The sequence below is a fragment of the Methylobacterium sp. Leaf113 genome, from assembly GCF_001423325.1.
In the GTDB taxonomy this organism is placed as follows: Bacteria; Pseudomonadota; Alphaproteobacteria; order Rhizobiales; family Beijerinckiaceae; genus Methylobacterium.
This window is the reverse complement of the sequence record NZ_LMNJ01000016.1, coordinates 1-57155: the sequence shown is the minus strand read 5'-3', so window position 1 is coordinate 57155 and position 57155 is coordinate 1. Positions and strand designations below refer to the sequence as shown.

The 57155-nt window shown below is 67.6% G+C and carries 47 protein-coding genes and 5 pseudogenes (1 of these 52 running past the window's edge); 31 read left to right on the top strand and 21 right to left on the bottom strand.

Annotation, left to right across the window (positions count from 1 at the left end; translation table 11 throughout):
- Both ASF60_RS12405 and ASF60_RS12400 read right to left on the bottom strand, forming a co-directional pair.
- Nucleotides 1-865, bottom strand: the 5' portion of a protein-coding gene (locus ASF60_RS12405) for a S1C family serine protease (RefSeq protein ID WP_056184932.1). The gene continues 110 nt to the left of window position 1, outside the view; only the first 865 of its 975 coding nucleotides appear in the window; its start codon is at nt 863-865; its stop codon lies beyond the left edge, outside the window.
- A 93-nt stretch (nt 866-958) separates the two neighbouring features.
- Nucleotides 959-2362, bottom strand: coding sequence for an FAD-binding oxidoreductase (locus ASF60_RS12400; protein WP_056184950.1), 1404 nt, complete (start codon nt 2360-2362; stop codon nt 959-961).
- 279 nt (nt 2363-2641) lie between these two features.
- Between ASF60_RS12400 and serA the strand changes: the two genes are divergently transcribed.
- From serA to ASF60_RS12385, 3 genes are all read left to right on the top strand, one after another.
- Nucleotides 2642-3889, top strand: coding sequence for a phosphoglycerate dehydrogenase (serA, locus tag ASF60_RS12395; RefSeq protein WP_056184929.1), 1248 nt, complete (start codon nt 2642-2644; stop codon nt 3887-3889).
- A gap of 191 nt (nt 3890-4080) precedes the next feature.
- Entirely contained in the window at nt 4081-4677 is a 597-nt protein-coding gene (locus tag ASF60_RS12390; RefSeq protein WP_443136758.1) for a sigma-70 family RNA polymerase sigma factor, read from the top strand.
- Nucleotides 4674-5387 (top strand): anti-sigma factor, encoded by a 714-nt coding sequence (locus tag ASF60_RS12385; protein ID WP_056184926.1) that lies wholly within the window; start codon nt 4674-4676, stop codon nt 5385-5387. The genes ASF60_RS12390 and ASF60_RS12385 overlap by 4 nt, the downstream gene beginning before the upstream one ends.
- A gap of 51 nt (nt 5388-5438) precedes the next feature.
- Here ASF60_RS12385 and ASF60_RS12380 read toward each other — a convergent pair whose 3' ends face one another.
- The 7 genes from ASF60_RS12380 to ASF60_RS12350 form a co-directional block, all read right to left on the bottom strand.
- Nucleotides 5439-7670 carry a xanthine dehydrogenase family protein molybdopterin-binding subunit gene (locus tag ASF60_RS12380; RefSeq protein WP_056184922.1) on the bottom strand — a complete coding sequence of 744 codons (2232 nt, stop codon included), beginning with the start codon at nt 7668-7670 and terminating at the stop codon, nt 5439-5441.
- Complete coding sequence (locus ASF60_RS12375) at nt 7663-8724, bottom strand: FAD binding domain-containing protein (protein ID WP_056184919.1); 1062 nt, start codon at nt 8722-8724, stop codon at nt 7663-7665. Before ASF60_RS12375 ends, ASF60_RS12380 begins: the two co-directional genes overlap by 8 nt.
- Nucleotides 8721-9239: a (2Fe-2S)-binding protein gene (locus tag ASF60_RS12370; protein WP_056184915.1), complete on the bottom strand. Its 519-nt coding sequence runs from the start codon at nt 9237-9239 to the stop codon at nt 8721-8723. Before ASF60_RS12370 ends, ASF60_RS12375 begins: the two co-directional genes overlap by 4 nt.
- A 105-nt stretch (nt 9240-9344) precedes the next feature.
- On the bottom strand, nt 9345-9818 hold the full coding sequence (copM, locus tag ASF60_RS12365) for a CopM family metallochaperone (RefSeq protein ID WP_056184910.1): 474 nt from the start codon (nt 9816-9818) through the stop codon (nt 9345-9347).
- Between the two features lie 19 nt (nt 9819-9837).
- Entirely contained in the window at nt 9838-13005 is a 3168-nt protein-coding gene (locus tag ASF60_RS12360; protein ID WP_056184907.1) for an efflux RND transporter permease subunit, read from the bottom strand.
- A gap of 7 nt (nt 13006-13012) precedes the next feature.
- Nucleotides 13013-14851, bottom strand: coding sequence for an HlyD family efflux transporter periplasmic adaptor subunit (locus ASF60_RS12355; RefSeq protein WP_056184903.1), 1839 nt, complete (start codon nt 14849-14851; stop codon nt 13013-13015).
- A 107-nt stretch (nt 14852-14958) separates the two neighbouring features.
- Complete coding sequence (locus tag ASF60_RS12350) at nt 14959-15441, bottom strand: hypothetical protein (RefSeq protein WP_056184900.1); 483 nt, start codon at nt 15439-15441, stop codon at nt 14959-14961.
- A gap of 243 nt (nt 15442-15684) precedes the next feature.
- Here ASF60_RS12350 and cobF point away from each other — a divergent pair, with 243 nt between their 5' ends.
- Both cobF and ASF60_RS12340 read left to right on the top strand, forming a co-directional pair.
- A complete protein-coding gene (cobF, locus tag ASF60_RS12345) occupies nt 15685-16455 on the top strand; it encodes a precorrin-6A synthase (deacetylating) (protein WP_056184897.1) in 771 nt (256 codons plus the stop codon).
- Between the two features lie 246 nt (nt 16456-16701).
- Nucleotides 16702-18030, top strand: a complete 1329-nt coding sequence (locus ASF60_RS12340) for a hypothetical protein (RefSeq protein ID WP_156634064.1) — start codon at nt 16702-16704, stop codon at nt 18028-18030.
- 53 nt (nt 18031-18083) lie between these two features.
- Here the strand turns inward: ASF60_RS12340 and ASF60_RS12335 are convergent, their stop codons facing one another.
- The gene (locus tag ASF60_RS12335; protein WP_056184893.1) at nt 18084-18662 is read right to left on the bottom strand and encodes a PAS domain-containing protein; all 579 of its coding nucleotides are present in this window, start codon (nt 18660-18662) and stop codon (nt 18084-18086) included.
- Between the two features lie 406 nt (nt 18663-19068).
- Here ASF60_RS12335 and ASF60_RS12330 point away from each other — a divergent pair, with 406 nt between their 5' ends.
- From ASF60_RS12330 to ASF60_RS12285, 11 genes are all read left to right on the top strand, one after another.
- Nucleotides 19069-19743 carry a ParA family protein gene (locus ASF60_RS12330; protein ID WP_056184890.1) on the top strand — a complete coding sequence of 225 codons (675 nt, stop codon included), beginning with the start codon at nt 19069-19071 and terminating at the stop codon, nt 19741-19743.
- Nucleotides 19727-20056, top strand: coding sequence for a ribbon-helix-helix domain-containing protein (locus tag ASF60_RS12325; RefSeq protein ID WP_056184886.1), 330 nt, complete (start codon nt 19727-19729; stop codon nt 20054-20056). The genes ASF60_RS12330 and ASF60_RS12325 overlap by 17 nt, the downstream gene beginning before the upstream one ends.
- A gap of 404 nt (nt 20057-20460) precedes the next feature.
- Complete coding sequence (locus tag ASF60_RS23700; protein ID WP_082507925.1) at nt 20461-22041, top strand: septal ring lytic transglycosylase RlpA family protein; 1581 nt, start codon at nt 20461-20463, stop codon at nt 22039-22041.
- Between the two features lie 146 nt (nt 22042-22187).
- Nucleotides 22188-23447, top strand: a complete 1260-nt coding sequence (locus tag ASF60_RS25665; RefSeq protein WP_082504261.1) for a D-alanyl-D-alanine carboxypeptidase family protein — start codon at nt 22188-22190, stop codon at nt 23445-23447.
- A complete protein-coding gene (tmk, locus tag ASF60_RS12310; protein WP_056184883.1) occupies nt 23444-24193 on the top strand; it encodes a dTMP kinase in 750 nt (249 codons plus the stop codon). The genes ASF60_RS25665 and tmk overlap by 4 nt, the downstream gene beginning before the upstream one ends.
- A complete protein-coding gene (locus tag ASF60_RS12305) occupies nt 24183-25247 on the top strand; it encodes a DNA polymerase III subunit delta' (RefSeq protein ID WP_056184879.1) in 1065 nt (354 codons plus the stop codon). Before tmk ends, ASF60_RS12305 begins: the two co-directional genes overlap by 11 nt.
- A gap of 80 nt (nt 25248-25327) precedes the next feature.
- On the top strand, nt 25328-26902 hold the full coding sequence (gene metG, locus ASF60_RS12300) for a methionine--tRNA ligase (protein ID WP_156634062.1): 1575 nt from the start codon (nt 25328-25330) through the stop codon (nt 26900-26902).
- A 74-nt stretch (nt 26903-26976) separates the two neighbouring features.
- Entirely contained in the window at nt 26977-27261 is a 285-nt protein-coding gene (locus tag ASF60_RS23695) for a BrnT family toxin (RefSeq protein ID WP_082507923.1), read from the top strand.
- Complete coding sequence (locus ASF60_RS12295; protein ID WP_244478405.1) at nt 27215-27544, top strand: BrnA antitoxin family protein; 330 nt, start codon at nt 27215-27217, stop codon at nt 27542-27544. Before ASF60_RS23695 ends, ASF60_RS12295 begins: the two co-directional genes overlap by 47 nt.
- 70 nt (nt 27545-27614) lie before the next feature.
- Nucleotides 27615-28394 (top strand): TatD family hydrolase, encoded by a 780-nt coding sequence (locus tag ASF60_RS12290; RefSeq protein ID WP_056184873.1) that lies wholly within the window; start codon nt 27615-27617, stop codon nt 28392-28394.
- A gap of 73 nt (nt 28395-28467) precedes the next feature.
- Entirely contained in the window at nt 28468-29292 is an 825-nt protein-coding gene (locus ASF60_RS12285; RefSeq protein ID WP_056184870.1) for an MBL fold metallo-hydrolase, read from the top strand.
- A gap of 99 nt (nt 29293-29391) precedes the next feature.
- On the opposite strand, the gene ASF60_RS12280 is transcribed toward ASF60_RS12285, so the two are convergent.
- Both ASF60_RS12280 and ASF60_RS23690 read right to left on the bottom strand, forming a co-directional pair.
- Nucleotides 29392-30270: an SGNH/GDSL hydrolase family protein gene (locus ASF60_RS12280; RefSeq protein WP_244478404.1), complete on the bottom strand. Its 879-nt coding sequence runs from the start codon at nt 30268-30270 to the stop codon at nt 29392-29394.
- A gap of 528 nt (nt 30271-30798) precedes the next feature.
- Nucleotides 30799-31368, bottom strand: coding sequence for a helix-turn-helix domain-containing protein (locus ASF60_RS23690; protein ID WP_082507922.1), 570 nt, complete (start codon nt 31366-31368; stop codon nt 30799-30801).
- Nucleotides 31369-31416: 48 nt separating this feature from the next.
- On the opposite strand from ASF60_RS23690, the gene ASF60_RS12275 reads away from it, so the two are divergent.
- The 5 genes from ASF60_RS12275 to ASF60_RS25160 all read left to right on the top strand — a co-directional run bounded on the left by ASF60_RS12275 (nt 31417) and on the right by ASF60_RS25160 (nt 36012).
- Complete coding sequence (locus ASF60_RS12275) at nt 31417-31638, top strand: hypothetical protein (protein ID WP_056184866.1); 222 nt, start codon at nt 31417-31419, stop codon at nt 31636-31638.
- A 349-nt stretch (nt 31639-31987) separates the two neighbouring features.
- Nucleotides 31988-33640, top strand: coding sequence for a Mu transposase C-terminal domain-containing protein (locus ASF60_RS12270; RefSeq protein ID WP_056184863.1), 1653 nt, complete (start codon nt 31988-31990; stop codon nt 33638-33640).
- Nucleotides 33640-34653 (top strand): AAA family ATPase, encoded by a 1014-nt coding sequence (locus ASF60_RS12265; protein ID WP_056184860.1) that lies wholly within the window; start codon nt 33640-33642, stop codon nt 34651-34653. Before ASF60_RS12270 ends, ASF60_RS12265 begins: the two co-directional genes overlap by 1 nt.
- A gap of 76 nt (nt 34654-34729) precedes the next feature.
- Nucleotides 34730-35158 (top strand): hypothetical protein, encoded by a 429-nt coding sequence (locus ASF60_RS12260; protein WP_056184857.1) that lies wholly within the window; start codon nt 34730-34732, stop codon nt 35156-35158.
- Between the two features lie 44 nt (nt 35159-35202).
- A complete protein-coding gene (locus tag ASF60_RS25160; RefSeq protein ID WP_200940958.1) occupies nt 35203-36012 on the top strand; it encodes a regulatory protein GemA in 810 nt (269 codons plus the stop codon).
- A gap of 521 nt (nt 36013-36533) precedes the next feature.
- Here the strand turns inward: ASF60_RS25160 and ASF60_RS12245 are convergent.
- From ASF60_RS12245 to ASF60_RS12235, 3 genes are all read right to left on the bottom strand, one after another.
- The gene (locus tag ASF60_RS12245) at nt 36534-36827 is read right to left on the bottom strand and encodes a hypothetical protein (RefSeq protein WP_056184846.1); all 294 of its coding nucleotides are present in this window, start codon (nt 36825-36827) and stop codon (nt 36534-36536) included.
- Between the two features lie 30 nt (nt 36828-36857).
- The gene (locus tag ASF60_RS12240) at nt 36858-37211 is read right to left on the bottom strand and encodes a hypothetical protein (protein ID WP_056184844.1); all 354 of its coding nucleotides are present in this window, start codon (nt 37209-37211) and stop codon (nt 36858-36860) included.
- A gap of 192 nt (nt 37212-37403) precedes the next feature.
- Complete coding sequence (locus ASF60_RS12235; RefSeq protein WP_056184842.1) at nt 37404-39947, bottom strand: HWE histidine kinase domain-containing protein; 2544 nt, start codon at nt 39945-39947, stop codon at nt 37404-37406.
- A 246-nt stretch (nt 39948-40193) separates the two neighbouring features.
- Here ASF60_RS12235 and ASF60_RS12230 point away from each other — a divergent pair, with 246 nt between their 5' ends.
- Entirely contained in the window at nt 40194-40421 is a 228-nt protein-coding gene (locus ASF60_RS12230; protein WP_156634061.1) for a hypothetical protein, read from the top strand.
- A gap of 20 nt (nt 40422-40441) precedes the next feature.
- On the opposite strand, the gene ASF60_RS12225 is transcribed toward ASF60_RS12230, so the two are convergent.
- Nucleotides 40442-42874: a PAS domain S-box protein gene (locus tag ASF60_RS12225; RefSeq protein WP_056184838.1), complete on the bottom strand. Its 2433-nt coding sequence runs from the start codon at nt 42872-42874 to the stop codon at nt 40442-40444.
- 383 nt (nt 42875-43257) lie between these two features.
- On the opposite strand from ASF60_RS12225, the gene ASF60_RS12220 reads away from it, so the two are divergent.
- The 3 genes from ASF60_RS12220 (at nt 43258) to ASF60_RS26185 (ending at nt 45727) form a co-directional block, all read left to right on the top strand.
- On the top strand, nt 43258-44727 hold the full coding sequence (locus tag ASF60_RS12220) for a PAS domain S-box protein (RefSeq protein WP_056184836.1): 1470 nt from the start codon (nt 43258-43260) through the stop codon (nt 44725-44727).
- Between the two features lie 108 nt (nt 44728-44835).
- Nucleotides 44836-45174: a hypothetical protein gene (locus ASF60_RS12215; protein ID WP_082507920.1), complete on the top strand. Its 339-nt coding sequence runs from the start codon at nt 44836-44838 to the stop codon at nt 45172-45174.
- 52 nt (nt 45175-45226) lie between these two features.
- Nucleotides 45227-45727 carry a DUF6894 family protein gene (locus ASF60_RS26185; protein WP_443136757.1) on the top strand — a complete coding sequence of 167 codons (501 nt, stop codon included), beginning with the start codon at nt 45227-45229 and terminating at the stop codon, nt 45725-45727.
- Between the two features lie 138 nt (nt 45728-45865).
- Here the strand turns inward: ASF60_RS26185 and ASF60_RS12210 are convergent, their stop codons facing one another.
- The 3 genes and pseudogenes from ASF60_RS12210 to ASF60_RS12205 form a co-directional block, all read right to left on the bottom strand.
- Nucleotides 45866-46465, bottom strand: coding sequence for a cysteine hydrolase family protein (locus tag ASF60_RS12210; RefSeq protein ID WP_056184833.1), 600 nt, complete (start codon nt 46463-46465; stop codon nt 45866-45868).
- A gap of 168 nt (nt 46466-46633) precedes the next feature.
- Nucleotides 46634-46862: pseudogene (locus ASF60_RS25660) on the bottom strand (EamA family transporter); the annotation flags it as partial.
- Between the two features lie 1362 nt (nt 46863-48224).
- Nucleotides 48225-48926: pseudogene (locus tag ASF60_RS12205) on the bottom strand (IS5 family transposase); the annotation flags it as partial.
- 409 nt (nt 48927-49335) lie between these two features.
- Between ASF60_RS12205 and ASF60_RS12200 the strand changes: the two are divergent.
- The 6 genes and pseudogenes from ASF60_RS12200 to ASF60_RS25275 all read left to right on the top strand — a co-directional run bounded on the left by ASF60_RS12200 (nt 49336) and on the right by ASF60_RS25275 (nt 55637).
- Nucleotides 49336-51180 (top strand): sensor domain-containing diguanylate cyclase, encoded by a 1845-nt coding sequence (locus tag ASF60_RS12200; RefSeq protein ID WP_056184831.1) that lies wholly within the window; start codon nt 49336-49338, stop codon nt 51178-51180.
- A gap of 438 nt (nt 51181-51618) precedes the next feature.
- On the top strand, nt 51619-52707 hold the full coding sequence (locus ASF60_RS26020; protein ID WP_156634059.1) for a cadherin-like domain-containing protein: 1089 nt from the start codon (nt 51619-51621) through the stop codon (nt 52705-52707).
- A 736-nt stretch (nt 52708-53443) separates the two neighbouring features.
- A pseudogene (locus ASF60_RS26180) lies at nt 53444-53692 on the top strand (calcium-binding protein); the annotation flags it as partial.
- Between the two features lies 1 nt (nt 53693).
- Nucleotides 53694-54320: pseudogene (locus tag ASF60_RS26175) on the top strand (hypothetical protein); the annotation flags it as partial.
- A gap of 1 nt (nt 54321) precedes the next feature.
- Nucleotides 54322-54837 (top strand): annotated as a pseudogene (locus ASF60_RS25280) (hypothetical protein); the annotation flags it as partial.
- Nucleotides 54838-54848: 11 nt separating this feature from the next.
- Nucleotides 54849-55637: a glycoside hydrolase family 16 protein gene (locus ASF60_RS25275; RefSeq protein ID WP_244478406.1), complete on the top strand. Its 789-nt coding sequence runs from the start codon at nt 54849-54851 to the stop codon at nt 55635-55637.
- A 300-nt stretch (nt 55638-55937) separates the two neighbouring features.
- Here ASF60_RS25275 and ASF60_RS12180 read toward each other — a convergent pair whose 3' ends face one another.
- Nucleotides 55938-56141: a hypothetical protein gene (locus tag ASF60_RS12180; RefSeq protein ID WP_056184824.1), complete on the bottom strand. Its 204-nt coding sequence runs from the start codon at nt 56139-56141 to the stop codon at nt 55938-55940.
- A 471-nt stretch (nt 56142-56612) separates the two neighbouring features.
- Nucleotides 56613-56852: a DUF6894 family protein gene (locus ASF60_RS12175; RefSeq protein ID WP_056184712.1), complete on the bottom strand. Its 240-nt coding sequence runs from the start codon at nt 56850-56852 to the stop codon at nt 56613-56615.
- Between the last annotated feature and the right edge of the window lie 303 nt (nt 56853-57155).

The window sequence follows — 57155 nt, the reverse complement described above, 5'->3', positions numbered from 1 at the left end:
CGCCGAGCGCCCAGACCTGACGGAAGAAGCCCGCGAGGTCGGCCACCGGCTCGCCCGCCACCGCCACGATGACGTCGCCCGGGCGCAGGTCCGCCGCCTCGGCCGGGCCATCGTCGGCGAGCCCCATCACCACCACGGCCTCCTCGCCGTCGCTGGCGTAGAGGCCGAGCCAGGGGCGCACCGGCCGGTCGACCCGCCCGCGGGTGGTGAGGTCGTCGAGGATCGGCGGCAGCAGGTCGATCGGCACGATCATGTTGATGGTCTTCGGCCCGGCCGTGCTGCCCTGCTGCAATTGCAGCGAGCCGATGCCGAGGAGGGACCCGTCCGGCCCGATCAGCGCGGCGCCGCCCCAGTGCGGGTGCGAGGGCGCGGTGAACAGGGCCTCGTCGAGGACGTATTCCCAGTAGCCGGCGAATTCCTGGCGGGCGACGATCTCGACCGCGAGGCTGCGCGCGCGTCCGCCGACCCCGGCCATCACCGCCCGGTCGCCGATCTTGACGGGTGCGGAGCGCCCGAGCTTCAGCGGCTTGATCCTGAGGTCCCCCAGCGCCTGGACGAGGCCGAAGCCGGTCACCGCGTCGAAGCCGACCACGTGGCCGGGCACGGAGCGCCCGTCATGGGTGGTGAGCCAGACGGACTCGGCCTCCGTCACCAGGTACCCGATGGTGAGGACGAGGCCGTCCTCGCCGATGACGACGCCGTTGCCGGCCCGCTCGGTGCCGAGGGTCTCGGCGGTGAAGGCCTCCGGCGGCACCCGCGTCGAGAGCGCCACGATGGCGGTGAGCGCCTGCTCGAGGTCGTAGCCGTAATCGGCGGCCTTGGGCTGGGCGGATGCGGGAATCTTCCAGTCTCCGGGCGAGGCCATGGGGGCGTCTTTCCTGCCGTCGTGTCGTGTCGATGAGACCGGAGATAGGTCGCCGGCTCGAATTTCGACAGTCTGGAGCGACGTTGCAACCGCTCAATGCGCGGCGCGCAGCACCTTTCCGGGATTCAGCAGCCCCTGCGGGTCGAGGGCCTGCTTGATCCGGCGGGCCAGCGCCATCTCCTCCGGGCGCCGGTGGCGGACGAGTTCGTCGACCCGGTACTGCCCGATGCCGTGCTCGGCGGAGATGCTGCCCCCGAATCGCGCCACCGCGTCGTGGACGATGCGGTTGATGGCCTCCGGGCCGTGCTCGGGGCCGATGAGCACGTTGTAGTGGATGTTGCCGTCGCCCATGTGGCCGAAGATGTTCGGCCGGGTGCCGGGCGCGCCCGCACGCAGCGCCGCGCCCGCCGCCGCCAGGAAGTCCGGGATCGCCGGGATCGGCACCGAGACGTCGTGCTTGACGCTCTTGCCGGCCCGGGCCTCGGCCTCGGTGATGTACTCGCGCAGGGCCCAGAGGCCGGCCGCCTGCGGGCCGGATTCGGCCAGCACCCCGTCGGTGGCGTCGCCCCGCTCCAGGGCCTCGCCCAGCAGCGTCTCCACCGCCTCGCGCAGGCCGGGCAGGCTCGAACCCGCCTCCATCAGCACGGTCCAGTCCGCGGCGGCGATGGGGCTCGCCAGGCCGGCATGCTCGGCCACCAGCGCCAGGGACTCGCCCGCGATCAGCTCGAAGGCCTGGATGGTGTCGCCCAGCGCGTCCTGGGCCGCGCGCAGGAGGCGCAGGGCGGCGGCCGGGTCCGGCACCGCCAGGAGCGCCGTGGCGGTGTGGCGCGGGCGCGGCACGAGGCGCAGGATCGCGGCCGTGACGATGCCCAGCGTGCCCTCGCTGCCGATGAAGAGCTGCTTCCAGTCGTAGCCCGCATTGTCCTTGCGCAGGGCGCGCAGGCCGTCGACCACGGTCCCGTCGGCCAGCACCACCTCGAGCCCGAGGACGAGGTTGCGGGTCATGCCGTAGCGCACGACGTTGATGCCGCCCGCGTTGGTGGCGATGATGCCGCCCAGCATGGCCGAGCCCTCCGCCGCGAGGCTGACGGGCAGGAGCCGGCCCTGCGCCTCCGCCGCGTCCTGCGCCACCTTGAGGATGCAGCCGGCCTCCGCCTCCAGGGTGAGGCCGAGGGGATCGACCTGGCGGATCGCGCTCATGCGGGCGAGCGAGAGCACCACCTGGCCGCCAGAGGCGTCCGGGGTTGCGCCGCCCGCAAGGCCGGTATGTCCCCCCTGGGGCACCACCGCGACGCCGGCCGCGTGGCAGGCCGCCATCACGGCGGAGACCTCGACGGTGGTGGCGGGGCGCGCCACCGCCGCCGGCCGGCCCGGGAACAGGCCGCGCCAATCGACCGCGTAGGGCGCGAGATCGTCCGCGGCGGTGAGCAGACCGCCCCGGCCGAGGCAGGAATCCAGCCGGCCGAGGAGATCGGCGGGCAGGGTGGTCGGGCTCATCAGCAGGCTCATGGGCGGCCTCCTCGTGCGGGGGCCCGGGCCGGGCCGCCTGTCCGAAAACGGGTCGCCCCGGCATCCCGACGGCGGCGGCCCGGGTCAAGGGGGCGGCCTGACAATCGCCGCCGATGCTCAAGGCCGGGCCTTGACCGTCCCGGCGAACTGGCCTCTCACACGGCCCATTCGGGCGCTGGCGCCACGGGCCCGACCGCGTCGCGCGGCCCGACGGGTCCGGCGTCCCATCCGCCCGACACGGGCGCGAGATCCGAGAAGAACACGACCATGGCCGAACGACTCTCCTTCCCGAAGGACAAGATCCGCGTCCTGCTGCTCGAAGGCATCAACGACAGCGCCGCCGAGCTCTTCGCCGCCGCCGGCTACACCAACGTCGTGCGGGTGGCCAAGGCCCTGGACCGCGAGGCCCTGCACGAGGCCCTGAAGGGCACCCACATCCTCGGCATCCGCTCGCGCACGCAGCTCGACGCGGCGGCCCTGGCCCATGGCGAGCGCCTGCTGGCGGTGGGCTGCTTCTCGGTGGGCACCAACCAGGTCGATCTCGAGGCCGCGCGTCACCGCGGCATCCCGGTCTTCAACGCGCCCTACTCCAACACCCGCTCGGTGGCCGAGCTCGTCATCGGCGAGATCGTGATGCTGCTGCGCCGGATCGTGCCGCGCTCGGTGGGCGCCCATGCGGGCGCGTGGGACAAGTCGGCCACGGGCTCGCAGGAGGTGCGCGGCAAGACGCTGGGCATCGTCGGCTACGGCAATATCGGCTCGCAGCTCTCGACCCTGGCCGAGGCGATGGGCATGCGGGTGGTGTTCTACGACCAGACCGACAAGCTGCGCCACGGCAACACCGAGCCCACCGACAGCCTGGAGACCCTGCTGGCCCAGAGCGACGTGGTCTCCCTCCACGTGCCGGAGACGCCCGAGACCCACAACATGATCGGCGAGGCCGAGATCCGGGCGATGAAGCCCGGCGCCTTCCTGATCAACAACGCCCGCGGCACCGTGGTGGATCTCGACGCCCTGGCCGGTGCCCTGCGCGACGGCCACCTGCGGGGGGCCGCCGTCGACGTGTTCCCGGTGGAGCCGGGCTCCAACCAGGAGCGCTTCGTCAGCCCGCTCCAGGGCCTGCCCAACGTGATCCTGACGCCGCATATCGGCGGCTCGACGGAGGAGGCGCAGGAGCGCATCGGCTCGGAGGTGGCGCGCAAGCTCGTCGATTATTCCGATATCGGCTCGACGGTGGGCACCGTGAACTTCCCGCAGGTGCAGCTGCCCGCCCGCCCCACCGGCACGCGCCTGATCCACGTCCAGCGCAACATCCCGGGCATGCTGGGGCGCCTCAACGACACCTTCGCCCGGCGCGGGGTCAACATCGCGGCGCAGTTCTACCAGACCGACGGCGAGGTCGGTTACGTGGTGGTGGAGACCGACGTGACCGATGCCGACGCCGAGAGCCTGCTGGAGGAGATCCGGGCGCTCGACGGCACGATCCGGGCGCGTCTGCTCTACGAGCGCCGCTGACGGCGAGGCCGTTTCGCCCGGCCTGACCGAATATCCCCATCGATCGCGCGGTCGGCGACGGCGTCCGGTGGCGCGCGGCGCCGACCTCGATTAACTGATGCGGGCGCGATTGTGCGGATCGCACCGAATCGATCCGAGGCCGCGCCGTCGTGCAGGGGACAACCCGCGCCCGGGAAGAGGATGCCCAGCCGTTGCGTGCCAGCCCCCTGCGTGATGGTGCCCTCGCGGACGATCCCTCGCGCACCGACGTCGCCCTCGCGGACCTGATCGCCGATATCGCCCGGCGCGACGCAACCGCCCTGCGGACCCTCTATGATCGGACGGCGCCGAAACTTTTGGGGGTGATCCTGCGTATCCAGACCGATCGCGGCATGGCCGAGGACGTGCTGCAGGAGGTGTATCTGCGGGTCTGGCAGAAGGCCGCCTCCTACAGCCCTGCGGCCGGGAGACCCCTGGCCTGGCTGTGCTCCATCGCGCGAAACCGCGCCATCGACGGGGTGCGGCGGCGCCAGGAGGTCCAGGGGCCGGTCACCGAGGACGGGGAGGATTGGGTGGAGCGTCTGGTCGATCCCCACGACAGCGAGGGCACGATCCTGGGACGCGATGCCCTGCGGGCCTGTCTCGGCCGGCTCGAGGCGATGCACCGCGACTGTATCGTGCTGGCCTATTGCGAGGGCCAGTCCCGCGAGGACCTCGCCCTGCGCTACGACCGGCCCGTGAGCACCATCAAGACCTGGCTGCATCGCGGTCTCGCGACCCTGCGCGGCTGCCTGGACGGTGTCGCATGACCCCCGATCCGGACGAGCGCGACCTGCGCCTCGCCGAGTACGTGCTCGGCACCCTGCCGCCGGCCGAACGGGCCGCGGTGGACCTCGAACTCGCGGTCGACCCGACCGCCCGGGCGGCGCGGGAGGCCTGGGAGCGCCGCCTGGCGCCCCTCGCCCTCGCGGCGCCCGAAGTTCCGCCGGGGCCGGAGGTGTGGCCGGCGATCGCCCGGGCCGTGGCCGGCGATGGGCCGGGACACCGCGCCGCCGCCGCAAACGACGACCGCATCGGCGCCCTGCAGGGCGCGGTGTGGCGCTGGCGCCTCGCCGCCGGCACGGCGGCCGCCCTGGCGGCCGGGCTGGCCCTGTTCATCGCCGTGGGCGAGCCGCGCCCGGGCGATGGGGACGGGCGCTACATCGCCGTGGTCAACAGCGGCGGCGAGGCCCCCGCGCTCCTCGTCAGCATCGACACCCGGGCCGGGACCGCCCGCGTACGCCCGGTCGGCGCGCAGGCGCCCGCGGGGCACAGCCTCGAACTCTGGTATGTCGGCGCGGGAGAACCGCCGAAGACCCTCGGGCTCGTCGGATCGGACGCGAAGGGCCTGATTCTGCCGGCCAAGGCCGACGCCCTGGCGGGCGGCACCTTCGCGGTCTCGGTCGAGCCGGAGGGGGGCTCCCCCACCGGCCTCCCGACCGGGCCGGTGGTGTATTCGGGCAAGCTGATTCGCGAATAGGCCTGATTCGCGAGGCGGCGCCGGCGACCCGGAGGGACCGGTCGCCCGGCCTCACCCCAGCAGCTTGTCCAGGGTGATCGGGATGTCGCGCACCCGCACGCCGGTGGCGTGCCAGACCGCGTTGGCGATGGCGCCGGCGGTGCCGGTGATGCCGATCTCGCCGACCCCCTTGATGCCCAGCGGGTTCACGTGCGGATCGTGTTCCTCCACCAGGATCGCCTCCATCGCAGGCACGTCGGCATTCACCGGGATGTGGTACTCGGCCAGGTTCCCGTTCATCACCCGGCCCGAGCGCGGATCGAGCACCGCGTGCTCGTGCAGGGCCAGGGACACGCCCCAGATCATGCCGCCGTAATACTGGCTGCGTACGAGGTGCGGGTTGACGATGCGCCCGGCCGCGAAAGCGCCGACGAGGCGCGTCACCCGGATCTGGCCCAAGTCCGGATCGACCTTCACCTCCGCGTAGACCGCCCCGTGCGCGTGCATCGCGTAGGCCTTTCGTGAGGCGGGGTCGCCCGCGCCCGCGCCCTTGGCCTCGACTGAGGCCTTGCCGGCTCGGCCCAGGATTTCGGAGAAGGCTTCCGAGCGGGCGGGGTCGTCGTTGCGGGCGAGGCGTCCGTCGCGGGCGGTGACGCCGGCATTGCCGGCGCCGTAGAGGGGCGAGGCCGGGTCGTTGACGGCCAGGTCCGCGAGTTCGGCGATCGCCGCCTGCGCGGCGTTGTGGACCGCCGTGCCGCCGGTGGCGGTGCCGGTGGAGCCGCCCGCCAGCCCGCCGTTCGGCAGGTTCGAATCGCCGATGCGCAGCTCGACCTGGGCGATGGGCAGTCCGAGGCCGTCGGCGCCGATCTGCGCCAGCACCGTCCAGGCGCCCTGGCCCATGTCCTGAGCGGCGGTCTCGATCAGGGCCGTGCCATCGGCCCGGATCGTGGCCCGGGCCTCGCCCTGCATCATCCCGGCCGGGTAGGTGGCGGTGCCGAGCCCCCAGCCCACCAGCAGCCCGTCGGCGTCGCGCATCTGGCGCGGCTGGCGCGGGCGGGCGGCCCAGCCGAAGCGTGCCGCGCCTTGGGCGTAGCATTCGCGCAGCGCCTTCGAGGAGAACGGCCGATGGGTGATCGGCTCGACCTCGGCGTAGTTGCGCAGGCGGATTTCCAGGGGATCGAGGTCGAGTTCGAGCGCCAGCTCGTCCAGCGCGCTCTCCACCGCGACGCTGCCCGAGGCTTCGCCGGGAGCCCGCATGAAGATTGGGGTGCCGATATCGGCCCGGGAGACCGCGTGCGTGGTCGCGATCGCGCCCGCCGCGTAGAGGTGGCGCGAGAGGATGCCGGAGGGCTCGACGAAGTCGTCGTGCCGGCTCGTCAGGGTCAGGGTGTGGTGGTCGAGGGCCGTGAGCGTCCCGTCCCGCGATGCGCCGAGCCTCAGGGTCTGGCGGGTGGCGGCGCGGTGGCCGACCGGGCCGAACATCTGCTCGCGCCGCGTCACCAGCTTGACCGGGCGTCCCACCATCTTGGCCGCCATGATCCCGAGGATCTGCGGCGCGGCGATGAAGCCCTTCGAGCCGAAGCCGCCGCCGAGATAGTGGCAGACCACGTGGATGTTCTCCGGCGGGATGCCGAACAGGTCGGCGATCCGGCCCTTGGCGATCCAGAGGGCCTGGGTCGGGGTGTGGAGGGTCAGGCGGTCGCCGTCCCATTCCGCCACGCAGGAATGGGGTTCGAGGGCGTTGTGATACTGCGCCGCCGTGTCGTAGGTGGCCGCGATCCGCGTCTCCGCCGCCGCCAGGCCGGCGGCCAGATCGCCGGACCTCTCGTCGGTGGCCGAGCCGGCCCCGATGGTGTCGGGGCTGAAGATCTCGCCGGCTCCGAGGGCGACGCTGACCGGCTCCGCCTCGTAGCGGGGCGCCAGCAGGGCGGCACCCTCGGTGGCCGCTTCCAGTGTCTCGGCGATCACCACCGCGATGGGCTGGTTGGCGTAGCGCACGCCGTCGTTCTGCAGCAGGTCGAGGCGGAAGGTGAACGGATTGTCCTTCTGGTCCGGCGACTTGGCGAGCGCCGGCGCGTTCTCCGGCGTCATCACGGCGATCACGCCGGGATGGGCCTGCGCCGCCGCGATGTCGCGATGCGTGACCCGCCCGCGCGCGATCGAACTCACCGCCATCACCGCATGGGCCAGGCCCTCGGGCTTGAAATCCGCGCTGTAGCGGGCCGCACCCGTGACCTTGTCGGGGCCGTCGCGCCGGGTGAGCGGCTGGCCGATGGAGGCGCCGTGGCGCTGACGCTCAGGCATGGGCGGAGACTCCGGCCGAAGGGGTGGCGAAGGGACTGGCCGGGAGCGCGGGCACGCGATCCGGGGTGCCGGCAACGGCCAGGGTGAGGGCGCGCACGACGATGCGGCGGGCAAGCTCGATCTTGTAGGCGTTGTCGCCCGAGGGTTTGGCGTCGGCCAGAGCGGCCTCGGCCGCCCTGGCGAAAATCTCGGGCGTGGGGGCCGCGCCGGCGAGCAGGTGTTCCGCCTCGCGGGCGCGCCAGGGCTTCAGGGCGACGCTGCCGAGGGCGATGCGGCCTTCCGCGATCCGGTCCCCGTCGAGGCGCAGGCCGACGGCCGCCGACACCACCGCGAAGGCATAGGAGGTGCGCTCGCGGACCTTGAGGTAGCGGCTGTGGCCGGCGAAGGTTTCGGCCTCTGCCGGCAGGGTAACGGCGACGACGAGGTCGCCGGGCTCCAGCACCGTCTCGCGCTCCGGGTGGTCGCCCGGCAGGCGGTGGAACGCGTCCAGGGGCACGCTGCGGGGACCGGCCGGCCCCTCGATCTCCACGACGGCGTCGAGGGCGGCCAGCGGCACGCAGAAATCCGACGGGTGGGTGGCGATGCAGTGCTGGCTCCAGCCGAGCACCGCGTGGGCACGGGTGACGCCGCCCTGCGCGTCGCAGCCGGTGCCGGGGTCGCGCTTGTTGCAGGCGCTGGCGGTGTCGGTGAAATACGCGCAGCGGGTCCGCTGCAGCACGTTGCCGGCGGTGGTGGCGGCGTTGCGGAGCTGGCCCGAGGCCCCCGAGAGCAGGGCTTCGGCGAGCGCCGGGTAGCGCCGGGCGATGACCGGATCGTGCGCCAGGGTGGCGTTGCGCACCAGGGCGCCGATCCGCGTCGTGCCGTCGGCGCGGCGCTCGATCCGGTCGAGGCCGGGCAGCCGGGTGATGTCCACGAGGGTGTCGGGGCGGGTGACGCCGCCCTTCATCAGGTCGACGAGGTTGGTGCCGGCGGCGAGGTAGGCGGCACCGGGCCGGCCGGCGGCCGCGACCGCCTCGTCGACGCTGGACGGGCGGAGATAGTCGAAGGCCTTCACGCCGCATCCTCCGCGATCTGGCGGCCGGGCAGGACGTCCGGCCCGGTCATCTGCGCGTGGGCCGTCAGCACGGCTTGCGTGATGCCCGCATAGGCGCCGCAGCGGCAGAGATTCCCGCTCATGCCCTCGCGCACCCGCTCGGGGTCGCCCCCGGTCTGGCCCTCCTGGATCAGGCCGACCGCACTGAGGATCTGGCCCGGCGTGCAGAAGCCGCACTGGAAGCCGTCATGCTCCAGGAAGGCGGCCTGGACGGGATGCAGGGCCTCGTTCTGCGCCAAACCCTCGATGGTGGTGATCGCCGCGCCGTCGTGGCTGACGGCCAGCGCCAGGCAGGAATTCACCCGCACCCCGTCGATCAGGATGGTGCAGGCCCCGCACTGGCCCCGGTCGCAGCCCTTCTTGGCCCCGGTGAGGTCGAGGCGCTCGCGCAGCAGATCGAGGAGGGTGACCCGCGCATCCTCCAGGACGATGCTGCGGGCCGTGCCGTTCACGGTCAGCGTGATGGGAAAGCTCATGCCGGGCTGTCTCCGCCGTGGCCTGTCTGGAACCGATCCAGATAGAACCGCCGGGGTTCCCGACCAGGGGGCGTGGTCAGGCGGGCGTGGTCAAGGGAGGCGCTGTCAGCGCGCGGCCGGCTTCCCCTGAGCCTCTTTGCTCTCGGTCTCCTTGCGCTTCAGGATCGCCTGCATCTGCGCGATCTCGGTGTCCTGGGCCTTGACGATGCTCTCGGCCAGCGCGCGCACTTCCGGGTCCTTGGAGTATTGCAGAGCGACCCGGGCCATGGCGATGGCGCCGGCATGATGCGGGATCATGCCGGCGGCGAAGTCGCGGTCGACGTCGCCGGAATAGCGGATCTCCATGTCGCCGTGCATCCGCATGGCGGCGTCCTGGAACGCCTTGGTGGAGGGCGAGACCCCAGTCCCGGCCTTGGCCCCGGCCTTAATCGCGCCGGCCGGCTTTGCCGGGTGGGTGTGGCCCGGCGTGCCGTGGGCGTGGTCGTGCCCGTCGTCGTGATGATGATCCTCGTGGGCCGGGGCGGTGCCCGCCAGGGCGAGGAGGGCGAGGGCGGCGAGGACGGCAGTCGCGGTCTTCATGGGGTTCGTCTCCGGGGATTCAGAAGAGGGACGGGGTGGGGGCGCCCGGGGCGGGGTGGGGAGCCGGGGCCTGCGCCGCCTGCAGCCGGGCGAAGGCGCCCCGGCCGAAGCGCAGGACGAGGACGGGGGTGAGCGCCGCGTCGAGCAGGGTGGCGCTGAACAGGCCGCCGAAGATCGTCACGGCGACGGGATGGAGGATCTCCTTGCCGGGCGCCGTGCCGTCGACCAGCAGCGGCACCAGGGCGATGCCGGCCGCCAGCGCCGTCATCAGCACCGGCACCAGCCGCTCGTTGCTGGCGCGCAGCACCAGGGCCGGGCCGAAGGGCAGGCCCTCGCTCAGCCCGAGATTGAGGATGTGGCTGATCTTCAGGATGCCGTTGCGGGCGACGATGCCGGTGAGCGTCACGAAGCCGATCATCGAGGCGACCGACAGGGGCAGCCCCGCGACGAACAGGGCCGCGACGCTGCCGATCAGCGCCAGGGGCACGTTGCCCATGACGATGAGGGCCAGCACGCCGGAGCGGTAGCGGCTCGCCAGCAGGGCGAAGACCAGGGCCAGCGAGACGAGGCTGAGGAGCCCGATGGTGCGGGTCGCCTCCCCCTGCGCCTGGAACGCGCCCTCCAGGCTCGGGGTGATGCCCTGGGGCAGGGTGGTCCGCGCCAGGATCTCCGCCATGGCGGCGGCCACGGCCGAGCCGTCGGCGCCGGCCCGGGTGTTGGCCTGGATCACCAGCCTGCGCCGCCCGTTCTCGCGAAGGATCTGGTTGGGGCCGTCGCGCTCGGCGATGTCGGCCAGCGCGTGGGCCGGGACCCAGCCGGTGGGCGTCTCGATCAGGAGTTCGCGCAGGGCCGCCACCGAGCGGCCAGATTCCGGCAGGCGCAGGGTGACGTCGTAGCGGCGCAGGCCGTCCACCAGGGTGGAGACCACCCGGCCGTTGGCGAGGCGGCTCACCGCCTCGACCACGGCGCCGGGGGCGACGCCATAGAGGGCGGCCCGTCCGGAATCGACCCGGACCTCGAGCTGCGGGATGCGGACCTGCTTCTCGATGGCGAGGTCGGTGATGCCGGGGATCGTCTCGAACGCGCTCTTGAGGGCTTCGGCCGTGCGGCGCAGGCCGTCGAGGTCCTCGCCGAACAGCTTGAGGGCGATCTCGGCCCGGACGCCGGACAGCATGTGGTCGAGGCGGTGCGAGATCGGCTGGCCGACATTGACCGAGACCGGCAGCACCCCGAGGCGGGCTCGCAACTCCGCCACGACGGCCTCGCGCGATCGCCCGCGGGCCTGATTCCTCGCCTGATTCCTCGCCTGATTCCCGGTCCTGATGCCGATCTCCAGGTCGGTGGAGTGGACGCCCTCGGCATGCTCGTCGAGTTCGGCCCGGCCGGTGCGGCGCCCGACCCGGTCCACCTCCGGGATGTCGAGGACGAGACCTTCGGCGATGGCGCCGATCCGGCTCGATTCGGCGAGCGAGATGCCCGGCGTGAAGGCGAGGTTGACGGTGAACGAGCCCTCGTTGAACGGGGGCAGGAAGGCCCGCGGCAGGGTGGTGGCGGCATAGGCCGCCGCGCCGACGCCGATCACGGCCGCCGCCATCACGGTGCGCTGGTGGCCGAAGGCGAAGGCCACCAGCCGCCCGTTGCCGGCTTTCAGCCAGCGGATCAGCCGGCCCTCCGGCGCCTCCAGGGTCTTCAGGCCAGGGAGCAGCCAGGAGGCGAGGGCGGGTGTCAGGGTGAGCGAGACGAGAAGGCTCGACAGGATCGCGATGATGTAGGCCTGCCCCAGCGGCGCGAAGAGCCGGCCCTCGATGCCCGACAGGGCGAAGAGCGGCACGAAGACGAGGCAGATGATCGCGGTGGCGTAGACGATGCCGGAGCGGACCTCGTTGGAGGCCGCCACGATCACCGCGAAGGACGAGCGCGGCGCGCCGTCCTGTCGGTTCTCGCGCAGGCGCCGCAGGATGTTCTCCACATCCACCACCGCGTCGTCGACGAGTTCGCCGATGGCGATGGCCAGCCCACCGAGGGTCATCGTGTTGATGGAGAGCCCGAGGGCGGAGAAGATCGCCGCCGTGGCGAGGATCGAGACCGGGATCGCGGTGAGCGAGATCAGGGTGGTGCGGGCGTTCATCAGGAAGGCGAACAGCACCACGGCGACCACCGCGACCGCTTCGAGCAGCACCTGCACCACGTTGTGCAGGGAGGTCTCGATGAAATCCGCTTGCCGGAACAGGATCTTCTGCGCCGCGATGCCGGGCGGCAGGCTGGGGGCGAGGTCGGCGAGCGCCGCCTCCACGGTCCGGGTCAGCCGCACGGTATCGACCCCCGGTTGCTTCTCCACCGAGACGATGACGGCGGGTTTGCCCATGTAGCCGCCATCGCCGCGCCGGGGCCGGGGAGCGAAATCCACCTCCGCCACCTGGCGCAGGTAGACCGGCCCCGCGGGCGTGGCCACCACGAGGTTGCGAAGGTCGTCGAGGTCGATGGTCCGGCCGATGGCGCGGATCAGCACCTCGCGGGCACCCGCATCGGTGAAGCCGCCGCCCGCATTGGTGCCGAAGCCCTCCAGCGCCTGGGTCATCGCCGCGTGGGTGACGCCCAGCGCCCGCATGGCGGCGGGGTTCGGCGCCACTCGGAACTGGCGCACCTCGCCGCCGATGGGAATGACCTGGGCCACGCCCGGGATCGACAGGAGCCGGGGCCGGAGGGTGAAGTCGGCGGTCTCGCGCAGCTGCATCGGCGTCGCGGTCTCGGAGGTCACCGCCACAAGCAGGATGCCGCCCATGATCGACGAGACCGGCCCCATCTGGGGCATCACGTTGGCGGGCAGTTCGGTGCGGGCCAGCGCGAGGCGCTCGGCCACGAACTGGCGGGCGCGGTAGAGGTCGGCGTCCCAGGCGAACTCCACCGTGACGATGGACAGGCCGATGCCCGAGACCGAGCGCACCCGGGTGACGCCGGGAAGCCCGTTCATCCGGGTCTCGATCGGGTAGGTGACGCGCTGCTCCACCTCCGGGGGGGCGAGCCCCTCGGCCTCCGTCATCACCGTCACGGTGGGGCGGTTGAGGTCGGGCAGCACGTCGACGGGCAGGCGGGTCAGGGCCAGGAGCCCGGTCAGCACCAGGGCGGCGGCGAGCGCCACCACGAGCAGGCGGTTGCGCAGGGACTGCGCGACGATGGTCTCGAACATCGGGGCCTCAGCGGATCTGGTCGAGAAGTTCGGCGCCCTGGACGACGACCCGGCGCCCGGCCGTGATCCCGTCCTCCACCAGCATCCGGTCGGCATCCAGCGGCGCCACCCGCACCGGGCGACCCAGGAAGCGTTCGGCGCTGACGTGCTCGTAGACGAGGCTGCCGCCCTCGGCCCGCACGATGCCGGAGCGCGCCACCGGCAGGCCGGGGCGGGCGCTGCCGACGGGCGCCAGCACGGTGACGAACTGGCCGAGGCGCAAGCTCTTGATGTCGCCCTTCCCGTCTCCCTCGACGGCGAATTGCACGGGCACCGCCTGGTTGCGGTCGGCCAGGCCCGTGCCCCGATAGGCGAGCTGCAGGGTGCCGCCGTCCCCCAGCCGCGCCGTGGCCCGGCTGCCCTCGGCCAAAGCTTCGAAGCTCAGGGCCTCGACCCAGAGCCTGGCCGGATCGACGATGCGGTAGACCACCGTGCCGGGCGCCGCCATGGCGCCCGCCACCGCATTGGTCTCGGCGATGATGCCGTCGACCGGCGCCACCAGAGCTTCCGGCTCGCGCCGGACGGCGTCGAGGGCGGCACGGCGGTCGCGCAGGCCGCCGAGTTCCGAGCGGGCATCGTCGAGCTGGGTCTGCGCCACCGCGCCGGTGGTGGAGAGCCGCTCGAAGCGGGTCACGCGCCGCTCCAGGATGGCGATCTGCTGGTCGAGTTCGCCCTGGCGCTGGCGCATGTCGGAGACGTCCACCGCCTGGACCGGCGGGGTCACGGTGGCGAGCACGTCCCCGCGCTTCACCCGCGTGCCGAGGCGGGGAAAGCCGGTCTCGGGCGGTGCCAGGCGGCCGCCGACCGAGGATTGCGCCACGCCGCTGGCATTGGGGTCGGGGATGATCCGCCCCGGCAGTTCGGCGCTGCGCGTGACGGATCGCTCGGCCGTGAGGCCGGTGCGCAGCGCCAGCAGGCGCTGGAGCGATTTCGGCACGAAGACCGAGCCGTCGGGCAGGCGCCGCGCGCGCTCCATCAGGACGCCGCCGCTCAGCATGGCCGGCGTGACGGGCGTGTCCGTCTCAGGCCCCTCGGCATGACCCTCATGCGCGAGACCCTCATGCGCGAGGGCCGTGCCGACCGGGACCAGAACCAGGGCCGCCGCGCCCGCGAGGAGCGCTGCGAAGAGAACGGCGAAGAGAACCGCGAGGATCTGTCCGGAGCGGCGGCGGCGCGCCAGGGCGAAGACGCCGAGACCGAGGGATATTCCGAGCCCCGCCAGGAAGCCGCCGGCCGCGAGGGCGGCCGGGTGCTGCCCGGCGAGGCGGCCCGCCAGGGCCATCGCGGCAGCCGTGGGGCCGGACGCCTTTGGGTCGGACGTCTTCAAGTCGGACGCTTTGGGGCCGAACGCCGCGGGTGTGCCCGCCGCGGGGGGACCGGCCGGCGCGGGCAGGTCGAGATCGAGGTTGAGGACGTCGGTGCGGCCCTCGGACGAGACCCCGACCACGAGGTCGTGGTGCGGCTCGGAGGCCAGCCAGGGGGCCGCGAGCCGGTAGGTCCCCGGCGCGGCTGCGACGGCTTTGCGCCTCCCCTCCGGCGTCATGACGGCGACGGTCGCTTCCGCGACCGGGGCGTTGGTCGCCAGGGCATCGACATAGAGCACGAGGTCGGTGCCCTGCACCACGACGACGAGTTCGAAGCGCTCGGAGACGCTCTCCGCCCGCGGAAGGGCCGCGGCCGGGACCGGGGCGGCCTCAGCGCCGTGATCATGGCCCTCATGGGCGATGGCGGGGCCGGGCAGGATCAGCAGGAGGAGGGCGCACAGAAGGGCGGGCACGCGCAGGGCGGCCGCGATGGAACGGGACATGGACCAGGGTTCTTTCGACCAGGATTCTTTCGCCGGGGAAGACGGAACCGCGTCCCGGCCTCAAGGTCCGCCGGGGACCTCGAGCGCCGATCGGAGGCGGGGCAGCGTCAGGCGTGGAATCTGGGCGGTTCGGGAACGGCTTCCGGGATGACGTCCGTCCGGGCGGGGAGGGCGCGCGCCAAAGTGCGCTCGCTGGGGCCGCGTGGTCCGGCCGCGTCGATGCTGTCCGGCGTGAGCCCGGCGCTGGTGCAGCAGGAACTGGGCAGGCGACAGCCGGCATTGGAGCAGGCGCCGTCGCAGGCGCCGGCACTGAGCGCCCGGACCGGCGTGGCCGTCGGCACCACGGCCGTCCGGATCGCGGCCACGGGCAGAAGCATCCGGGCCTCGGCGTCGCCGATCCGGGCCTGCGCCGAAGCGGCCGGGGGGAGGGGGGCCGCGCCGCCGCGCGCGTGACCAGCATGAGCTTGGTCGGCGTGGCCCATGCCAGCATGGGCTTGGCCGGCGTGGCCCATGCCAGCATGGGCCTGGGCGCCGGACGGCATGAGGCCGACCGCGATCAGAACGATCGTGGCCGCGAGCCAGAGTGCCATGTGCCGGATGCAGGTCATCTCGACCCCATTGTTAGCATGCGGGCGGCGACGGCGACAGGGCGGTTTTGGCGCGGGGCGTGCTCGCCCACCTGCGGGGGCATCCCGGGCGTACCCTAAGGGACTGGGAACACACGACGTTTCTCGCGCGATCGGTTTCCCTTCGCGGCCGCATGCTCTAAGCGGGCGGCCCGGGCCTCGGCGCGGGCGGGTGCGGAGGACGCCTCGGCAGCGGAGGACGGCGCGATGAGAACTCTCCTGGTGATCGGGATCGGCACCGGCAATCCCGAGCACATGACGATCCAGGCCATCCGCGCCCTCAACACCGCCGACGTGGTCTTCGCTCTCGACAAGGGCCGCCAGAAGGCCGACCTCGTGGACCTGCGCCGGGAGATCTGCGCCCGCTATCTCACGGACAGGCCCTACCGCTTCGTCGAGGCGCAGGACCCGGAGCGGGACCGCAACCCGTCCGATTACGGCGCGACCGTCGAGGCCTGGCACGCGGCGCGGGCCGCGCTCTACGAGGGGATGATCGCCACGGAACTCGATGCGGAGGGCTGCGGCGCCATCCTGGTCTGGGGTGATCCCTCCCTGTACGACAGCACGCTGCGCATCATCGACCGCATCCTGGCGCGCGGCCACCTGGCCCTGGAGGTCCGGGTGATTCCGGGCATCACCAGCGTGCAGGCGCTGGCGGCGAGCCACCGCATCCCGCTCAACCGCATCGGCGCCCCGATCACCATCACCACCGGCCGGCAGATTGCCGGCGGCCTGGCAGAGGGTGCCGACACCACCGTGGTGATGCTCGACGGGCGCCCCCGCTTCGACCATCTCGACCCGGACCTGACCATCTACTGGGGCGCCTTCCTCGGCAGCGCCGACGAGATCCTGGTCTCGGGCCGCCTCGGCGACGTGGCGGCCGAGATCGGCGCCGTCCGCGAGGCCGCCCGGGCCCGCCACGGCTGGATCATGGACACCTACCTGCTGCGCGCGCCGGTCGCACGCGACCGAACCTGAGGGAGCGGCCTGCGGCATAAGTGACCGGCATCCGGAAGGAATGTCCGGCCCCTGCCCCGATCGATGGGGGATCGTCCCCCGTGACCGCCGGAACACATCAATAAAAATCCTTTCGACTTGGCTTCGATGCTCGCCGTGTCGCGCCGAGGACTGGCAGGGTGTTTGCGACAGACTTCGCGGAGTCAATAATAGGCCGATCGCGCCACCACGATGACTGTCGTGGGGCGGGTTCGGGAGGGCTTGCGCATGGCAGCGGACGGGGTTCGGGCGGCCGGATCGGGACTCGGGCGTCGCGCCCGGCCATGGGGCACGATCTGCGGCACGATGGTCCTGGCGGCCGCCGCCTGCGGCGCCCTTTCAGCCGCGGGCGCGCTCCCAGCCCTCGGCGGTGCCTATGCGGCCCTGTCCCTTCGCCTGGAGCACCAGCTTCACACCCAGGCGCCGGCTCCGCCAGCCCGGATCGCGCTCGGCCCGCACGGACGCGACATCCGGTTCGCCGGCGAGATCGGGGAGGGCGCGGCCGACCGCCTCGCCGCGCTCCTGGCGGCCCATCCCGCGGTCACGCGCATCCATCTCACCAGCGAGGGCGGCCTCGTGGCGGAGGCTTCGGCGATCGGCGACCTGATCGCGGCGCGGGGGCTTTCCACCTACGTGCCGGATTACTGCGTCTCGGCCTGCACCCTCGCCTTCGTGCGCGGCACCACCCGCGCCCTGGTGACCGACGGGCGCCTCGGCTTCCATGCGCCCTACGATCCCGGCCTGTTCGGCCAGGTCGTGCAGGCCGATGCCGCGGTCGAGCGGGCGGCCTACGTGGCGGCGGGCGTCGACCCGTCCTTCGCCGCCGAGGCCCTCGGCGTCGCCTCCGACAGCCTGTGGATTCCCGATCCCGCGCGCCTGGTCCGGGCCCGGGTCGCCACCGAACTCGTCGACACCGACCGCTTCCCCGATTCCACCCTCGACGACGACCCGAGCCTCGCCGGCGCCCGGGCGGCGGTTCTGCGGGCGCTGCCCCTGCTGGAGGCGCTGGCGGGGCGGGACGAGATCCTGTCCGCCCTGGCCTCCGGCTACCTCGACGGCTACCGGGCCGGGATCTCCGAGGGCGAGGCCCTGGATCGCCTGCGCGCCCGGGCGGCGCGCGCGATCCGGCAGGTCCTGCAGGGCGCCGATGCGGCGACCTGGACCGAACTGGGCGGACTCGTCCTGCGGGCCATGCGCCAAGTGGGTCCTGATGCCGGTCCGGAAGCCGGTCGCGATGCCGATCCAGACGCCTGCCTCGCCATCGGCGGGACGGGCGATCTTCTGGCTTTGCAGGACGTCCTGTCGGCTCCGAGCCTGAGCCCGGATCGTCCGCCGGCCGATGCCGTGCGGACCCTCCTGGCCCGGGCCGCGCGGCAGGCCGGGCCGGGCGGTCGCGAAGCCGGTCCCACCCCGGCGGCACGCCTGCCGCGCGACTGCGCCGGTCTGATCGCCGCCTACGCCGAGGCCCTGGCGCGACCCGGGGCAGGGGGCGCCGTGCGGGCGCTGGCCAGCCAGGGTGTCCGCCCGGCGCGGGAGGCCGCGGCCCTGCCCCGCTGAACCGGCAGGAGGCCTGCGCCACTCCGTCAGGCGCCCTCGCCTGCGGGAATCGGTCAGTGCCGCTGTCCGTCCGGCGCGTCCCGGAGGTGCCGGGCGAGTTCGTGGCCGATCTCGATCATCAGGTGGTCGAGGAGCCGGGACAGGCCCGGCCGCGCGAGAGCGTCGGCCAGGCCGCGCAGGGCGATGGCGTGCTCGGCCATCCGGTTCACCGCATGCTGGTCCCGGGGGTCGTCGGCCGGCTCCTCGGTCAGGTCGAGGACGATGCCGCGCGCCCGTGCCGGCCGTCCGGCGGCGTCCGCCTCGATGCGCCCGCGCAGGTCCAGCCGCCGCGGGGCGTGGGCGGTGCGGAAGGCGATCGCGAAGGCACCGCCTCGCGCGATGGCGGCGTGGAGTGCATTGTCGACCCGCGCCCGGTCGTCCTCGTGGGTCCGCGCCAGGAGGGTGGCCAGGGGAATGCCCCGCAGGCCCGCTTCCGGCGGCACGCCGAGGGCCACGGCCACGGCGTCCGACACCACGAGGCGGTCCGCCCAGATGTCGTGCAGCCAGACGCCGACGACGCCCGAAGCGGACAGCGCCGCCTGCAGGCCGCCGGGGAGATCCGCATCCGAATCCGGCAGGGGGGATCGCGTCATGAGCCTCCTGGACGGGGCGCTCGAAAGGTCATGGCGGGAAACGTCAGGACGACCTGAGGTTGGCATCGGGGTCTCGCGCATCCCGCCGGTACGCGAACAACCTAGAGGGGAAACCCTCTGACGCAAAGGGCGCGTGCAACATTCGACGCCAATTTAAGCAACCTGAGATTGCCGATGTGGGCTTCGGCGGCGCCGACGGCTTAACCGTTGGTTAACCATGATGCGCGACACCGGGATCGCAGCATCCTTGGGTCACAGGACGAGGGGCACGGGACAGGGGCCACCGCCCCGCCCATCGCCGGCGATCCAGATTGCGGGATGCGTCCGCCGCACATGCCACCGGGATTCCGCGCCACCGGAATTCCACGCCACCCGAATTGATCGACGCTCGCGAAGGGATGCCAGGATGAAAGCCATCACGTTCGTCACCCAGAAGGGGGGCAGCGGCAAGAGCACGCTCTGCATCTCGCTGGCCGTCGCCGCCCAGGAACGCGGGCTCTCCGTCTGCATCCTCGAGATGGATCGCCAGGCCACGATCAGCGACTGGCTCGATTATCGCACCGCCGAGGGTCCGGAGGTCGCGCAGATCGACGCGACCCAGATCGAGGGCGTGATGAACCAGCTGCGCGATTCCGCCTACGACTACGTCTTCATCGATACCCCGGGCGTCGATTCCGCCGGCACCCTCTCGGCGATCCGTGCGGCCGACCTCTGCATCATCCCGTGCCGCCCGACGCCCGCGGATCTGCGCGCCTTCAAGCCGACGCTCGCGGCGATCTACCGGCTGGAGAAGAAGTTCGCCTTCGTGCTGAACCAGACGCCGCCGCGCTCCTATCGCATCCGCGATGCCGCCGACGGCCTCGCCGTGCTGGGCATCCTGCCCGACGTCAACATCGTCGCCCGCACCGACCACCAGGACGCCATCGGCGTCGGTCAGGGCGTCACCGAGTTCAACCCGAAGGGGCAGGCCGCGCTGGAAGTGCGCAAGCTCTGGGGCTGGATCGAGAAGCGCATGCAGGTGAGCAGATCGGAGAGTAAGCCGGGGATCAAGCAGGTGATCAAGAATGCCAAAGCCGCCTAAGCTGAGTCTCGCCTCCATCGTCGCCGCCTCGAGTTCCCCGCCCAGGTCATCCCACCACCCTTCCCACCAGACCGCCGAGATCGTCCAGCTCGACACCGGCGCCCCACCCGGCCGACGCCCCAACGCCACCCTGAAGCAGCGCGCCCGACAGATGTCGGTCTATCTGGAGCCGCCGGTCTACGATCAGCTCCGCGACATCGCCCATGCGGAGCGCGCCAAGATGCACGGCCTGATGCTGGAGGCCCTCGACCTGCTGTTCAAGCAGCGCGGCGCCCGGTCGATCGATCAGCTCAACGATCCGGGCGGCCGCTGAGGCCGTATCCGAGCCCCCGATGCGAGACGATGACGAAGCCCTGGCAAGAGGTTGCCAGGGTTTTCTCATGGAACGGGCGAGGGGGCGGTATCCGATCCCGCCGCCGCACCGCAGTCTTCGACGAACCGGACGGCCGAGGCGTCTTCGCCAGTGGGGACAGGGGTTTGCCGCCGGTTCCGGAGGCGACGCTTCCGCGGGGTTCGGCGGAGCCCGGCGATGCTGTCGGACACCCGCTTCGCGGTTCCGTTCAGCCTTCCTTTACGCCGTCCGGACAATCTTGGCCCATCGAACGGGAGGCACAGCGTGCGTCCGTCGAGGGTCCGGCCGGTCCTGCTCTTGCCCGCCGGCGGGCCGATCCAGCGTGTTGTGCGTATCGGGGCGAGGGCTTGAGGCGGATCATCGCGATGGCGCGTAGGACGAAGCCGGAACACCAGGATCCGGCGCCGCTGCCGCTCTGGCGGCTGCTGGCCGTCTCGGCCGTGGCGCTCGCCACCGCCAATTGTGCCCAGAACCCGCAGAAGCTCGCCGGAGCCTCGGGAAGCGGCTCCGCGCTCGACCCGAAATACGGCGTCAAGGCCAGCCCGCGCCTCTATAACGAGGGCGACGTGATCCCGAAGGGCGGCGGACGCCGCTTCTCCGGCAAGCCCTACGTGGTGGCCGGGCGCACCTACGTGCCCCGCGACGACGCCAAGGGGTATGTCCGCGAGGGACTGGCCTCCTGGTACGGCTCGGCCTTCCACGGCCGCATGACCGCCAACGGCGAGGTCTTCGACCGCCATTCGATCGCGGCCGCGCACCCCACCCTGCCGCTGCCGAGCTATGCCCGCGTGACCAACCTCGCCAACGGCCACTCGATGATCGTGCGGGTCAACGATCGCGGCCCCTATCATGCCAACCGCCTGATGGACGTCTCCGAGGAGGTGGCCGAGGCCTTGGAATTCCGCCGCAGCGGCACCGCGCGGGTCCGCGTCGAGTATGCCGGCAAAGCCTCGACCGCCGGCAGCGACGACCGCAAGCTTCTCGCCACCCTGCGCACCGACGGCCAGCCCGCAAGGGTTCACGGCCAGGGGCCGGTCATGATGGCCGATCTCGGCCCCGACGCGCCGCAGGTGCCTTCCGAGCGCCTCGCCCGTGCGTCCCAGCCGGCTTTGGCCTTCAAGGCGGACAGCGACCGCGATGCGGCACCGGAAGCTTCCGAGGAGGCCGTGCCGGCCCCGCGCCCGGTCCGGTCCGCACCGGTGCTGATGGCGAGCGCCGCCACCGTGGCGGTGCCGGCCGCCCTGCAGCCCACGGCGGCGCGGGCCGAGGCCTTCCGGCCGGTCCGGCACAACCTGCCCGAGCCGCAGGCGGGCATGACGCAGGCCGCCTCCCGCCCGAGCCCCCTCAGCCTCACGCCGCCGCCCCTGCGGCTCGCCGGTGCCCGGCCGGAGCCGGTCCGCTCCGGGACGGCCGGCGGGAGCCGCGTCGCGACGGTTCAGTCCGGCCGGGTCGCGGCGACCGCCCGGATGGCCGCCGCCGGGTCAAGCCCGGCCGGCCACGCGGTCGCCCCGGCCCGGCTGGCCGGGCAGGGTATGGCGGGCCTCGCACCGAAAGCGGGCGGCTCCCGGGCCCCTGCCGTTCAGGTGGCGAGCCTGAAGGCGGGGTCTTCATCGAGGCCGGGTCTCGGCGCTCAATCCGACGCCGGCCATCGATCCGGGCCGACACCGAAGGCGATCGTTGTCGCCAAGGTCTCGGCCCAGGTCTCGGCCCAGGTCTCGGCCAAGGTCTCGGCCGAGGCGGCGCGGAGCGCCCCCGGGGGGGGCAAGGCGCTGGCGTCCGGCCCGAACGCGTCCGGGACGAAGGTGGCTTCTGGACCGAAGCTGGCTTCGGGGGCCAAGGTTGTCTCCGGGGGCAAGGTTGTCTCGGGGACCAAGGCTGTTTCGGTCGGCAAGCCCGCGCTCGTCGCCAAGGCGTCGGCCCGCGCCCGCTTCGCCGAGGCGCGCTGAGCGTCGCCTCGGCCTGTCCGTGGTGTTCCGGACGCATCGTCGCGTCATCGACAATCGGGTGCGATTGGGGTTCGATCTCGGCGGCGAATGCCTGTAACGTCACGCTTGATCGTGGGGGCGATGGACGGGTCGGCGTGAGGCGGGGAATGGGTTTGAGATTGGTCCTTGCGGAGCGTACCGGATCCGGCCTCGCAGGGCGCAGCAGATCGGGCCGCGCAGTCGTGCCGGGCTTGATCGTGGCGTCGGTGCTGGCGGCGCTGAGCCTCTTCGAGACGGGCGGCGCCCGGGCCCAGAGCTTTCAGACAGCGGCGCCGCACGCCATCCTGGTCGATGCCGATTCCGGCTCGGTGCTGTTCGAGAAGGGGGCCGACGAGCCCTTCTCGCCGGCCAGCATGGCCAAGCTGATGACCACCGAGATCGTGTTCAACGAGATCCGGCGGGGCCGGCTCACCATGGATTCGGAGTTCCAGATCACCGAGGACGCCTGGCGCCGGGGCGGGGCGGGCGGCGGCGGCTCCTCGATGTTCGCCCAGCTCAACAGCCGCATCAAGCTGTCCGATCTCCTGCGCGGCCTCATCGTGCAGTCGGGCAACGATGCCGCCATCGCCATCGCCGAGGGCATCGCCGGCACGGAGGAGAATTTCGGGCGGATGATGACGGCGCGGGCGAAGGAGATCGGCCTGACGCGCTCGACCTTCCGCAACGCCACCGGCTACTCGGCGCCCGACCAGAAGGTGACCGCCCGCGACCTCGCCAAGCTCGCCCTGCACCTGATCGAGACCTACCCGGACCTGTACAAGATCTTCGCCGAGCGCGAGTTCACCTGGAACAAGATCAAGCAGCAGAACCGCAACCCGCTGCTCACCCTCGACATCGGCGCCGACGGGCTCAAGACCGGCTACCTGGAGGAATCGGGCTACGGCCTCACCGGCTCGGCTGTGCAGAACGGTCAGCGTCTGATCATGGTGGTGAGCGGGCTGAAGACCGCCCGCGACCGGGCCGCGGAATCGCGCAAGCTGATGGAATGGGGCTTCCGCGCCTTCGAGCCGCGCCAGATCTTCACCAGCGGCGAGACCGTGGCGGAGGCCTCCGTCTACGGCGGCGCGGCCGGCAGCGTGCCGCTCGTCGCCAAGAAGGCCGTGCGGGTGCTGCTGCCGCGGGGCTCCGGCGACCGGATCACCGCCAAGGTGGTCTACCAGGGACCCCTGGTCGCCCCCGTCGAACAGGGCCGCGAGATCGGCCGCCTGCGCATCACCCGCGGCGACACCCAGGCCCTCGACCAGCCGCTCTATGCGGGCGACACCGTGGAGGCGGGCACCATCCCGCAGCGGGCGCTCGACGCGACCTGGGAGGTCGGCACCGGCCTGTTCCGCAAAGCCTTCGAGAAGGCCGGCGCGAAATCGTGACGGCGGCCGGATCGGGGGGAGGGACCTTCATCACCTTCGAGGGCGGGGAGGGGGCCGGCAAGTCCACCCAGATCCGCCGCCTCGCCGCGCATCTGCGCACGGAATCCGGCCGCCCCGTGCTGACGACGCGGGAGCCCGGCGGCTCGGTCAAGGCCGAGCGCATCCGCGAGGCGCTGCTGTCGGGGCTGGCCAAGCCCCACGGTCCCTTCGCCGAGGCGCTGCTGTTCTCCGCCGCCCGGATCGACCATCTCGACACCCGGATCCGTCCCGCCTTGGCCCGGGGCGAGATCGTGCTCTGCGATCGCTTCGCCGACTCGACCCGGGCCTATCAGGGCGCGGCCGGCGGCCTCGACCCGGCCGTCCTCGGCGCCCTCGAGCGCGTCGTCGTCGGCCCGACCCGGCCCGACCTGACCCTGATCCTCGATTGCGACCCGGAGCTTGGCCTCGCGCGGGCGCGGGCGCGCCGCGAGGCCGGTTCCGACGGGGCGGTCGACCGTTTCGAGGCGGAGGCCCTCGCCTTCCATGCCCGTCTGCGCTCGGCCTTCCTGGCCATCGCGGCGGAGGAGCCGAAGCGCTGCGCCGTCGTCAACGCCGCCCTGCCGGCCGATGCGGTGGAGGCGGCGATCCGCGCCGTCGTCGCCGAGCGCCTGCCCCGCCTCCTGCGCGGCTCGGCCGGGCCCGAGCAAGACGGCCCGGGGCAGGACGGTCCGAAGCATGACGGTCCGAAGCATGACGATGCGGCCTGAGCGCGCCCCCGAGGATGTCGAGCCGGGCGACCTCCCCGAGGTCCCGCGCCCGCGCGAGCAGGCCGACCTCGTCGGCCACGCGGAGGCGGAGGCCGCCTTCGTCGAGGCGATCGGCTCCGGGCGCCTGCACCATGCCTGGCTCATCGGCGGCCCGCGCGGCATCGGCAAGGCGACGCTGGCCTACCGGGTCGCCCGCTGGCTCATCGCCCATCCGACGGCGCGGGACGTGCCCGACACCCTCGCGGTCGATCCGTCCCATCCGGCGGCCCGGCAGGTGGCGGCCCTGTCGCATCCGAACCTCGTGGCCCTGCGCCGGACCCGCGCGGCCAATGCCAAGACGTTGGCGACCAAGATCTCGGTCGACGCGGCCCGGGGCGCCCTCGCACTCTTCGGCTCCACGGCGGGCAGCGCGGGCGGCTACCGCATCTGCATCGTCGACAGCGCCGAGGACCTGAACGCCAACAGCGCCAATGCGCTGCTCAAGATGGTGGAGGAGCCCCCGCCGCGCTGCCTGTTCCTCATCGTCAGCCACGCGCCGGGACGGCTGCTGCCGACCATCCGCTCGCGCTGCCGCGCCCTCACCCTGCGCCCCCTGGCCGAGGCGGACGTGGCGCGGGTGATCACCCGCTTCGCCCCGCCCTTCGGGCAGCCCGATCCGCAGGTGCTCGCCCGGGCGGCGCAGCTCGCGGAGGGGTCGGTGGCGCAGGCGGTGGCGATGCTCGATCCCGCCCGCGCCAACCTCGTCGCGGAGGTCGAGACCCTGCTCGCCCGCCTGGACCACCCGGACTGGCGCCGCATCCTGGCCCTGGCCGAGAAGCTCAGCGGGCGCGAATCCGACGATCTGTTCGCCGACAGCCTCGACACGGTGTTCCGCTTCGTCTCGGCCGAACTCGACCGGCGCCGGCACGAGCCGCCCGCCCGCCTTGCGGCCCTGGTCGAGGTGTGTGACAAGATCGCCCGCGCCGCGCGGGAGGCCGCAACCTACAATCTCGACCGCCGGCCCCTGGTCCTGTCCCTGTTCGGAGACCTGGCCGGTGCGCTCCGCGCCGTCTGACGCGGGCTGGTATCCTGGGATCCGATACCGTCGCGCCGGCCCGTGATCCCATGAACCCTGTATCCGGGGAACCTTTCGACGTGACCGCCACCGACCCGGCCGCCGCCAAGACCTTCAGCCTCTCCACCGCGATCTCCTATCCGAACGGCGCGCCGCATATCGGCCACGCCTACGAGGTGATCGCCACGGACGCGATCGCGCGCTTCAAGCGCCTCGACGGCTACGACGTGCTGTTCTCCACCGGCACCGACGAGCACGGCATCAAGATCCAGCAGACCGCCGCCAAGGCCGGGATCACGCCGCGCGACCTCGTCGACGACATGTCCGCGCGCTTCCGCGCCATGGCCGAGGCGCTCGGATGCAGCCACGACCGCTTCATCCGCACCACCGAGCCCGATCATTACGCCGCCGCCCAGGAACTGTGGCGCCGGATGGAGGCCAACGGCGACCTCTACCTGTCGAAATATGCCGGCTGGTACTCGGTGCGCGACGAGGCCTACTACGCCGAGGACGAGACCGAGATCGGTCCCGACGGCGAGCGGCGCTCGCGCGAGACTGGCACGCCCCTGACCTGGATGGAGGAGGAGAATTTCCTATTCCGTCTGTCCGCCTATCAGGACCGGCTGCTCGCCCTGTACGAGGCCGAGCCCGACTTCATCGGACCGGAGACCCGGCGCAACGAGGTGGCGAGCTTCGTGCGCTCGGGCCTGAAGGACTTCTCCGTCAGCCGCACCAATTTCGACTGGGGCGTGCCGGTGCCGGGCCACCCGGACCACGTCATGTACGTCTGGGTCGATGCCCTGACCAACTATCTCACCGTCACGGGTTTTCCCGACGAGGCCGACGCGCGGGCGAAATTCTGGCCGATGGACCTGCACGTCATCGGCAAGGACATCGTGCGCTTCCACGCGGTCTACTGGCCGGCCTTCCTGATGTCGGCCGGCCTGGCCCTGCCCAAGCGCGTCTTCGGCCACGGCTTCCTGCTCTCCAAGGGCGAGAAGATGTCGAAGTCGCTGGGCAACGTCGTCGACCCGATGGACCTGATCGCGACCTACGGCGTCGACGCGGTGCGCCACTTCGTGCTGCGCGAGGTGCCCTTCGGCGGCGACGGCAATTACAGCCACGAGGCGATCATCACCCGCTACACGGCGGACCTCTCGAACGGCCTCGGCAACCTCGCCCAGCGCTCGCTCTCGATGATCGCCAAGAACTGTTCCGGCGCGGTTCCCGAACATGGCGATCTCACCGAGGACGACCGCGCCCTGCTGGCGCTGGCCGACGCCTTGCCCGCCACCGTGCGGACGGCGATGGACAAGCTCGCCCTCCACACCGCGCTCGCCGAGATCTGGTCCGTGATCACCGCCGCCGACCGCTACTTCGACGCCCAGAAGCCCTGGGTGCTGCGCAAATCCGATCCGGCCCGGATGGCGGCCTCGCTCTACGTGGTGGCCGAGACCCTGCGGGCCATCGGCATCCTGGTTCAGCCCTTCATGCCGGGTTCCGGTGCCCGGCTCCTCGATCTCCTGGCCGTGCCGACGGACCGGCGGCAGCTCGTCGACGTGGGGGAGGGCGGCCGCCTCGTTCCCGGAACGGCACTCCCCGCCCCCGCGGGCCTGTTCCCGCGCTTCGTCGAGCCGGAGGCGCCGTCCGCCTGAGGCGGAGGTCGGGTTGAGGAAGAGGACTGGAAGGCTCGATCGTCTCGCATTACATTCTGTAACGACAGGGCCTGATGGGTTTTCAATGGGACCCGCAGAAGGACGCGGCAAACCAATCCAAGCACCTTGTCGGCTTCCGGCAAGCCGCTGAGGTCTTCCGCGGATTTCGACTCACGCGTGAGGATACCCGAGGTGCCTACGGCGAGCCGCGGTTCATAACCCTGGGCACGTATGAGGGAACGGTGCTCTGCGTGGTTCACACACCGCGCGGCGACGACATCCGGATTATCTCAGCATGGAAGGCGGGACGACATGACCGGGAAGCGTATCTCCGAGCCCGGGACGACGGTGCGGTTTGACAGCCTCGATGCGATGCCGCCCGCCGAGCCGTTGAGCCCGGCCTTCAAGGCCCTCAGCGATGAGGACGTGGCTCATCGTGCCCTGCAGGATCCGGATGCAGGCACGGTGCCGGACGGCTTCTGGGATCGGCTGCCCGTTGCCAAGCCGGAAGCAAAGGAGCAAATCACGCTGCGCCTCGATCCGGAAGTGCTGCGCCACTTTCGAAGCCTCGGCAAAGGCTATCAGTCTCGGATCAACGCGGTGTTGAGGAGCTACATCAGGGCGAAGGGCGGCGCGGGCTGAGGCTTTAGCCTCCCGCTGCCAGCGTTCCTGCCGGCCTGCTTCAGATGGTTCAAGGAATCCCGAGCCCCCCATGCTGGTCGACAGCCACTGCCATCTCGATTTTTCGAACTTTTCGGAGGATCTGCCGGGCGTCATCGCCCGTGCCCGGTCCGCCGGCGTGACCCGGATGGTCACGATTTCGACGCGGGTCGCCAGGGCGCGGACCTACGAGGCCCTGTCCGAGGCGCATCCGGAGATCTGGCACACCATCGGCACCCATCCGGACGGGGCCGGCGACGAACCGGACGTGCCGACCGAGGCCATCGTGGCCCACACGCACCATCCCCGCTGCATCGGCATCGGCGAGGCGGGGCTCGACTTCCACTACGACAATGCGGCTCCGGAGGCGGTGCAGGAGCGGGTTTTCCGGCGCCACATCGCCGCCGCACGCGAGACCGGGCTGCCGCTCGTCATCCATTCCCGCGATGCCGATGCCGAGATGGAGGCGATCCTCGTCGACGAGATGGGGCGCGGCGCCTTCACGGCCGTCCTGCACTGCTTCTCGTCCGGCGCGCGCCTCGCCGCGGTGGGAGTCGAGCTCGGCCTGTTCGTGTCGTTCTCCGGCATCGTCACCTTCCGGCGCTCGCACGACCTGCGGGCGATCGCCCTCACGGTGCCGCGCGACCGCATCCTTGTGGAGACCGATGCCCCGTTCCTGGCGCCCGAGCCGCATCGCGGCCGCACCAACGAGCCGGCCTACACGGCGGACACTGCCCGCTCCCTGGCCCAGACCCTCGCCATGGAACTCCCGGACTTCGCCGCCCTGACCACGGCCAATTTCCATCGGCTGTTCCACAAGGCCGCGGCCTGAGCCGGGCAGGGGGCTCGGATCGGGGCGTGACAGGCCCTGCCCGCCTCCGATACCAACGGGCACGGAGGGGCGGATGGGTTCATTGACGGTGACGATCCTCGGCTGCGGTTCGTCGGGCGGCGTGCCTCGCGTCGGCTACGGCTGGGGGGCCTGCGATCCGGGCGAGCCGAGGAACCGGCGCCGTCGCTGCTCGATCCTGGTCGAGCGGCATAGAGACGGACGCGATGCGACCAGGAGCGACGCGGCCACCACCCTCCTGGTCGACACCTCCCCCGACCTGCGCGAGCAGCTGCTGGGGCGGGCGGTCCAGCGCCTCGACGCGATCCTCTTCACCCATGCGCATGCCGACCACACCCACGGCATCGACGACGTGCGCGCCCTCGTGATCCATATGCGCCGGCGCATTCCGGTCTTCGCCGATGCCCGGACCCGGAGCCTGCTGGAGGCGCGCTTCGGCTATTGCTTCGAGACCCCGCCCGGCAGCGAGTACCCGCCGATCCTCGACATAAACGACCTGGCGGACGGGGAGGCGATGCAGGTGGACGGCCCCGGCGGAGCGGTGACGGCCCTGCCCTTCGGCCTGGAGCACGGCAACGAGGCGGCGCTCGGATTTCGCTTCGGCCCGGTGGCCTACGCCCCCGATGTCAGCCTGATGCCGGAGGCGGCGCAGGATCGGCTGCACGGCCTCGACCTGCTGATCATCGACGCCCTGCGGGAGACCCCGCATCCGACGCATTACTCGGTCTCGGACGCCCTGGCGCTGATCGCGCGGGTGCGTCCGCGCCGCGCCATCCTGACCAACCTGCACACCGATCTCGACTACGCCACGCTGAGCGCCAGGCTGCCGCCGGACGTGGTGCCGGCCTATGACGGGTTGAGCGTCACGCTGGACCTGTGAGAGCCCGGGAGGAGGGGGGAACGCCCCACCTCCCTGCCCCCAACGACGGCCCTGACTTCCTGTCGAAGCCTCTTCGGCCGTAGCGGTGGGGTCTCGCCCTCAGTTCCGGGTGCTCGCGTCCTGCGGCAGGCCCGCATTGACGAGGATCTGCGCGGTGGCGGCCTGGGCCAGGCGATCGTAGCCCGCATCGGTCATGTGCAGACCATCGGGGCCGATCATCTGAGTCGGCGTCAGCAGGCCCTGGGCGGCCCAGGCGCGCATCAGGGCATTGCGGCGGATCACCGGCACGTTGAGCTCGGTGGCGATGGCGTGGAGGGCGACGCCGTAGGCCTCGGCCCCGTCGGTGGTCGAGAGCTTCTTGCACCATTGCTGGTCCATCAGCACCACGTCGGCGCCGGTGGCGCGCATGGCCAGGATGCCGGCGCGGGTCAGTTCGGAGAAGCGCGCGACACTGACGCCGCTCATCGGGTCGTTGCTGCCGGTCTGCCAGATCACGAGGTCCGGCTTGTCGGCGAGCACGTCGCGCTCCAGGCGGCGCGCCATGGCCTCCGAATCGTCGCCGCCCACGCCCCGGTTGAGCACCGTGACGGCGGAATGGGCGGCTCCCATCCCGCTCAGCCGGGCCTCGAGATCGCGCTGGAGCTGCGCCGGGTAGGTGGTGCTCGGCGAGGAGGCGCCGGACCCCTCGGTCGAGGAGGAGCCGAAGGCCACGATCCGGATGGGCTGGCCCTGGGCGATGAGGCTGGCGAGACGGGGGAGGCGGGCCAGGGTCCGGCGCGGGATCGCCGCGCGCGTCACGGTCATGGGCGGCGCGACGGCTGCAGGCGTCTGGACCAGGGCCAACCGCTCGGGATCGGTCTGTTCGTTCGGGACGGGAGCCGGCTCGGCCCGGGCCGGATGTCCGAGGGCGACCGCAACGGACCCGAGGGCCATCAGGGCCAGGGTCAGGGCTGCGGAGGGGCGTGCGGGAATCGGCATCGCGTTCGCTTCGGAAGAGAATGGATTCGGACGGGCACCCGCCGGGATAGCGTCCGGTATCATGTATTATGAGGGGGAATTGTGACATCCGCCAGCGATTTAGTCCCGAGATCCTGCCGGCCGGACTGTGATCTGCAGATGACGTGAATCGCCGGTGTCGAGATTGCGTGAAGACCGGGTGTCGGAAAGCGGTGAACCTTTCGTCAGCACGAGCCCCCTGCCCTAATTCTCGCTGGGCAGGTTCCATAATATATCTTATGCGAACGGCGTTCATGGGGCCGGGAACGAGGCTCTGGTGGGGCGGGCGAGCGAAATTGGCGGCCATCTTGTCGCCGCTAATTGGCGGCGGATTGAGAAGCTCATTTAAAAACAACGCGTTACGGGACGCCGATTGAGCACCCCTCCCCGTTCTACGCCCCGTCGCCAGTTACACGTAACCTCCTGAGGCGTATGGAATTTTTGCGGACCGTCCCTTCAAGCGGGCGGGATTGCGGACCCTATTGCGGACCCGAGCCACTGCCAGGTGGCTCAATCACCGGCGCTTCGATCGACGGGGTCGAGGCGTGGTCCAAACAAAGTTCCGTCGGAGGAAATAAGTTCTGTCGCCGCGACGGCTACGGCGCGAGCAGCTTCAGCATTGAGGCCGTCTGTCTGCTGTAAATGTTGCGCCGCCTCAGCTGCCCGCTTGTACTGGAACGCTATGGCTTTGGCCATTTCATTTAGTTCTGCAATGGTATCCCCGCCTATGATCTTAATACGATCAAAAGCCAAAAGACTAAGCAGTATCGCCCGCAGGAGTTGAACATCAAGCTCTTGAGCTGTTCCCTGTTTTTGATCTCTAGCGCCACGGCCTGTCAGAATATAGTCTATTGAAACATTGCGCATATAAGATGCAGCTACTGCCTCAGTATATGGAATAGAATTTCGAGATCTCCACTTCGATATGTTTTGTCTGGTGGTATGCAATGCATCTGCTAGCGCAGTGTCTGAATCAACTTCATAGACCTCTTTCATCCTATCAAGGACAGCAGACGCGCTGAGATGCTGCGCTCGCGTGCTAGGCGACACCGGCGGGTCTCGATCAAACGGTGTTGACATATTGGCTACAGACGTGTTTCCATTTCGGCTACATCGTCGGAGCCTATCATGGACATCGTGTTGCACGATACCGCGCAAGCCTACGAGGCCGAGTATGCCCAGGTGCGTTCGGTCCTCATCTCGCGGGGCAGCTCACTCAACACGTACCTTAAGAGTCGCGGCATCTGTCGCCAGCTTGCCTACAAAGCCCTCAAAGGCCGGTCTCTCGGCCGCAAAGCCGTAGCTCTCAGGGCGCAAATTATTCGAGACGTTCTGGATACGGCAGCCTGAGATGGATGTCTGGGTCAGCGCCTCCGAAGTAGCTCAGGCCGCTGGAATTTCTGAGCGCAAGGTTCGGCACGCCTTCGCTCTGATCGGCTCAGGAAAAGCTCAGTCGTGGCGTAGCTCTTGTCTGACGGTTCGCGTCTGCCACGGACGGGGAGGGAGGGCCGGGGCTTCGTGGAGGGTCCTCGCGACCACCCTCCCCCCAGCACTTCAGCTCCGCATTCAGACCGCGCAAACGCCTGTTGAAGGCCAGTTGAACCCCTCGGCGAAAGCCGTTCAAGCGGCCGAGTGGTGGTCCCATTTCCTCCGGCCCGCTCTGACGCACCCGAAGGGCTCACGTGAGCGACGCTCCGCGATGGAGGCGCTAGCGGGAGTTGAGGTTTGCGGCCCACACGGCGAGTGGTTCACGCCGAGCCTACGCGACATCGAGCGGAAGGTCAGCAAGGCGACGGCTGGCGGCCTAAAGGCGCTGATGCGCAAGCGCCGCGAGACAAAGCCGGAGAGCCAGCTGGTCCTCACGAAGCGGTGGGACGCTGCCACGGCCGAACTCGATGATACCCTGCGCGCCGAGATCGCTCGCAAGGTCCGCCAGCGCATCCGCGACCTATGGGGCGGTGGCGCGGCCTACAGCGTCGTCCAGCGCCTTGCTGGCGAGTACCTTGCCGACCTCACCCTGAAGGCCGGGGTTGGCGGCACCTTCGCCGAGATCATGCCGGCGTGCGAACTGCCCAAGGGCGTCGTCGAGGCCGGCCGCAGCGCCCGGCGCGTCCATCAGCACCGCACGGACATCAAGGCGTGGGACGATCAGCGCCCGCGCGTCCGCCTCACCTCCGCCGGGCTCGCACCGATGGAACTCGTTTTTGGCGATGTCCACCATTTTGATGTGTATGTCGCCCGCCCGGATGGCACGCTGGCGACGCCCAAGGGCATCGCCTGGCTCGATGCCGGCACCCGACGCGTGCGCATCGATCTCGTGCTCTGCGAGCCCGGCACGGCGATCCGCAACAGCGACGTGATCGACAGCTTCATTCACATGACGCAGGACCCGTGCTGGGGCATGCCAGCAAAGCTCTATCTCGACAACGGCTCCGAGTACGGCTTTGCCGAGTTCCTGCCGGATGCCCTGAAGCTCGCCGGCCTGGACTGCGAGGACTTCGGCCGGGGCAGGGCGCTGATCCGGGCGACCGCCTACAACGCGGCAGCCAAGGGCATCCTCGAAGGCTCGTTTCGCGTCATTGAGCAGACGATCCTAGGGGCGGTGCCCGGCTACATCGGCGGCGACCGCATGAACTCTCGGCGGGCGAACCTCGGCAAGGCGCCCTCCCCGTTCGACGGCACCTTCGACGACTTCGCCCACGACTTCGTCGGGCTGCTGGCCTTCTACAACACGAAGCGGCAGACCGGCGACCTCGGCGGGCGCTCGCCCGAGCAAGCCTACGCGCAGGCGGTCACCGCCGGCTGGCAGCGCACCGACGTGGATGAACTGGCGCTGATGACGGCCTTCTCGATGGAGGCCACCCGCACGATCCAGGACGGCAAGATCAGCGTCGGCGGGGAATGGTTCTACTGCGACGAGTTGGCTCGCCACACCGGCGATAGGGTCAGCGTCCGCCTGCCGAAGTACCTGTGCTGGCCGGCCGTGCCGGTGTTCACGACGAAGGGCGACCTCATCGGCATCGCCCTCCCCGACCAAGTTTATTCCCGCCTCGATCCGGCCGGGGCCGTGGAGGCCGCCCGCCGCAAGGGCGTGGCCCGCGATGCGATCCGGTCCGAAGCGGCCGACGTCAATCGGATCGACGTGAAAGCGGAGATGATCGCCTCCGGTCGCCGTCAGTCCGCGCCGCCAGTGCCGGCGAGCAAGGGCACGATCGAGCTGGGCAGGGACCGCGCCGAAATCGGCCGGCGCATCATGGAGAGCCCGACCGAGCGGCGCGACCGAGACCGCGAGGAGAAGCAGGCCAAGCTCAGGGCCACCTTGGAACGCGTCGAACGCTTCAGAGGCTTGTGATGAACGACCTCACCCCCACGCTCGACCCCAAGTACGCCCACCTCCCCCTTCGCCTCCAGCGCGGTATCCTTCAGCGCAAATTGGAGCGCGAGGAGGAGGAACGCGAAGAGCGCAGGTGTCAGGAGGGCATTGCACAAAGGCGTGCGGAGATCGAAGCAAAGCGTGCCGCCAAGGCCGCCCAGGAAGAAGCGTTTGAGGCCCGCCGTCAGGCGCAGCTCAGCCGGGATACTCCGTTCGTCATGACCTCGGCGGCCAGTGTCGTGCTCGACACGATCGACCGCTGCGTACGGTTCGGACACAACGGGCTCGTCACCGGTGCGCCCGGCGTCGGAAAGACGCGTGCGCTACAGGAGGCGGTACGCCGCTCGGGCACGATGGAAGGGCCGCCCGTTGGCCTCGTGACCGTCACTGGCGTGATGGGTAACTCGACTATGGCGGTGCTGGAGGAGGTCGCTCCTCACGTAGGTGTACGCACCGTCTATAGCGTCACTGCGACGCTGAAGCTCCTGTGCAGCCGAGCCAGCGAATTTCCCGTCCTGCTGTTCGATGAGGCGCAGAACCTTGCCGACCGGGTGGCGCGCGACCTGTTGGCGATCAGCGAGCAGGCCCGCGTCCAGATGCTGTTCCTCGGCAACGACGAGGCGCTGAAGTTCGTCAACTCGCAGAAGGCCGCCATCCGGCAGATCGCCCGGCGCTTGCCAATCCGCGAAGAGATCGACTGCATCCTCGACGCGGACGCGGACCTACTCGCCGGCCAGTATACCGTTGAGGACCCGGAAGCGCTCCGGCTGTGCCGTAACCTTGCAGAGACCCATCACGCGGACGGCATCGGCAAGGTGCTGCCGATCGCCCGTGCCGTCGCCGAGGCGGCGGGCAGCCGGACGGTCAACCTCGATCATTTGCGCGAAGCGTTGTCGTTCTTCCCGCACTTCTTGCGTGACCTAGCGAGGGCGAAGGCGGCTCCGCAGGTGGAGCGCCAAAGCAGCTTCAAGCGCCTGCCGAAGCGGCGCTGATCCCCCTCCCCCCTTCGTTGCGTACCTTAGGCCAAGTCCGACCTGGCAGACCTTTCAGGAGATGAGGCACAGCACCATGGCAGCACAGGCATCCCCCATCGCCACAGACACCATGCCGCGCGTCCCGCGCAGCATGCGTGTCGATCCCGCCCGGCACCTGGTACCGGACGACGTGCCACAATCAATCCTCGACAACTGGCACAGGATGCTCGGCGAAGCTGAAACGACGCGCCTCGCGCAGCAGCGCCAATACGAAGCTGAACTCGCTACGTCGCAGAAGCACGCCCTTCGACTGCGCGGGATCGTCATGGATGCTTCCATGATGAGCCGCGATCTCATCGCGCTCGCTTACTTGTTCGACAAGGCGCTGATCGAAGATGCCGATGCAGACAGCGACCTACTGAAGGCGTCGCACCTTGTTGTCGATGTGATGAAGACCATCGCTGCCCGGCTGGGGGCGCTGGATGATCGCGCTGGCCTTGCCATTGAGGAGGCACGCCTGTGATCCGGCCGTCGCAGCTTAAGCTCATCGAGCGCGCCCGAGAAGCCGTGGCCTCCGATCCCGCCGAGTTCGCGGAGATCCTGCGCCGTTGCGGCGGCGTAGATACCGTCGAAGCCCTGACTGCGCAGGGCTTTGCGAGGCTGATGGATCACTTCACTGTCATCCGGTTTCAGTGCCGGCAGCGGCCGATCCTCTCGGCCTCCACCCGCAAGCTGATCGAGACGTCTGCGCAGCAGCTCGGCCTCTCGCCGCACGTCTACTCGGCCGATCTGCGCGGATACGGCGGTGTCGCTGATCTTCGTGACCTCGGCGGCCGGGGCCTGATCGACCTCCTGTCGCGCTGGGAACAACGCGGCCTCGACATGGCAGCCTTCGTCTCGGCTCGCCGCACGATCACGCCGGGCAAGGTCCGTTTGATCCAGGTCGCGCGCAAGCGCAACGCGATGGAGGACAGGCGCTACTACAGCATGCTCCAGGGCTACGGTGGCGTCGTCTCAGCCAATGACCTGGATGGACGCGGCTTCGACCTATGCATGGCCTTCCTCGAAGCCGAAGGGTTCGAACGCGAGCCGTTGGCCGTGGCCAAGCCCGGCTTCGGTCGCCGGCCTGGCTTCGCCTCGCCCGAACAGGTCGAACTGATCCGCGCCCTCTGGCGTGAATGGTCCGGCTCCGAAGCTGAAGCCGAGTTGAACGCATGGCTGGAGCGCTATCACCGCGCGTCGACGCTGCGGTTCCTAACAGCGGCCGGAGCCGGAAAGGTCATCACTGCGCTGAAGGCTATGAAGGACAGAGTGGGAGCAGCGCGGCCTCGACGTGGCGGCTTTCGTCGCCGCACGCCGCACCATCACGCCGGCTAAGGTCCGGCTGATCCAGGTGGCGCGCAAACGCAGGAGGGGGCTGAAACCTTCTTGATGGGCTTCGGCAGGTGCCAGATCTACATTCCCTCGAAGCTGAACCCGGCTTCGCCCCTGGTCAAAGAGATTGGCCTGGAGCTGACACACGCCATGCGGCGCGTTTTCGGTCAGGGTCAGCTGAAGGTACCGCTTGCGAAGCCGTGGCTTGCTCGCCGGCTTAAGGCAGCTGGAGTGCCCCGGCCGGAGATCGCGAAGCAGCTTTACGTTACTCGTGAAAGCGTGCGCAGCTACCTTGCGGTCCCAAAGGAGCAGGCGGGCTCATGACCTCGCCGAGCATTCTCACTGCCCGGGGTAGCCCCCTGCCCCTGCCGGCAGCTGAGCACGAGACAGTGGTGAGACACATCCACCTCCTTCCGGCAGGCGAGATCACGACACAGGACGGACGAGATCCGTGCCGCGTGGCGTATCCCCCATGCTCCGAACGGCCCTCGTCCGCCGGTTAAAAATCATGGGAGGAGCCGAACTCAGGAGAGACGCAGGCGAGCCTTCAACAGGGCGACTTCGTCTCCGTCCCAAAGAACGCTGTACCCGGCTTCCTCGACGGCTTCCGAGGCGACGGCCTTCCAGTCCGAGACCGAGCGGTCGGCTGCCTTGGCGAAGACGAGGTCGCAAATCCGCTTGACCGCACCCACGGACGGACCGCCTCGCCGGGCCCAGTGGCGATGCAGGGGCGCGAGCGCGACGTCGTAGAGCATAGCCTGCTCCTGGAAGGCGACGAGGTCCAGTCGCATGTCCTCGATCTCGGCAGGACCGATCATCTTGAGCGCCTCTTCCCGCTTTGGTGCGGACTACGGCAATGCACCGATCATGCCCTTGGCCTCGCTCATGGTGTTCTCGCAGGCGCGCTGATCACCACGCTGGTCTTCGTCACCCGCACGAAGGATGAGGGTTCTGGCCTCGGCCACGTGAGCGGCCGTCGAGACCATCCCGGGGTCGCTCGGCTCGTCGAGACGGGCCGCCTTGATGCCACGAGGCGACCCGGTGCGGAGCGCGTGCCCTTCCTGCAGCCCGGTGACCTGGACGGCACCGGCGCTGTCGAGGCGCCGTTCGATGGTGCCTATCTGCTCGGCGCAGGAAGAAGCGAGCGCCGGAAGCGGCAGGACGATGATGGCAAGAGTCGTGAGGATGTGGGCTGTGTGCATCTTGAGACTTCCCGGGAGGTGGCAGCATCCCAGTCTCCTTCCACCAACGGGTGACCGGATGCCGTCCCTCACGCGGCAATGCGAGGGTAGCGTACGATCAACGGCTCGCCAGCGCTTTGTGTTGCATTGCAACATGAGGCGCGGGGCTGCCCTGCACTGGGCGACGCGCCGAACCGCCAGACTCAAGTGCCTTCAGACGGCGAAAGCCCGCCGCAGGGCATCGGCATCGTAGGGCTTCTTGACCACCGGCACGGTCCCAAGGTCGGCCGGGATACGGAAACTTTCGCCGTAGCCCGTCGCGAAGGCGTAGGGGATGCCGAGCTCGACCAAGCGCCTCGCCACGGGGATGCTGGTCTCGGAACCGAGATTGACGTCGAGGAGGGCCCGGTCCGGCGGCGACGCCTCGATCAGGCGCAAAGCGTCCCGGGTCGACGCTGCCATGTCGACCATGTCGACACCGAGTGAGAGGAGCACTTCCTCAGCCTCCAGGGCGATGATCATGTTGTCCTCGACCACCAGGACCGTGCCGGTCAGCTGGAGAGGGACGACCGGCTCCACGCGCCTGACGGGGGACGCGGACGCCGGCGGTGCGGCTTGTAGGTACACCGGTGGCAGGGAGAACCGGGCCTCGACGCCGGTGAGCTCGTAGCGGATTTCGGCCGTACCCTGAAGTTCGTACGGGATCGACCGTTCGATGATGGTGGTGCCGAAGCCGCGCCGCTTCGGGGCCCGCACCGTCGGGCCGCCGCTCTCGCGCCAGTGCAGGACGAGGTAGTCGAGCGCGTCGCGCTCCCAGCGGATGTCGACCCGGCCGTGCCGGTCGCAGAGAGCGCCGTACTTGGCCGAGTTCGTCATCATCTCGTGCACGACGAGCGCCATCGTCGAGAACGCTTGCGGCTCCAGGAGGACGTCCGCCCCCTCCAACACCAGCCGGTCAGCCTTCTCGCCGAGGTAGGCGCCGGCCTCCAGCAGGATGAGGTTGCGCAGGGAGCCGGGGCCCCAGTTTGAGGTAGTGATCTGGTCGTGCGCCCGGGCAAGAGCCTGGATGCGGCTGCCGACCAGGGCGGCGAACTCCTCGCCGCTGAGCTCGCTGGAACGGCTCTGCGTGACCACGCCTCGGATCAGGTTGAGGATGTTGCGGACCCGGTGGTTGAGCTCGGCGATGAGGAGCTCCTGCCGCTCCTGAGCGCCCTTCCGCTCCTTCTCAGCCGAATCTGTGAGCCGCAGGATCACCTCAAGCAGCGTGACGCGCAGCGCCTCCGCTGCACGCAACTCGACCTCGGCCCAGGGAAGCGACCGTCCGTGCACGACCTCGCGCCAGGCCTCGAAGCTCTTGCGCGGGGTCAGGCGAACGCCGTTTGGTCCCGGGATGGCCGGCTTCTCGGGATTGCCCGCCCAGGTCACCGTGCGCGAGACCTCGGAGCGAAAGAACACGAGGAAGTCGCGCGGAGTGCGCGAGACCGGGATGGCAAGCATGCCCGCCGCGCGTTCGGTGAAGTCGCGTCCGGGCTCGTGCACGCGCCCGATCTCGTCGATGGCGTAGGGCCGGCTCGCGGCGGTTCGATTGAGGAAGCGCACGAGGCCCGCGAACTCCTCCGCCGTCGGCGTCGCGCCCTGAAGCGTGACCTCGCCGTTGACCCAGAGCCCGATGCCGTCGCAGGGCACGATGCCGGAGAGTTCGTCGAGGAAGCCGGAGAGCTCCTCCAGGCTCGTCCCGCCCGAGGCAAGCGCGCTCATCAGGCGCGTGTGGATCTCGCGGGAGCGGCCCTCCTGGGCAGCCTCGACCTCGCGTTCGCGGCTCTCCAGGATCCAGGAGAACATCTGCCCGAACAGCTCCGCGCCGGTCCTACGTTCGAGCGAGATGTGGCGCGGCTCCATGTGGTGGCAGGCGAATAGGCCCCAGAGACGTCCGTTGCGCAGGATGGAGACCGATAGCGAGGCGGCCACGCCCATGTTGCGCAGGTATTCGAGATGGATCGGCGAGACCGTGCGCAGGGTCGAAAGCGAGAGGTCGAGCGGTTCGCCGTCGGGGTCGCGTGCGGGCACCACCGCGGCACCCGGTGCATCGACGTCGGCGATGATGCGCAGCCAATTGCGCTCGTACAGGGCCCTGGCCTGCTTCGGGATGTCGGAGGCCGGGTAGTGCAGGCCAAGATAGCGGTCGAGGCCAGAGCGGACGGCCTCGGCGACGACCTCGCCTGAGCCGTCCGGCGCAAAGCGGTAGACCATGACCCGATCGAAGCCGGTCAGCGCCCGCATTTGCCGGGCGGCCTCGCGGCAGAGCGGTTCGAAGCCCGTGGTCTGCTGGAGGCGGGTGACCATGCTGCGTACGAGATTGCCGGCACTGAGGTGCTCTGGCGCGCTAGGTTCGGCCTCGATGACGATCGAACCGCCCGAGAGGTGCAGGGCGACGTCGAACAGGGGCTGGTCCGGCAGCAACCGAACCCCGAACACCCGGTCAACGGCATCGGGGCCGCGAAGGGTCTGAAGGTGGCCCCGCAGAATGTGGATGGCCTCACCGTCGATGAGCTCGTCCAGCGGCAGGCCGAGCATCGCATCGACGGGCCGCCCAAGCCACTCTGATGCATTCGCGCTGGCCCGTGCCACGATCCAGTCCGGAGACACGGCCAGCAGGAAGCCGAATCCTTGCACGGCCCCAAGGATGTGGATCGGCTCGCGGTCGCACGAGCTCAGGTCGACGGATGCAGGGGGCTGGCCGTCAATCGACTGGATCATGTCTCGGGAAGCTTGGGGCACACGAACCGCCGCTCGGCCCGCCATGCATCTTCTTGAGTGGCATTCACGGCAAAGCCGTGGCGGTCAATGCAGAGAAAGTACGGAGACGCCCGTTCCATCGAAACGCGGTCGATTCGGACTGAGGACGTGGCTTAATCAAGACAAAACGGAGCATTGTATAGTTTCATACGTTATTCCCGGGTCGGCTCCGTAGAGGTCGACCACATTGCGTGCCGGGAGGCGAACATGCCTATGAGAATTCCCACCGGACGGCGGGTCGACCGAGCCGCTTGCCTGACGGAGTTGAGCGCCTGCATTGCCGAGGCCGAGGTGTCTTCGTCCGCCCAGGCCGCTACGGTCCGCATCCTGGCCCGGACGGGGTACGATGCGTCCGAGGCCATGCAGTCGCTCTGGGGCGAGCTGGACGCCCTAGTAGCCTTGCGTGAGGTCCGGAGCTTCCTCGCTATGCGCTGATGACCGTCCTGCCGGACGCCTCAGCGCCGTGTCCGATACCCTACCGCCACGGCACGGCTCACGGCTCGCTGAAGGATGCGCGAGAGATCCTCCACCGAGTAGGGTTTCCGCAGGAACGGGAATCCGTGGGTGCCCTCTTCGGCCAGCACGTGGCTGTAACCAGAGGCCAAAACCACCGGAATGCTGGGATGCCTGTGACGGATCTCTCGGGCCATGTCGATGCCGTTCATGCCCGGCATCACCACGTCCGAGAACACCACGTCGAAGTCCCGCGGCGTCCGTAGGATGTCCAAGGCTTCCTCGGCATTCACCGCCCTGACCGTCTCAAAGCCGAGCTCGGTCAACGCCTGGGTGGCGAAGGCGCCGACCTCCTCGTTGTCCTCGACCACGAGGACCCGTGTGCCGTGGCCGTCCGCAAGGGGCTCTGGCTCGTCGTCGACCTCATCCTCCAGGCATTTGCCAAGTTCGCGGGGCAGGTAGAGCGTGAAGGTGGTGCCCGTTCCCGGTGTGCTCTCGACCAGCACCTCTCCACCCGATTGCTTGGCAAAGCCGAAGACCTGGGAGAGCCCGAGGCCCGTGCCTTGGCCCACGCCCTTGGTCGTGAAGAACGGTTCGAAGATGCGGTCGAGGTCCGCCTCGGCGATGCCCGTGCCGGTGTCGCGGACCGAGACGGCGATGAAGTCGCCGGGAATGCGGGGATGGGCTCGGACCGCCGGAATGGCGGCGGTTCGGCGCACACGTATGTCGAGGCGGCCCTCGCCGCCCATCGCGTCCCGCGCGTTGATGGCCATGTTGACGAGCGCGGTGTCGAACTGACTGGGGTCTGCGTTGACCAAGAAGGGGATCTCGCGGCCCCCGCTGTCCTTATACGGGGACACGTCGGTGACGACCTGGATGCGGGCGCCGGTCAGCGTACCGACCATATCGGCGACCGAGGCGACGCTGCGACCGACGTCGAACACCTCGGGCGTCAGGGCCTGACGCCGGGCAAAGGCCAGGAGCTGTCCCGTGAGCTTGGCGGCGCGGGTGACCGTGTCCGAGATGGCGCCGATGTAGCGCTGCCGGCGCTCCTCCGGTAGGTCCGGGCGCTTCAGCAGGTCGGTCGAGGAGCGGATCACCGTCAGCAAGTTGTTAAAGTCATGCGCAACGCCTCCGGTGAGCTGGCCGACAGCCTCCAGCTTCTGGGACTGCCGCAGTTGCTCCTCCAGGGTCCGGCGCTCGGTGACGTCGCGGCCGGCCGCGTAGAAATGGTCGTCCTGCGGGATCGCGTTCCAGGAGATCCAGCGATAGCCGCCGTCGGCCGAGAGGATGCGGACGTCGAGACCTTCGAGCACCTCCCCCGAGCGCAGACGCTCGAAGGCGGTCGTCGCTGCGTCCCGTTCCTCCGGATGGACGTAGGAATCGAAGGAGGTTCGCACCAGGTCGAACTCGGACCAGCCGAGCATCTCCTTCCAGGCCGGGTTGACCGCACGGTAGATCCCGTCGAAGCCGCAGACGACGAGCAGGTCGCGGCTGGCCCGCCAGACCAGGTCACGCTCCGTAGTCCGCTCCCGGGCGGCGTCGCGCAGCGCGCTCTCGGCCATACGGCGTTCGGTGACGTCGTTGAACAGCAGCGCGACCCGATGCTGGACCGGCTCGCCGATGCGCAGGGCCTGTACCTCGAACCAGCGGCCCAGTGCCACCACACCGCTCTCGAAGCGGACGGACTGGCCGGAGAGGGCTACGGCACCGTAGGTGTCGAGCCAGCTTCGTTCGAGGTCGGGCAGGACCTCGCTCACCCACTTGCCGACCACGTCGTCTAGCCCGGTATGCCGAGCGAAGGCGGGATTGGCCTCGACGAAACGGTAGTCGATGGGCCGCCCCTTGGCGTCGAAGCGCAGTTCGATGACGCAGAAGCCGGCGTCCAGGGCGTTGAACAGGGTCCGATAACGCGCCTCGCTCTCGGCGAGCATGCCCTCCTCGGTCCGGAACCGGGTCACGTCGAGCTGGCTGGCGAAAAAGTACCGCAGGTGCCCCTCGGGGGTGAACACCGGGCTGACGTAGAGTTCGTTGCGGAAGGTGGTCCCATCGCGGCGATAGTTCAGGATCTCGACGACGACGTCACGCCGGCCGGCGATGGCATCGCGCACCTTGGCGACGTCGGCTGGGTCGGTGTCCGGGCCCTGCAGGAAGCGGCAGTTGCGCCCGATCAGTTCCTCTGCTGAGTAGCCGCACAGGTCCTGGAACGCCCGGTTGGCGAAGACGATGGGATTGTCGGGCAGGTTAGGGTCGGTGACGATCTGGGGCATGCGGGTCTTCTCCGCCGCCGTGAACAGAAGGTCCGCATCCGCCGCCGAGGTTCGCTGGACGCCCTCTGGCCGACGCACGTGCGACGCGTTCCGCTCGCGCAGTCGCGCGACCTCGGCCTGGAGCTCGCGGTTCTCGCTCCGTAATCGCGCGTTCTCGCCGTCCATGCCGTTCCCGAATGCGGTCCTGCGATGTGGGGAGCTCCTTCGCCGATCCATACCGCCCATCGGCCCGACGCACCAGCGACAAGCTGGCCCACGGGTCGGGGCGCGGCGAGAGGATTTCGCAACAGGGACAGGCACGTTCGGGGAAGGCTCGGGCGTCCCATGGCAGTTTGCCGAGGCCGTTAGTAGTCCGGGCAGGTTCTTTGCCGGCCGCTTCCCAACTGCGTCAGCGTTGATGCCCACGATGCCCGGCGGCGGGTACCGATAGTGTTGGGTAGAACACCATTCGTGCCTTGAGGCCCATTTGACGGAAGTGTGACCATTGCACCCCTGACCTGATCAGGATTGTTCATTAGAACGACTCTGATCGCTGGGGTTGCCGAAGCTTGAACGACTACGCAGACGGCGCCCGCATCGCCGCCGAGATCGCCAGCGCGGTCGCCGGTTCAGACCCCTTCGCCGCCGCGATGCGGGCGACGCGCACGCCAATGGTGATCACCGACCCTAGGTTACCGGACAATCCCATCGTGTACGCCAACGACGCGTTCGTCAGGCTGACGGGCTACGCACGGGAGGAGATTATCGGTCGCAACTGCCGCTTCCTCCAGGGTCCCGAGACGAGGCCGGAGGACGTTGCGCGGGTCCGGGATGCCATCGAGCGGCGTGTGGCCATCGAGGTTGACCTGACGAACCGCCGCAAGGACGGCACCGCGTTCTCGAACCGCTTGCTCGTCTCGCCTGTGTTCGCGTCCGACGGCGAACTCACCTACTTTTTCGCCTCGCAATACGACGTCACCCTCGAAAAGGAACGGGTCCTTCTCCTGCAAAGGGACCGGGACGCCCTCGAAGCCGAGTCCGCACGCCGGTCCCTCGAACTCGTCCAGAGCGAGGAACGCCTGCGCTTCACCCTGAAGGCCGGTCGCCTCGGAGCCTGGACGTTGGATCTCGACGTCATGCGACTGGTCTCTTCAGAGGGTCTTAAGGAGAACCTCGGTCGCTCGCCGAACGACGCATTGACCTACGAGGAGATGCTCGCGTCCATCCACCCGGACGACCTCGCCCGGAAGATCGCGGCGCGGGACGCAGCCATCGCCGGGCATTCCGACTACGATATCGAGGTCCGGGTCATCATGGCTCCTGGCGAGATCCGCTGGCTGCAGTTCCGCGGGCGGGCCTCCTACCGTGCGGACGGTACCCCGCTGAGCATCTCCGGCATCAGTCTGGACATCACCGACCGCAAACGCGCGGAGGAGCACCGCGCCCTCCTGGCGGGCGAACTTAGCCACCGGATCCAAAACACCCTTGCGACCGTGCAGTCCATCGCGCGCCAGACCTTGCGGAGCGCCGCCTCGCTGGGCGAGGCGGAGGTGGCGATGGACGCCCGGCTGCGTTCGTTGTCAGCCGCGACGGAGATTCTGGCTCGTGGCAGCGGCGACTGGGCGACCCTAACCGAGGTCGTCATCGCGGCCCTGCACCCGTTCGGCGTCGAGCAGGAGCACCGCTTCAAGGTCGGCGGCCCGATCGTGCGCCTCGCGCCGCGGGTAGCGCTGGCCTTCAGCCTCGCGATCCACGAACTCGCGACGAACTCCGTCAAATACGGGTCCCTCTCGTCGGACGACGGGCGGGTGATCGTGAGCTGGGACGTCGTGGCCGGGTCCAGACCCGACAGGCTCTGGTTCCAGTGGCAGGAGGTCGGCGGCCCCCCGGTCCCGCGGCCGACGCGAACCGGCTTCGGCTCGCGGATGATCGAACGCGCTCTGGCCCAGGAGATCGGCGGGAAGGCGGAGATCGACTACCGGCCGCGCGGCGTCGTCTTCACGGCCGAGGCACCGCTTCCCGAGATCATGCGCGACTGAGCGGCCGCGGGAGCCTTTTCCGAGCTCGGGCGTAACGTTCGCCACGGAACTCCCGGTCCGTCCCCGCCTCCGTTCGCCCCCCTGGTCGAGGGGAACGTCCTCGTGCGGATGGACGCCAGGGACATTCTGGCGGAAGCGGGCTTCCGGGTGCTCGACGTCGCGACGGCCGACATGGACGTCGACGTCCTCTGGCGCCACGGCCACGAACTCACACTGCTGTTCACGGAGGTGGGGCTCCAGGGCGCGTTGGACGGGTTCGCCCTGGCACGCCGGGTCATCTCGGATCACCCGCACGTCAGCGTGGTGGTGGCCTCCGGCCACGAGAGGCCGGCCCCGGGTGAGTTGCCGGACACGGCTTGCTTCATCGAGAAGCCGTTCAGCGCCGGGATTAGCCACGAACACCTCCAGCGGATCATGGCCGAGGAGCGCAAGCCTGCCCCGCCTTAAGCGAAGCGGCGCTTAGCGTCGGCTACCCGACCAAACCGCCCTTCCTTGATCCATGGCAGCGATAGTTCTTGTCGGACGTGCTGTGGTGCTTCCACGCCCCGGTACCACGCTTCGAGGACGCACGATGCCCCGTCTCTATTTCGATTTTCTGAACGATCAGACATACTTCCGGGACGAGGAAGGCTTTGATTGCCCGAGTTTGGAGACCGGTCGTAGCGAGGTCCTGAAGACCCTGGGCGAAATCGCGAGAGAAGCCGTGCCCAAGGGGGGACGATCAGAGGTTCACCGCGTCCGTCCGGGATGCCGATGGGCATGTCGCCTACAGCGCGACCGTGACGGTGACCGGCACATGGTTCGTACCGTCCGCGCGACGCGCCGGTTAGGCGATCTCGCCGCTGGGGCTGAAGTAGACCGGAGCGAAGTCGGCGATAGCAAGTTGACGATAGTCAGGCGACGCTCGGCCAACCGGATGGCGCCCCGATGCAGAAGCTCTTGCAGCGGCCGGTTGGGGGCGGAACGAGCCGGTCCGCTCCACGTCCCCAAAGGGCAGTGAGCAGTCCGGCCTTATTCGGTCTTACGAGAGCTTCAAGCGGCCATGGTTCTTGGTGGCAGAGAACAAGCGTTGGTTGGACGACGCCATGCCGACCGTGATCCCGGAGCCGTACCGCTACGTTCATATGCGGGACGAACCTCAAACGGGGATATCGGTCTGCTTGCCTACGACCACGGCGAAAAGGTCGGTAAGTGCGGCAAGGCTTGCTACCTGAAGGCGCGCAGCTGGGACAATTGAACCATCCGGCGCAGGCAGGTCGCGGGTCGCCGTGGTTGAAGCAACTACGGTGGGTCGGAACCCAAGGCTGAAGGCGCCACGCGCGGTAGAGTTGATGCACATGTGCGTCATGAATCCTGCCAAGATGATGTCCTTCATCCCCGCCATCTCCAGCTGCTCCTGGAGATCGGTCCCGACGAACGCGTTCGGATAAGCCTTGATAATCACCGACTCGCTGCCCTGGGGGGCCACCTCACGGCTAATCTGACCGATGGGGGCCGTAACGTCGTAGGGTGAGCCCGGCCCAGCATCGTGCTGGATGTGGATGATCGGGATGCCAGCGCCGCGCGCCCGCGCAAGTAGGGCGGCGGCTTCCCGGATGGCGGGCTCGATGCCTTCGAGGCGCATCACGCCCTGTCGATAGGTTTCCTGCAGGTCGATCATCACGAGGGCCGACCCCTTGAGTGATGGAGGCTCCGTGCCAAGACCGGACAGGCCGCGCAGCGTCGCAATATCCGACATTGTGTTTCTCCTCCGACACCGCTCGATTTTCGCGGTGTCATCCACGTGTGGTGCGGACCCTACCACTGACAGATCAGAAGGCATCTTGGCGGAAGGTCGGGTGTGATCACCTCGGCACACGTCCTCTCCGGTTTTCGCGTCGACCTATCAAGATCGAAGGTGCAGCGATCAAGCTGCTCGTTGACGTGCTCCAAAGCGTTCGGCGATGAATCCCACCGAGGTCGAGCATCAGCGCCGCGGCATTGTCGAGGCGAAATGGCTCCCCGACCAGCAACGCGGCCGATATGGCGCCGAACACCGGCAGCAGGTTCACGAAGATGCCTGCTCAGTTCGGGCCAATCATTTCCACACCGCGTATGAAACAGAGCTGCGACACGAGGGAGGGGCCGAGGCCAACACTCATACGCCAGGATCGAAATTAAAGGCGGTTTAAAGGTGCTGGAGCCGGCTCAAAGGTGTTCCGGCTCCCTGAATGCCTTTTCGACATCAAGATGCCTCAGTGCCCGAAAATGCGGGTGCCTCGTTTGAGGGGCGTTCGGATCTCGTATATGGCTTGGAATGCGAGCGCAAAATTCGCCTTCGGGCGGCCGTTCGGCCATCCCCGCGTATGCGGGATGTGGGAGGGGATTACGGCCCACCGCTCGCTTTCACGCTTCGGAAACCCCTGCGACAGTTCGATTTCACCCTGTCTAGAGTCTAACGCTTAGTACCCACCGTAGGAAACGGTCTCAAATCTCGGTAGGGCATGGAAAGATTTTCTTCCAGGCAGTCGAGCGGTACAGAGAATACGAACAAGATGAATTGCATTAAACTATTTACTTCAGAGCGGAGAGGTGAATAGCCTCGCCGTTCGTCCCTAGCTTATATTAATCAACGTGTTCCACTGGCGCGCACCATAGGAAACGTGGGCAGACAGCTTTTGCTAATGTCTAAGAGCTGCTTGATTATCATCCATTTTCCGACTTATGAAAAGCTGACGCGGTTACTGGACGGCAAATCCTTTACTAGTTGTCGATCGAAGTTGAGTAGCCTCAATGGTCAGGAAAACGATCGTCTTTCGGAGACAGGTTATGGTATGCGTTCTCTGCATCGATGGAACGCTTGAACGAAAAGGGGCCGCCCTAGAGGACGGCCCGAAGTCTTGGAATCGCCCTGGGAGGAGCTACAACGCCGCGACCCTATCGCCGTGCTGTATCAAGCCAACCCAAAGGGGCGGGCGGAGTTCACTCCTACCCGCACAATGGTTCTAAGCACTTTTGTCGCCTTGACGTTATCGTGCAGGTAGCAGACATGGAGGGCAACCGAAGGGACGGCACAGTCCTGCGGAGGAACGCCCAACGACGAGGTCAGCGAGCGCAGTGCGCCGTTGGCTTCGCTCGCGTTGGAAGTCGGCAAAAAGAATGTAGTCTCCTACTTGCTGGCGCGACCCAAGCCCCCAAGCGAAGAGCGTCAGCCCGGCGGCCAAGGGGAGGCTCTTCCTCTTGCACCGCTGGTTATCGCAGACCTGAGCGCCTCCTGCCGTGCACAAGAGCTTGCGCAAGCGTGAAGCCCTCGTCCGAGAATTGAGCGTCGCTCGATCCGTGAGGGAATGGAAAGGCATCCAAGCTCAACCCGTGATTGAAGGTGTAAAATCCAAGCCAGAATGGGTTGAGGGGCGATTCCATGGCTGCGTACCAAGAACAGGTCCGCAGCGAGGCAATGTCCGTGCCTCCAGCACCAAGTTGCCGATCGTCGGCCTAATAGCGGTGGTAAGTGGACCCCCGACCGCGATCGCCTTGGGCCGATCCGCCCTCGGCTCGATCATCGACAACGCCGCGATCCGCTCGGCGTGACCGTTCGCCGAGGTCAGGCGGGTGTCCACGATCAGGGCCGAGCGGTCCTCCATCAGGGTATGGCCGATGAAGCAGAGCTTGGCCTCCATCCCCGGACCCTTGCGGTAGAGGCGGGCTTCTCGGTCTGTGGTGCTTTCGTGGGTCTCGTTCGAGCGCGTCTGACCCCTGAGGTCGACCTCGACGTTGCGCCCGCCGGCGGACGGCGGCGGATCTTTCCCTTGATCGTTGCCGCCCTGATCCTTGGGCTTGAAGTTTTTGATCGAGGCCCAGGCCTCGATCAGCGTACCGTCGACGCTGAAGTGATCGCTGGACAGAAGCCTCCTGACCCGGGGCCGGGCCAGCACGGTGGCCAGGAACTGGGCCGCGATCTCATCGGCCAGGAGCCGGTTCCGGTTCCGAGTGAAGCTCGAATGGTCCAAGGCCTGATCGTCGATGCCCAGTTCTACGAACCAGCGGAACAACAGGTCGAACTCCAGCCGCTCCATCAACTGCCGCTCCGAGCGGATCGAGTAGAACGCCTGCAGGAGCATGGCCCGCAGCAGCATCTCGGGCGGGATCGACGGACGGCCCATCCGGGCCGCATAGAGCGCCGAGAAAGACCCGCTCAGGGCCGCCAGCGCCTCGTCCGTCATCGGTATCGTAGTGGCCTCAGGCCATCACACGCCCGCTCCAGGTGATCTGCCGGATACGGTCTGCTTCATCGAAAAACCGTTTAGCGCTGGGATTGTCCGAGAGGATCTTCGACGGGTTATGCCCGACGACAAGCGGCCCCTCCCCCTCACGGTACAGACCCAAAATACGGGAAATTCTTAATCTCGCGGAAAGACGCTATGGATTGCTGACGCACCGGGTAGTCCACCCGATCCCTCCCATCAGCGAGGGGCGCTAGAGATCTGGCTTTTCACAGGCCACTACCTAAAGTGTTATATTCTATCGAAAAGGCGACGGCGCGCTGGTTAGCGAGCATTAACCCACCGGACGATAGGGTTATCTGGATGGCGCCTCAGCCATCCAGCTCTCGCATCTGGCACACCCGTCATGTTCCCTATCGGGCTAAACGAGGCGGAACGGCTTAGCGCTCTGCGTGCCTTAAGGGTCATCGGCACGGAAGACGAGGAGCAGTTTGATGCTGTCTGCCGAACAGCTTCCGTCCTGTTCGGACTTCCCATCGTCCTCGTTTCGCTGATCGAAGAAGACCGTCAGTGGTTCAAAGGCTACTGCGGTCTGGATGTCGACGGCACGGGTCGTGAGGGGGCATTCTGCAACTACACCATTCTGTCCGATGCGGTGTTGGTGGTCGAAGATGCCGTCAAGGACGAGCGCTTCGCGAGAAACCCTTTGGTGATCGGTGCGCCGCACATCCGCTTCTATGCGGGGGCGCCACTCAGTCTAAACCCGGGCCTTCGCGTCGGCACTCTGTGCATCATCGACACGAAGCCGCGCAGCTTCTCTGTCGAGCAGCAGCTGCAGTTGCAGACCCTTGCCAAGATCATCGTGGCCCATCTGCGCTTACAAATGGCGCGGCAATTGAACGAGACCGAAGCTAAGGCACGCCAGCAGGCTGAACTTGCCCTGCTGGAGAGCGAGCGCCGCTACCGTGCCCTCTCCGAAGCCCTTCCGCAGATGGTGTGGGTTATGCGGCCGGAGGATGGGCGCGCCACCTACACCAACCAGCCGTTTCGGACCTACTATGGCTCGGCGGGCGTAACCCGTCAGGAGCGCTTGGACCATAACCATCCAGACGACGCGGAGCGGATGGAGCGGACCTGGAGGACCGCACTCGCTCAGGGCGGGACCTTTGAAGTCGAAGGGCGCTTGAGGCGCCACGACGGGGCTTACCGCTGGCACAAGCTCATGATGCTCCCGATCCACCAGCACGACGGCGTCTCAGGCTGGATCGGAACGGCCTTGGACATCCACGACAGTGTCGAGGCGCGGCACAAGCTTGAAGAAACGGCGGACTTCCTACGCCTTGCGCAGGAGGCCGCGGGCGCTGCGATTTGGGACTGGAACCTCCAGACGGGCTTTGTCCGGTACCCGCTTCCGAGTGCACGCATGCTGGGCTTGGTGGTGCCGGACGGCCTAGGCGAGGATGACACCCTCGAAGTTAGCATCGAGGACTGGAAGGCGCTGGTCTATCCACAAAGTCTCGAAGCTGTCCGCTCAAAGGTTGAGGAAGCCGTCACGGCGGGCTCTACCTACGCTTCCGAGTTTCGGCTTCTCTCTGATAGGGCCGATGGGTGTGAGCGCTGGCTTCTCGGCTTTGGCCGCGTTGTCTTCGACCCAGCAACTGGCGAAGCAACCCGCATCGTCGGCCTGAACCTCGACATCAGCGAGCGCAAGCGCTCCGAGCAACGACTGGCACACCTGGCACGCCACGACACGCTGACGAACCTTCCGAACCGTGCCCTGTTCCGAGAGCAATTCGAGCAGAAGCTGGCGGAGGTTCGCCGCGATGGTAAGAAGCTCGCCCTGTTCTGCCTCGACCTAGATCGCTTCAAGCAGGTCAACGATAACCTCGGTCATCCTGCAGGCGACGCACTGCTCATCGAGGTAGCCAAGCGCTTAAAGTCAGCCATCCGCACCGAGGATACGTTGGCGCGCTTAGGAGGCGACGAGTTCGTAATCTTCCAGACTGGCTTGAATGGGCTTGAAGATGCAGTAACTTTGGCGAACCGGCTTATCGCGGCAGTTGGACATCCTTTCTGGTTCGAGGAACACAAAATTTTGGTCGGGCTCAGCATTGGTATCGCGCTGATGCCAGACCACGGTCTTGAACAAGATGTGGTGTTCAAGTGCGCAGACGCCGCGCTGTACCGTGCCAAGGCTGCAGGCCGGAACACGTTCCGCGCTCACGAGCTGATAGAGAGCAGCGCAGCGTAAACGTCGACGCGAGGAGGCTATTGGAAGAACAGCTACGCGGCCTCGTCCGTCAGACCGTCGAGGCGTTCTGGCGTCTCGGTTGAAACCGGCGAGTAGGTAGCGCCTACAGAAACCCGCTCCCCGAATGATCCTTGAAGGCGTTCGCCCGCAGCACAGATCCGACGATCGTTCGTGGGTCGCGGTGTCCCGACTGATCCATGATGTAAGCAAGATCCCCTCCGGGACAGGCAACACTAAGTTATCAGATCCACTCCTTTCCAAAAATCAATATCACCGACGTTACGCGATAAAAATCGCCGGTTTTTCATTTGAGTTTTAACATAGATCAAATAGTAACCATCTTGCATTCGCTCGGCCAATGGTACACTAATTCCCAGCCCACCCTTTACAGATTTCGCGTTTCCTTCTGGGTGGTACTCTACCACAGAGGAACTTCGAATGGCCGCTTCAGCGAATACACCCCCGAACGCCGAAAACGATGTTTTTTCCACTAAAGCCGGTGATACGCTTGTTATCCGAACAGCAGAAATATTGTTCAACGACATTGATGCGAATAGGGATAGTCTAGTTGTCACCGGAATTGGTGGATTTTCTAATGGATCGGCTTTCTACGTGCCAGAAGACGGGGTAATCGTATTCAGGCCAGATGACTATTTTGTAGGGAATGCGAGTTTTAACTACAGCATCTCAGACGGGCGTAGCGGCTTTGATACGGCCACGGTGACGATCAACGTCGAGGCCGATGAGTTGACCCCGATCGCACTCACCTTGGCCGAAGACACACGCATCGTTGTTACGCAGACAGATTTGTCCGCTTTGGGCGGTGAAACCGAGTTTGATCAGCCTGAGCACGGACAAGTCGTGCTAGAACTTGTAAATGGTGGTCCGACGGCGAATATCGTTTACATCCCCGAGCCGGATTACTTTGGGTCCGATAACTTCACGTTGACCTATGTAACAATCTCCGACGGGGGCGTCGTCCAGCAGCAGGTTGATCTCACCGTTACGCCAGTAGAAGAACCCACACCTTCAGGAACCTATTTCAGGGGCACGGCGAGCGCCGATACGCTGGATTATGCCACGGCAACGACGCGTGTTCTTATTGCTGGCCTAGAGGGTAACGACACTCTGAGGGGCGGCGCTGGCAATGACGCGCTCAACGGTGGTTCAGGCAACGACATCATTACGGGCGGGGCCGGTAACGACAGCATCACGGGCGGCATTGGTATCGACCGCATGGGTGGCGGGGCGGGCAACGACACTTTCCACATCACACGCGGCGACCTCGCTGTGACGGGTGCCACCGACCTGATCGTGGACTTCCAGGGGGCGGGCCAGGCTGGGGGCGACGTGATCCGCTTCACGGGCTTTGCCGCAGGCTCGACGCTGGAACTGGTCGGTACCTCGGGCAATGCGCGAGTGTACGAGGTTCACGATACGGCGGGAGTGTCGGAGGGGCAGCTCCTGGTGAGCGCAGGCGGTGCGCTGGGTCAGGAGCTGACGACCAGCGACTACGCCTTCGCCTGACCCTCGGAGGAGGGACCCGGCTCAGTCCGGGTCCCTTGTCTTCGGGCATGCAGATCCTGAAAGGCAACGTCCGCCTCGCCCATCACCCGCCCGAAAGTGGACAGGCAGAAGTCCTCCCTGAACGATCATTCCAAGCCGCTCATCACCGGCATGCCTCGCAAAGGCTACGCCTGCGCGAAGTGCATAGCTAAGTAATGTCGGGTATCTGATCGTTTCTCTTGCATGCCGAGCATTGGCTTGTCCTAGCTTAAGTAATTTTAGAGCGACTACACTTCGGATAGGAATACTGAATACAATTATATTGATATCTATTCAATGTTGTGAATTCATATCAAATTAGACCCAAATATATAAAATTAACAGGGCATTGCGCAAAATTGTATTAAATGAATTTAAAATCGTCTGAGATCTTAAGGATAATCATCGAATCGCTAATTTATAAAATTTTTTAGATCGAGCAACTATTCTATCTAGAGGCAGTGGTAAATGAATATTCTGGAATAAAAATATTTTTATGATTTGTTGTGCCGTAATACTTTTCGATGTTAATATAATATTTTATGACACGATTGTGAGCATAATTTTTTTTAAATTTGCGTTAGAGATTCAAAATGATCGTATATAGGCATAAATAGTCAGCTAAACTTGATTTGATACTTATGAAATATCTGAATGAGTATCATATTTGGTGCAGTATTCTATGTATGCTCCGTGTAATTTGGAGCTTAAATAAATAATGACTGATGCAACTTCATCACGTTCACAATATACGGCTGGTACTGCAAGCGCGGACCGGATCGACGTATCGTCACGCGGGACGCGCGCGCAGCTGATCGCCGGCCGGGATGGCGATGACATCATCATCGGTGCGTCAGGCAACGACACGATCAATGGTGGCGGTGGCGATGATACCATCACTGGCGGGCTCGGCGTCGACACCCTAACAGGCGGGGCCGGGGCGGACTTCTTTGTGTTCAGCAAGGCCNATCAATGGTGGCGGTGGCGATGATACCATCACTGGCGGGCTCGGCGTCGACACCCTAACAGGCGGGGCCGGGGCGGACTTCTTTGTGTTCAGCAAGGCCGATTTGGCCGGCACGTCCACGTCGACGGGAACGGCCCTCAACCGCATCACTGACTTCCAAGGGGCCGGCGCTTCGGGCGGGGATACGCTAGTCTTTCAAGGCTTTGCCACAGATGCCAGCGTGATTGAGATCAGCCGACAGGGTACGCTGCACACCTACGAGATCCGTGAGAACGGCGCGACGGTCGGTCGCTTCAACGCTGTCCATAGTGGAAATTCGCTTACATCCGACGATCTTGTCTTCGAAGAAGTCACAGAAACGCCCGTCGTGGTTGCGCCGCCGGCTGAGACGGGCGAGACAGCTCGCACGAGTGCCACACCGACCCACACGATCAAGGCCAACAATGGCGTCCAGGCCCTCAGCGGCACGGCCGGGCACGACGACATCTGGGGCTGGAACAAGGGTGGTGCGGTTCTGAAGGGCGGTGCCGGCGACGACACCTATCACATCTGGCAATCGAGCGATCAGGTCGTCGAAGCGCCTGGCGGCGGCGTCGATACCGTCATCATCGCTTGGCGCGACTACACCNGGCGACGACACCTATCACATCTGGCAATCGAGCGATCAGGTCGTCGAAGCGCCTGGCGGCGGCGTCGATACCGTCATCATCGCTTGGCGCGACTACACCCTGCCCGACAACGTCGAGAACCTGATCTTCAGCAACGCCAAGAGCGGCACCGGCAACAGCCTCAACAACATGATCACCGGCGATGGCGGCGCCCAGACCCTCAACGGCAAGGCCGGGAACGACATCCTGACCGGCCGCGGCGGGGCCGATATCTTCGTCATCGCCAAGGGCGAGGGCAGCGACGTCATCACCGACTTCACCTCCGGCGTCGACAAGGTCCGCATGGAGGGGGTCAACCTGCACAGCTTCGCCGAGCTGAAGATGGCGGCCAGTCAGGTCGGGTCGGACACCGTCATCGCGCTCGGCGGCGGCGAGACGCTGACCTTGCAGAACGTGGCACTCACGAACCTCAAGGCCGGCGACTTCGTCAGGTCGGGTCGGACACCGTCATCGCGCTCGGCGGCGGCGAGACGCTGACCTTGCAGAACGTGGCACTCACGAACCTCAAGGCCGGCGACTTCGCCCTGCCAGCGGACCCGTCGCATCCGGGCATGAGCTTGAGCTTCTCCGACGAGTTCAACGCCCTCAGCGCTTCGGCCAATGGCCAAGGCACGGTGTGGAAGAGCTCGCTGGGCATCGGCAGTGAGTACCGCACCCTGGGGTCCAACAACGAGGCGCAGTATTACTCCGACAAGTCCGTCGGCACGAACCCGTTCTCGGTCTCGAACGGCGTTCTTAGCATCACGGCGGCCCCGGATCACGACGGCAACCCGTTGGACCTGGCCTACACCTCGGGTGTGCTCACCACGGCCAAGTCGTTCGCCCAGACCTATGGCTACTTCGAAATCCGTGCCGAGCTACCGGCAGGCCAGGGCATGTGGCCGGCCTTCTGGATGCTGAACGCCGACGGCACTGGTACGACCGAACTCGACGTCATGGAGTTCCTAGGCCACGACAAGGACACCGCCTACGCGTCGGTGCACTCCACGGTCGCCGGCCAGAGGCTGACCAGTACGCCGGTGCAGACGGCAGATTTGACGGAAGGTTTCCACACCTTCGGGGTCGATTGGCAAAAGGACACGCTGGAATGGTACATCGACGGCGCGAAAGTCGCCGAGCTGGCCACACCCGCGGATATGCACAAGCCGATGTACATGCTGGTCAATCTGGCCGTGGGTGATACCGGCAGCTGGCCGGGCAAGTACGACGCTTCTATGCCGACCACGCAGCTGAACGTCGACTACGTCCGAGTTTGGGCCAACGACGACCTTCTGTAGACCNACCGGCAGCTGGCCGGGCAAGTACGACGCTTCTATGCCGACCACGCAGCTGAACGTCGACTACGTCCGAGTTTGGGCCAACGACGACCTTCTGTAGACCCAGGTCGTTCAACTGAACTTTCAACACGCATCAGTCCGGCAGTTTCATTGGCTGCCGGGTTTTCTGTGCTTCGTCATCTTATCCGTCTTCCAAAATATGCCTGGTCTTTGTCGGTAAAACAATCGTTTTGCTGACAATTTTCGCTGGTCTCGGCAGTGTCTGAGGAGGGTGGGGAGCAGCCATTCACATAAACGCGCTTATGGAATGTCATCTCGCGGTTGGGCTTCTGCATGATGAAGCATTTGCTTCCGGCGCTCCTCGCGCTGGATGATTTCCTGTCCAACTTGCCATAATAGGCAGCGCGTCATCGCAAGCATCGCGGGTGTGCCCATCTCAACGACTGCTTCGTGGGCTTTCAGGCATGCGTCAGCCATGGCCTCGAAACGCTGATCCTCGTCCATCACAAACGCGCCTCAACCGATGATTGGGCAGAGATATACACGAGGTCGTGAGCTTGCCGGATGTTAAATTTGGCACACCTCTCGGTTTGATTTCAGAACAAAACTCTCTTATGTCGGGTAAACAACAATTGGTTGCCTGGGATAGATCTATGCTCGTAGGCGATGAAGCTGAGGGGATGGGCGATCGCTCCGCACTCATATTGGCAAGGATCGCCGAGACAATTGGTTGTCCAGTCTCGACGTTCACAGCTTCCTCCGGCCATGCCCCAGACGAAACAACCGAACTTCTAAGGCTCTGGCTCATGCTTGAGCATGAGCAGGATCGAGCGAAAGTGCTGGCCTTCCTTCGGAACGCAGTTTCCGTCGAGCCTCCTAGAGAAGCGGCCGAGTAGCGGTACCGGCATCATGGTCGCAGGTGTGCTCGGCTCTTAGCGTCTGCAACTTGATTGCTTCAGCAGACGGAGGACCCAGTCACCGGATCAGCCACGTGCCCGTGTAGGTCAAAGCGGCCGAGTAGATGGGATGCCCGTCTTCGTCCGTCACCAGCACAGAGAAGGCTTGGTGTTCGCCGTCTTTTGGCACCTCGTGCGCTGCGATCTCGGGTAGGACCGACTTCGCGTGACGAGCGGCCTCTTCAGGGCCAGCGAGGTCCATACCCTCGTCGTCGCGAAGCGTTTGGCCATCATGGATGTCGAAGAAGTAGCGAGGCACAGGGCTCTCCACGCGCAGCAGGCGGGAGCACACGAGGTCTCACAGGCGCGGAAGGCCGGGGGTATGGCCGCGATGCGCTACATCATAGGCGTCAGTTTGGCGGAAAATACTAACAAATGGAAGTTGCTTACCTCACGTGAGAGAATGTCTGATACCTCACATAGCGGGGTACGGGGGAGCCTTGGGATGCAGGTGGAGGTAGTTCGGATTGAACCCGGCATAGGCCTTGATGGCAGCGACATCGGGTAGGGTGACACGCCTCTCCTTGAACACCACCAGCCCCAAACGTCGTAACTCCTGGAG

What these genes read in the sequence shown, in the direction of transcription:
- ASF60_RS12400 (WP_056184950.1), bottom strand. Translation starts at nt 2,362, where the DNA reads ATGAGCCCGACCACCCTGCCCGCCGATCTCCTCGGCCGGCTGGATTCC.
- serA (WP_056184929.1), top strand. Translation starts at nt 2,642, where the DNA reads ATGGCCGAACGACTCTCCTTCCCGAAGGACAAGATCCGCGTCCTGCTG.
- ASF60_RS12385 (WP_056184926.1), top strand. Translation starts at nt 4,674, where the DNA reads ATGACCCCCGATCCGGACGAGCGCGACCTGCGCCTCGCCGAGTACGTG.
- ASF60_RS12380 (WP_056184922.1), bottom strand. Translation starts at nt 7,670, where the DNA reads ATGCCTGAGCGTCAGCGCCACGGCGCCTCCATCGGCCAGCCGCTCACC.
- ASF60_RS12370 (WP_056184915.1), bottom strand. Translation starts at nt 9,239, where the DNA reads ATGAGCTTTCCCATCACGCTGACCGTGAACGGCACGGCCCGCAGCATC.
- copM (WP_056184910.1), bottom strand. Translation starts at nt 9,818, where the DNA reads ATGAAGACCGCGACTGCCGTCCTCGCCGCCCTCGCCCTCCTCGCCCTG.
- ASF60_RS12360 (WP_056184907.1), bottom strand. Translation starts at nt 13,005, where the DNA reads ATGTTCGAGACCATCGTCGCGCAGTCCCTGCGCAACCGCCTGCTCGTG.
- ASF60_RS12355 (WP_056184903.1), bottom strand. Translation starts at nt 14,851, where the DNA reads ATGTCCCGTTCCATCGCGGCCGCCCTGCGCGTGCCCGCCCTTCTGTGC.
- ASF60_RS12350 (WP_056184900.1), bottom strand. Translation starts at nt 15,441, where the DNA reads ATGGCACTCTGGCTCGCGGCCACGATCGTTCTGATCGCGGTCGGCCTC.
- cobF (WP_056184897.1), top strand. Translation starts at nt 15,685, where the DNA reads ATGAGAACTCTCCTGGTGATCGGGATCGGCACCGGCAATCCCGAGCAC.
- ASF60_RS12340 (WP_156634064.1), top strand. Translation starts at nt 16,702, where the DNA reads ATGGCAGCGGACGGGGTTCGGGCGGCCGGATCGGGACTCGGGCGTCGC.
- ASF60_RS12335 (WP_056184893.1), bottom strand. Translation starts at nt 18,662, where the DNA reads ATGACGCGATCCCCCCTGCCGGATTCGGATGCGGATCTCCCCGGCGGC.
- ASF60_RS12330 (WP_056184890.1), top strand. Translation starts at nt 19,069, where the DNA reads ATGAAAGCCATCACGTTCGTCACCCAGAAGGGGGGCAGCGGCAAGAGC.
- ASF60_RS12325 (WP_056184886.1), top strand. Translation starts at nt 19,727, where the DNA reads ATGCCAAAGCCGCCTAAGCTGAGTCTCGCCTCCATCGTCGCCGCCTCG.
- ASF60_RS23700 (WP_082507925.1), top strand. Translation starts at nt 20,461, where the DNA reads ATGGCGCGTAGGACGAAGCCGGAACACCAGGATCCGGCGCCGCTGCCG.
- ASF60_RS25665 (WP_082504261.1), top strand. Translation starts at nt 22,188, where the DNA reads ATGGGTTTGAGATTGGTCCTTGCGGAGCGTACCGGATCCGGCCTCGCA.
- ASF60_RS12305 (WP_056184879.1), top strand. Translation starts at nt 24,183, where the DNA reads ATGCGGCCTGAGCGCGCCCCCGAGGATGTCGAGCCGGGCGACCTCCCC.
- ASF60_RS23695 (WP_082507923.1), top strand. Translation starts at nt 26,977, where the DNA reads ATGGGTTTTCAATGGGACCCGCAGAAGGACGCGGCAAACCAATCCAAG.
- ASF60_RS12295 (WP_244478405.1), top strand. Translation starts at nt 27,215, where the DNA reads ATGACCGGGAAGCGTATCTCCGAGCCCGGGACGACGGTGCGGTTTGAC.
- ASF60_RS12290 (WP_056184873.1), top strand. Translation starts at nt 27,615, where the DNA reads ATGCTGGTCGACAGCCACTGCCATCTCGATTTTTCGAACTTTTCGGAG.
- ASF60_RS12285 (WP_056184870.1), top strand. Translation starts at nt 28,468, where the DNA reads ATGGGTTCATTGACGGTGACGATCCTCGGCTGCGGTTCGTCGGGCGGC.
- ASF60_RS12280 (WP_244478404.1), bottom strand. Translation starts at nt 30,270, where the DNA reads ATGCCGATTCCCGCACGCCCCTCCGCAGCCCTGACCCTGGCCCTGATG.
- ASF60_RS23690 (WP_082507922.1), bottom strand. Translation starts at nt 31,368, where the DNA reads ATGTCAACACCGTTTGATCGAGACCCGCCGGTGTCGCCTAGCACGCGA.
- ASF60_RS12275 (WP_056184866.1), top strand. Translation starts at nt 31,417, where the DNA reads ATGGACATCGTGTTGCACGATACCGCGCAAGCCTACGAGGCCGAGTAT.
- ASF60_RS12270 (WP_056184863.1), top strand. Translation starts at nt 31,988, where the DNA reads ATGGAGGCGCTAGCGGGAGTTGAGGTTTGCGGCCCACACGGCGAGTGG.
- ASF60_RS12265 (WP_056184860.1), top strand. Translation starts at nt 33,640, where the DNA reads ATGAACGACCTCACCCCCACGCTCGACCCCAAGTACGCCCACCTCCCC.
- ASF60_RS12260 (WP_056184857.1), top strand. Translation starts at nt 34,730, where the DNA reads ATGGCAGCACAGGCATCCCCCATCGCCACAGACACCATGCCGCGCGTC.
- ASF60_RS12245 (WP_056184846.1), bottom strand. Translation starts at nt 36,827, where the DNA reads ATGATCGGTCCTGCCGAGATCGAGGACATGCGACTGGACCTCGTCGCC.
- ASF60_RS12240 (WP_056184844.1), bottom strand. Translation starts at nt 37,211, where the DNA reads ATGCACACAGCCCACATCCTCACGACTCTTGCCATCATCGTCCTGCCG.
- ASF60_RS12235 (WP_056184842.1), bottom strand. Translation starts at nt 39,947, where the DNA reads ATGATCCAGTCGATTGACGGCCAGCCCCCTGCATCCGTCGACCTGAGC.
- ASF60_RS12230 (WP_156634061.1), top strand. Translation starts at nt 40,194, where the DNA reads ATGCCTATGAGAATTCCCACCGGACGGCGGGTCGACCGAGCCGCTTGC.
- ASF60_RS12225 (WP_056184838.1), bottom strand. Translation starts at nt 42,874, where the DNA reads ATGGACGGCGAGAACGCGCGATTACGGAGCGAGAACCGCGAGCTCCAG.
- ASF60_RS12215 (WP_082507920.1), top strand. Translation starts at nt 44,836, where the DNA reads ATGGACGCCAGGGACATTCTGGCGGAAGCGGGCTTCCGGGTGCTCGAC.
- ASF60_RS26185 (WP_443136757.1), top strand. Translation starts at nt 45,227, where the DNA reads ATGGCAGCGATAGTTCTTGTCGGACGTGCTGTGGTGCTTCCACGCCCC.
- ASF60_RS12210 (WP_056184833.1), bottom strand. Translation starts at nt 46,465, where the DNA reads ATGTCGGATATTGCGACGCTGCGCGGCCTGTCCGGTCTTGGCACGGAG.
- ASF60_RS12200 (WP_056184831.1), top strand. Translation starts at nt 49,336, where the DNA reads ATGTTCCCTATCGGGCTAAACGAGGCGGAACGGCTTAGCGCTCTGCGT.
- ASF60_RS26020 (WP_156634059.1), top strand. Translation starts at nt 51,619, where the DNA reads ATGGCCGCTTCAGCGAATACACCCCCGAACGCCGAAAACGATGTTTTT.
- ASF60_RS12180 (WP_056184824.1), bottom strand. Translation starts at nt 56,141, where the DNA reads ATGGACGAGGATCAGCGTTTCGAGGCCATGGCTGACGCATGCCTGAAA.